Genomic DNA, 57671 nt, shown 5'->3' with positions numbered 1-57671 from the left:
ATCAGGGTCTTCTGCAAAATGGATTTATGTATTACTTTGGGTTTTCTTACCGATGGGGTTTTTCCCTGTTCCTTTCCTAGCTTTTGCTGGAGGTATGGGATTTGGATTATGGTTAGGCTCCATCTTGACTTTTATAGGTGCGGCTTTGAATCTAACTTTCATGTTTTTAATTTCGCGCTATTTATTTAGGCAACCGGCACAAAAATTTTTATTTAAAAGATATCCTAGTTCCAAAGGGATATTGACCACCGATAACCAACATTTAAAGTTAGTTCTTGCATTGGCTCGGATTATGCCTGTAATTCCCTATAATGTTGAAAACTATGCTTTTGGCTTAACGGATATCTCATTCTGGGACTATCTTTGGATTTCTCTCATATGCATTTTGCCGGGGACATTTATTTTTGTAAATGTTGGCGATAAGGCTTTAGAACCTAGTGATGCCTCTTTTTCACTATCAATAATATTAGTGGCTTTACTAGTATTCGGCACAGCCTTTTTAGGGAAATTTATTAAGAAGAAAAATCCAGAAGTAGCCCAAAAGCTTGAAGTAGATGAGGAGGAATAAGGGATAATGAAAGTTTTAATTGATTTTGATAATACTTTTTTCACACCCCATCGCGACATTGATGATGGTTTGGCGCTGATGTATTTATTAGGGAGTCCAGAAGTCGCTATAGTGGGTATCACTTCGACATTTGGGAATTCGACCATTGAGCAAGTAGACCAATCGACCCGTCAATTAATAAGCAAACTTGGCCTTCATTCAATTCCTTATGCAAAAGGTGCAAGTGAAACAGCTGATTATTTAACACCAGCAAGCCAGCTATTGGTAGATTTGGCTAATAAATATAAAGATGAGTTAATCATTATTGCAGTCGGTTCAATGACCAACTTGCAAGGGGCCTATCTAAGAGACAGTAATTTCTTCAAAAAAGTTAAACAACTTGTCTTAATGGGTGGGATTACTCAGCCGTTGATCTTTGACAAGCAAGAAATGCGAGAAATGAACTTTTCCATTGATCCGCAGGCTGCTTTTACCGTTTTAACTAAGGGAAGAAATGTTTCTATTTTAACAGCTAATCACTGTTTAGATCTTTTATTTACTCGATCAGAATATGAAGAAGCTTTTTCTAACCAACAATCGGCCATTGCTCATTTAATTCAAAACTATGCAGAACCTTGGTTTGTCGATAATGAAGATGAGTATGGTATTAAAGGCTTTTATAATTGGGATTCATTAGCAGCGGTCTATTTAGTAAATCCTGAATTATTTGAGGATCAATGGACTTCTTTTAATGTTTCTGTTAATAGTCTCTCAATGGGTTCTTTAATAGCGGAAGATTTTGATTTCAGTCCTTACTCAAGCTCTAGACCTTTAAAAAAAGCTTTAATCAATACACCTGTTGTTAAAAAGGCAGATCAAATACGAAAGAATTTATTTCAGCGCTGGCTAAATGTTAAATTGGAAGATTAAATAGCAAAGGAGGTTTTTGGATGTTCAAATGGCATAATTTACTAATAGCAATTTGCTCAGGGTTTATTTTTGCTCTTCTAGCAAGCGCTTTAATGTCATATTGGGTATGGTTAGAAATGCGAGTGCATACTTGGGTTTTGTGTTGGATAGTTTTTGTTCTATTTATCATGGTAAGTTTTTTGTTCAAGATAAAACCAATAACTTACTTCCTAGGACTTATTAGTGTCGTTACTTTAATGCTTGTTAAATCACCTAATATTTTTTATTATAATGTTCGCGATATGTTTTTTTTAGATATGAAGATAGGTCAAATTAAAATGATTACTTTAATTTTGATGATAGTCATGACTCTTTTAATGATTTACTTTTGGTTGAAAGATCGAAAGCTAAAAAGTCAGCAAGTTTAATTTTGAAAGGATGAATAATATGAACAAAATGATTAAAAAATTAATGACACTTGTCTTTGCCTTCGTTACCGTTTTATCTTTATCTGTCCCAACACTTGCAGAGGAAGATGCTCCTGCAAATTTACCGACAGAGGAAAACCCGATGGTGGTCGATAAGGAAGCAGGCACCATTTCGATATATGCTTACGTAAATGGAAAATACTTAGAAACATCTACCCGTCATGCCGTGGTCTTCGATGATGGTAATTTTGGTGGAAAATCGGTATTCGGAACAACTGCTAATCAAAATAAATTCTATGAAGCTTTAATAGAAATCGGGGCAGAACCAGGCGATAATATGACGGCTGAAAATGCGGAAGAAACGCATGTTGCAGGGGATTTAATGGATATTAAAGTAACTTGGGAAGGCGCTGAAAAAGAATACAACCTAAGTGAAACAATTATTGATTCTAATGGCAATGACTTTGAATTCCGCTTTGGTGGAAATAAAGGGCGTGCCCATGATAAACATACAGGTTGTATCACTTGTTTAGATTCATGCCCAGTCGGACTTATTTCAAATGCTACTTATACCTACGGGGCCGTTGAAAAAAGAGGGGAAGTAGCGTTTTCAGGAAATGGTGAGATTTTACCAGAAGAAGGGACTCCGGTAATCATTACTTATTCAATCCACAAAGAGGATAGTAAAGATAAGAAAGTTGAATCAAACGAAAAAGCTGAAGCAGAATAATAATTCATTGGAGGTCTGTATCTAAAAGATACAGCCCCTTTTGCTTAAAGAATGTTGCTTAATAGACTCATAAAAGCACTTGCGTTTTCCTTTAAATATTGTTAATATTATAAGAGTCTTCTTTAAAGATTTTAATTGGGAGCGGATGGGTTCTGGTGTGCCCTCTGGTCTTCAAAACCAGTATGAGGCGTTAAGAGCGTCTTGGGTGAGTTCGATTCTCACACGTTCCCGCCAGGAAACTAAACTAGCCTAGTTAATCACAGTTTAATTGTGATTAACTAGGCTATTATTTTTGCTTTTAATTGATTTGTATTATTTCGATAATTGCTCTTGTCTAACCCAACATCTTGTGTTAATCTAACTTTAAGACACAATATATAGACAAAATGTAAATAATTCTGGGGAAGCAGGTTAGAATCCTACACAGTCCCTATGCTACTGTATTTGAGCTCGCTCATAAGTCAGATCGCCAGGTTATTTATTACACTTATCACTTCTCAGGGTTTAGTGATCTTTGGAAATATTCTTTAGTAGTGAGTATAGGTACACCTATGCTTTGCTTTCTTTTGATTTTACCATCGGCTTTCCTGGGAAGGGAAAGCCGTTTTTTGTCGAGGAGGAGCATTTTATGGAAAAAATCACATTATATAGTAAAACGGGTTGCGGACAGTGCGTTTTCTTAAAAAGATATTTAGATAGCAAAGGTCTTAACTATTTAGAAAAAAATGTCGAAGACGAAAGTTACTTAGAAGAAGTAAGAGAACTCAATTGTCAGAGTTTGCCAGTTGTTCTCATCGGGCAATCAGCTCCTGTTGTTGGTTTCCAACCGGATGTAATTGAGAGGCTACTCAGTCAATGTTAGCGATTGTCTTTATTAGCTTAACAGGTCAAACCCGTCGTTTTGTTGAAAAACTATCAGCTGATTACCAATTAGAATTGGACGATCTTACATGTGACATGATAGTCAATCAGCCCTATTTATTGATTGTTCCCACTTATCAAGAAGTGGTAAGAGACTTAGTGGATGATTTTTTTGAAAATGAAGTTAATCGACAAAATTGTCGCGGAGTAGTAGGTGGTGGTAATTTGAATTTCGCCCAATTATTTTGTTTTACTGCTAAAGACATTAGTCGTGACTATCAAATTCCTTTAATTCATAAGTTTGAATTCCAAGGAAACGAGTCAGATGTTTCATATATTAAGGAGGTAATGCTGAATGACTGAGAGACAATCATTAAAGAAAAAAAGCTATTTCCAATGGAATAATCAATTGAATATACCGGAAGATGGAGCTATTCCTCTTTATAAAGATCAAAAGGCATTGGAAGCTTATTACCAAGAAGAAATTGAAGCCAATAGTCCAAAGTTTGCGTCTTTAGAGGATCGCTTAAATTATTTATTGGAGAATGATTACTTAGAAGAAGACCTCATCAATAAATATTTAGAAGCTGATGTAAATGATAAAGATCCTTATGCTTTTATCAAGAAACTATATGACTTCTTACAAGCTAAGAATTTTAACTTTAAATCTTTTATGGCTGCTTACAAATTTTTCAATCAATATGCTTTAAAATCAAATGATGGTCGTCAATATCTGGAAGGGTTCATAGATCGAGTGGCTATGAATGCCTTGTATTTAGCAGATGGAGACCGACAATTGGCTATGGCTATTGCTGAAGAATTAATTTCGCAACGCTATCAACCCGCTACACCTACTTTCTTAAATGCAGGTAAAAAGCGTCGAGGTGAAATGGTGTCATGCTTCTTGTTAGATGTTGATGATTCCATGCTGTCGATTGGTCGAGCCATTAACTCAGCTTTGCAACTTTCAAGAAAAGGAGGCGGAGTTGGCGTTAATTTGTCTAATATTCGAGCAGCGGGCGACCCTATTAAAGCGATTGAAAATGCTTCTTCAGGTGTCGTTCCTGTCATGAAATTGTTAGAAGACTCGTTTTCTTATTCCAATCAGTTAGGGCAGAGGAATGGGGCAGGTGTAGTTTACCTAAATGTTTTCCATCCAGATATCTTAGCTTTCTTATCGTGTAAAAAAGAAAATGCCGATGAAAAAATCCGTGTCAAAACTCTCTCTCTAGGAATTGTAGTGCCTGATAAATTTTATGAGTTGGTAAAAAACAATCAACCAATGTATCTTTTTAGCCCTTATGACATCGAAAAAGAGTACGGTCTCCCTTTTTCATACTTTGATATAAGTGAGAATTATCAAGCTTTAGTAGATAATCCAAGAATCCGTAAAAAGAAAATTCAAGCGCGTGAGTTAGAAACAGAAATTTCTAAATTACAGCAAGAATCCGGCTATCCCTACATCATTAATATCGATACAGTTAATCGAGCGAATCCAGTCCATGGAAAAATCATTATGTCCAACCTCTGTTCAGAGATTTTTCAAGTTCAAGAACCTTCACTCTTAAACGATGATTTATCTTATCAAAGATTAGGTAGCGATATTTCCTGTAACTTAGCTTCCACTAACATGGAAAAAATGTTGACCAGTCCTGATTTTGGTAAGTCAGTAGAAGTGGCTGTGCGAGCTTTAACCACCGTTTCTGATAAAACTAAAATTGCCGAAGTGCCAACGGTTCAAAATGGTAATGATCTTTATCATACTATTGGCTTAGGAGCGATGGGCTTTCACACTCTCTTAGCAAAAAATAAAATCACTTATGGGTCTAAAGCATCTATCGAAATTATTGAAGCGTATTTTATGGCTCTCAACTACTATAGCTTGCTTGCATCTAATAAATTAGCAAAAGAAAAAGGGCAGACATTCCACAAGTTTGAGCAATCAAAATATGCAGACGGGTCTTATTTTGCTCCTTATATTGAGGAAGCTTTTAAATTTGAAGAAATGGCAGCGGCTGAACTTTTCAAAGCTGTAAAATTACCCACTCCTAAAGATTGGCAAGATCTAGCAGCTAAGGTTAAAGTAGATGGTCTTTATCATCGTAATCGTTTAGCTGTTGCACCGAATGGGTCAATCTCTTACCTTAATGAAACTTCTGCTTCCTTACACCCGATTACTCATCGAATGGAATTAAGGCAAGAACAGAAAAATGGGGCCATTTATTATCCAGCTCCAGGACTTTCAAATGAAACGCTGCCCTATTATCAAACAGCTTACGAGATGGATCAAAGAAAAATTATAGATGTTTATGCCGCCGCTCAAAAGCATATTGACCAGGGAATGTCTTTGACTTTATTTATGCTATCAGAGATTCCAGCAGGTCTTTATGAGTGGAAAAAAGCAGGGCTTAATCAAATGACTACACGTGATTTGAATATTTTACGTCACTATGCCTTCTCTAAAGGGATTAAGTCACTTTACTATGTCCGAACACATAGTCTGGATGGTGAGATTGTTGGAGCTAATCAATGTGAGTCATGTATGATTTAGGAGGAAATTATGACCAATTATTTACATTATCAAGCTATTGATTGGAATCGTATTGAAGACATAGTAGATAAAATGACTTGGGAAAAATTAACTTCTCAGTTCTGGCTAGATACGCGTATTCCAGTTTCAAACGATTTGAAAGATTGGCGTTCACTGACTGAGGTTGAAAAAGATGTGGTCAATAAAGCTTTTGTGGGATTGACTCTTTTAGATACTTTGCAATCAGAAGAAGGCGCAAATGTCATGCGAAATGATATTCGCTCCCCTCACGAAGAGGCAGTGCTGAATAATATTTTATTTATGGAATCAGTCCATGCCAAATCTTATTCGACTATTTTTATTTCTTTAAACGATTCAGCTACCATTGATGAAATCTTCGAGTGGGGGAATAATCATCCCTCCTTGCAGTACAAGGCTAAAGTAATTGAAGATGTTTATCTTTTACCTTCTGGAAAAGAGAGTAAAGAACAAATAATTAACGGCCTCAAGAAAAAAATAGCCAGTGTTTTTCTAGAATCCTTTCTCTTTTATAGTGGTTTTTATACCCCTTTGTACTATTTAGGAAATAATAAACTAGCCAATGTGGCTGAAATTATCAAGCTAATTATTCGTGATGAGTCGGTTCATGGAACCTATCTAGGCTACAAATTTCAATTAGGTTATCAAGAATTAAGTGATCAAGAACAAGCTCAACTTAAAGAATGGGCCTATAATTTAGTGTTTGATCTCTATATGAATGAAACCCAATATACTCAGGAGGTATATACAGAGATTGGTTGGGTAGAAGAAGTAGATTGCTTTGTTAAATATAATGCCAATAAGGCATTACAAAATCTAGGCTTTGAAGCAGTATTTGATGGAGCGAGTGCGCAAGATATTAATCCAATAGTCTATAACGGTCTGTCGACAGAAACAACTAATCATGATTTTTTCTCTCAAGTAGGTTCCGGTTATTTAATGGGCCGAGTAGAAGCAATGGAGGACGAAGATTACCAGTATTTATAAAGGAGTGACGATAAGACAATGGTTCAAACTGCAACATTAAAACAAGAACAATCGAGTAAAGTTAGAATTAAAATAAATAAAAGAGACGGCAGTATTGAAAAGTTTATTAGGGGGAAACTAAAAGCCTCACTAAAAAAAGCGTTAGATACCAAAGACCATGTTTTAATTGAAGGTATATGTAATGAAATAGAAAGACAAGTTGTTCACTTGATGAACAGTTCTGACATCAAGCAATCGGTTATTGAGCAATTAAACAAGCGAGGATTGGAAACAGCCGCAAATAAATATGTCGCTTTTGCTGAAACTAAATTAGCAGACTATCAATCGCAGATGCGGTTACAGGACCGTATGGATCAACTGATTAAACGCGATCCGACTTTAGTCAATGAAAATGCCAATAAGGATAGTCGTGTTTTTAACACCTTGAGAGACCTTACCTGTGGGGTTACGGCCAAAGCCATTGGCTTGAATATGCTGCCCGAGCAAGTAGCTAATGGACATTTGAAGGGGAACATACATTTTCATGATCTAGATTATTCGCCCTATAGTCCAATGACTAATTGCTGCTTGATTGATATTGAGACTATGCTGAAGCACGGTTTTCATATAGGGAATGCAGAAGTGGAAAGTCCGCGATCTATCAATACAGCTACAGCACAAATTGCTCAAATTATTGCCAATGTTTCTTCTTGTCAATACGGGGGATGCTCGATTGATCGAATTGATGAGGTGCTGGCTCCTTATGCGGATTTAAATTTTAAGAAGAATCTTAGCTTAGCTAAAGAATTGACGGATGATCCTCAACAGGCTGAGAATTTTGCTAAGAATAAAACGCAAAAAGATATATATGATGCCATGCAGAGTTTGGAGTATGAAATCAATACACTTTATTCATCAAATGGTCAAACACCATTTACTACACTTGGATTTGGTTTAGGAACATCTTGGTATGCACGCGAAATTCAAAAAGCTATATTGAAAATTCGTTTGAATGGTTTAGGTAAAGAACACCGTACAGCTATTTTTCCTAAATTAGTTTTCAGCTTACGCAAGGGAACTAATCTTTTAATGAAAGATCCCAATTATGACATTAAACAATTAGCCCTCAAGTGCGCTTGTAATCGGATGTATCCAGATGTTCTAATGTATGATAAGATCAAGGAACTAACTGGAAGCTTTAAAGTGCCAATGGGATGCCGATCATTTCTTCAAGGTTGGCAAGATGAAAAAGGAAAAGAAGTAAATAGTGGACGAATGAATTTAGGGGTAGTCACCTTAAATCTTCCCCGTATCGCTATGGAGTCGGATCATTCCTTCGATAATTTTTGGGAATTGTTGCATGATCGCCTGGAAGTTGTCGGTCGAGCTCTTGTGTATCGAGCAGAGCGAGTCAAACAAGCTAAGACGGAGAATGCTCCAATTCTATACCGTGAAGGAGCTTTTGGTCATTATCTGAAAGCTGATGAGAATGTTGACCAATTATTTAAAAATAAGCGCGCCACCATATCTTTAGGTTATATTGGTCTGTATGAGATTACGGCTTATTTCTTTGGTTCTAATTGGGAGCAGAATGACGCGGCTAAAACTTTTTCATTGAAAGTAATCCAAGAACTTAAAAAGAAGGCCGATCAATTAGCTCAGCAATACGATTATCATTTCTCTGTTTATTCGACTCCGAGTGAGTCCTTGACGGATCGCTTCTGCCGTTTAGATCGAGCTAAATTTGGTGCTATTAAGGATTTGACAGACAAGGATTATTACACTAATTCTTTTCATTATGATGTGCGTAAAAGTCCAAATCCTTTTGAAAAAATTGATTTCGAAAAGGACTATGCTCCATATACTTCAGGAGGTTTTATTCATTATTGTGAATATCCCAATTTACGTCAAAATCCTAAGGCCTTAGAAGCAGTTTGGGATTATGCCTATGACAAAATTGGGTATTTAGGGACCAACACCCCTATCGATCATTGCTATGAATGTGGCTTCCAAGGAGAATTTAATCCTACAGAAAAAGGTTTTGCTTGTCCGCAATGTGACAATCGTAATCCTGAAACTTGTGATGTAGTGAAGAGAACCTGTGGTTACCTCGGTAATCCGAATATAAGACCGATGGTCAAAGGACGTCATAAGGAGATTCAATCCCGTCAAAAACATTTAACCGAAAGAATGTGTGACCAGTGATTGAAAATTTCAAAAATCCTAAACCAAAAGAATGGCTAGCCCAAGATTATTGTTTAGGAAAGATAGCAGACTATAAACCTTTTAATTTTGTGGATGGGGAAGGAGTACGTAATAGTCTTTATGTCAGCGGCTGCCTCTTTAATTGTAAGGGTTGTTTTAATCGTCGGGTCCAAAACTTCAATTATGGTGTGCCTTATACTAAAGAACTTGAAAATCAGATTATTGAAGATTTAGCCCATGATTATGTTCAAGGTTTAACCTTATTGGGTGGCGAACCCTTTCTTTCTACACCAATTCTAATTCCCTTAGTCAAAAAAGTGCGATCTATTTATGGAGACCGTAAAGACATTTGGTCTTGGTCGGGTTATTATTGGGAAGAGCTATTAAAAGATTCCTCTGATAAACTAGAACTCTTGTCATTAGTGGATATGCTTGTCGACGGTCGCTTTGATAATGACAAAAAAGACCTCAGTTTGCAATTTAGAGGAAGTAGTAATCAAAGGATTATTGATGTTCAACAATCTTTACGGCAAGGGCAAGTGTCCTTATGGCACCAAGGTTCTTATCATTAAAAATTGTTATTATAATTTATTAAACAATTAAGAGGCTGGACCAAAAGCCTTAAAAACAGTGGCGAATCATCAAATATGAGATTCGCCACTGTTTTTGTGGTTTAAAGAATAAAAATAGTGACCAGCAAGCATTAAAGGGGTGGGAAGTTCGTAAATAATGAACTGATTGGGTGAGTTTTATAGCCATTAAGAAGAGACCCAGGTTATTTATTGTCTTTTTTCTCCTCCAAGCTGTTCGCATACTAGAATTACACCCTTCTTGCGATCGAATACTCTCTCAACAACAATCTTAGGTTGAGCATAAGCGCAAGGAATACTTATCAGCACCGGCGCATACAGCTTTGTGCCGTCAAGAAATAAAACTTTAACTTGGAAGAGATGATTGTCTTTTAAAGCGAAAGAACAAACTGATTAAAGACGCTTCACGATCCTTAGGAAGACCAAAGTCTAAATTAAGTAGAAGATTGTACTCAGTCAGCTTCTCATTTTCATACATAACAGAAGCTTTTTAAGAGTTAAAGATCGTCAGAACAAGTAATTGATCTCAATGATAAAGGGTGGCTTACCAGTAGGTATTTTTGGAATGGGTGAACCATTAATTTATGCAATAAGATGACCTTTAGGATGACCATTTATTCTAACGTGTATCTGTGGTGAAGGTGCAGTAATTGGCGCACTGGCTAATACTGGTGAGACAGCCATCGGGTCAAGTAGTGGGACTTTAATACCATTAAGTGCAGATGTTCATTCTTTACCAGCCGTTTTAGCCGCAATAAAAAGCATCAAAAACTTTACTACAAGCTAAATCGACGACTGTTTCACCTAATTGAGGTTTAGCTTTCTCATGAGGATTGGCGAAACCTAACCTTATATTTGATTCCTCCGGTGCAAAAGCTATATTTTCAACAGATTATCCAATAGTCCGTCTTAATTTATTATTATCTAGCTGTGTTTTTATTTTTCTATAACAATCTCATGATAAAAGTCAGCGGCTGACTTTTTGATACGATTAGCAAGCATTTTTAGTAGGTGCTTATTTGATATCGGACTAGCTCCTTTTAAATAAAGTCTTTTTTATTATAAATCTAAATAAATAAAAAATCACATCTTTTGTTTATAAGTGAAAAGATGAGGCCAACCCCTTTGCAAAATGTAAAATTTGTGATATTGTGAACCTATACACATAACTAACTATATGGAGGTTTAATTATGAACGCAATTTTAGGTAAATTTGTTGAAGATGGATTATTTAACGAGAAAGTAGCAAACGCAATTGAAGAGGCTTTTGCAGAAAAATCTTCAGTAATTATTGCTGGACACCGCTCAACTGGATCTCGCCCTTTGATGGCTAACATCATGCAATTAGCTAAGAAAACGCATGATTCTGTTCAAGTTCGTAAAGCTGAAGACTTAGAAAAAGAAGGCGACTACTATTTAATCTTTGGAGCGCCAGCTGATCAAGTTGAAGATTTAGTTGCAGCAGCATTGAAAAAAGGTAAAGCAATCGTTACATTAAAAGAACCTGAAACACCAATCTCTATCATGAAGGTTATGAAATCAGTTCTCAAAGAAACTGAAGGCTTTGATCATAAAGCTTTACAAGTTTCACTTCGTAAAGATGGTGTAGGAGCAGACGCAACACCTTTCACTGACCGTGTAGACTTATACTATGTTAATGAAAAAGGTCGTGTTAAATCTGAAAAAGTTGAGTTCTAATCAAAATTTTAACTTAGCAGCACAAGTCAGACTTGTGCTGCTTTTATTATGAAAACTAATAAATCCAAGTTTTTGATTACTGAAAACAATAATTAAAAAGGCTATAATAGGACTATCATAAAAGGAAGTGGGGAGATATAAATGATAGATAAAGAAAAAATGAATGAATTAGAAATATGTGGTGGATGAAACGCTAAAATTGGACCAGGCAGTTTGTCTGAAATTTTAGAAGGATTACCCAAGCAATTTGATGGTAATTTACTAGTAGGTTATGATTCTAGTGATGATGCAGCAGTTTACCAAGTTTCACCGGATGTTGCAGTTATTCAAACAACTGATTTCTTCCCTTCAATGGTCAAAGATCCATATGTTTTTGGTCAAATATCAGCAACCAATGCTTTATCGGATGTTTATTCAATGGGAGGAAAAGTGATTACGGCACTCAACATAGTAGCTTATCCTGATGACAGTCAACCGCTCGAAAATTTAGCTGAAATTCTACGTGGGGGAGCTGAAAAAGTCTTAGAAGCTGGAGGAGTTCTAGCGGGAGGACATACGATTCGTCAATCCACACCGCTATATGGTTTAGCAGTAGCAGGAGTTGTGCATCCTGATAAAATAATTACCAACAATGGTGCAAAAGCTGGCGATGCTATCATTGCGACTAAAAAATTGGGAGTAGGCATTGTAACCACTGCACATAACAAAGGATTAATTGATGAAAAGGCTTTTGATGAAGCAATTGAATTAATGACAACTTTGAATAAGTATGCAGCTGAAGTCATGTTGGATTATCAAGCTACCGCATGTACAGATATAACTGGCTTTGGCATTTTAGGTCATTTGATGGAGATGTGTGATGAGCAGTTGACGGCAGAAATATTTGCCGATAAAATACCAATTATTGAAGGTGCCTACCAAGCAGCTAAAGAACATTTAACCACTGGTGGTGCCAAACGTAACCGCGCTCATTATGCTAAGAATATTGATTTTCAAATTGAGGATTCAACCATGGAGGAAGTGCTATTTGATCCACAGACCTCAGGAGGCTTATTAATAACAGTTCCTGAAGATCAGCTAGAAGCAATTTTAGTGGCTTATAAAGAAAAATCCATTCAAGCCGCTCATATTGGTTATATGGTTGAAAAAAAAGACAAGGCAATTGTGGTAAAATAAGTGAAGTTTAGGAGGAAATAATTTGACTGATTACATTGTAGTTATTGCAAGTGACAAACTAGGAGAAGGTAATAATGATCTAGGTCGTACACTAATTAAATCGTTTATTAGTGTATTAGCTCAAGAAGAAGAACTACCAAAAGAAATTTTATTATACAATGGTGGAGTAACCTTAGCAGCAGAAGGTGCTGACACCGTCGAAGATTTACAAACGCTCCTTGACAAAGGGGTTGCAGTTAAAGCTTGTGGGACTTGTGTTTCGTTCTACGAATTAAAAGACAAGCTTGCGGTCGGTGAAGAAACCAATATGCGCTATATTCTTGAACAATTAAGATCTTATGACCGAGTTGTAAGACCCTAGTTAGTTGATAAGAAAGGAATTACTTAATGAAAAATGTCGTTTTAGGAACGGCAGGCCATATTGATCATGGAAAGACCACGCTCATCAAAGCCTTAACAGGTATCGAAACAGATACTTCTAAGGAAGAGAAGCAGCGTGGCCTTTCTATCAATTTAGGCTTTGCTTATATTGATTTAAATAATGGGGAACGAGTTGGTATAGTAGATGTTCCCGGACACGAAAAGTTCATCAAAAACATGTTAGCAGGTGCGGCCGGTATTGATCTAGTAATGCTAGTGATTGATGTGAACGAAGGCATAATGCCGCAAACTAAAGAACATGTTTCTGTCCTTAACTTGTTAGGTATTAAAGATTTCATCATTGTCTTAACAAAGGTAGCGGATGCAGATGAAGAGCTTAAACTACTAGTTTACGAAGATATTCGTGAACAATTTGAAGGAACGCCATTGGAAGACGCACCTATCGTTGAAACGGACGCTATTTCAGGCATTGGTATTGAAAAAGTAAAGGCCTTACTGGCTGAAAAGGTTGAGAAGATTCAACGGGATAATGAATCCTTACCGGCACGCTTAAATGTTGATCGCGCTTTTTCTGTTAAAGGATTTGGGACTGTCGTAACAGGCACTCTAATTGATGGTTCTATTCGAGTAGGTGACGATTTAACGATTTATCCATCTGGCATACCAACTCGGATCCGTACAATTCAAATTCACGAACAAGATCAAGAAGAGGCGCATGCTGGCAATCGGACCGCTATCAACTTAACCAAGGTCGACCTTGATCAAATTGGTCGTGGCGATGTCCTAAGTGCAGCGCCTTTAGAGTCTTCATATATGTTGGACACCAAGGTGCAATGTCTTAAAGATGCCAGCCAACCGATGGAACTTTGGGATAGAGTACATGTGCATATTGGAACGCGTGAAGTTATTGGTAGACTTGTACCCTTAGGCGTTGAAAAAGTTCAACCGGGACAGACAGCTTTTATGCAAATACGTTTAGAAGAACAAATTGCTGTAAAGAAAGGCGATCGTTTTATTTTAAGAAATTATTCACCTGTAATTACAATCGGAGGGGGCGAGGTTCTCGATCCTACCCCTAAGAAACATAAACGTTACAATCAAGATGTCATTGAGTCATTAGAAGTACTAGAATCAGGCACTATGTCAGATGTGTTATTGGATTTCTTATCCCATCGTTCTGCCGGCTTTACATCCATTAAAGAAATGGCTGACTATCTGAATGAAGAAATGCGTACAATTGAAGAATATGTGAAAGAGATGGTCGAAGCCGGCGACTTAATGAAATTTGGCCAGTTCTATATGGCCCGAGTTTCATTTGATGCCATTCAAAAAGAAATGGAAGAAACATTATCAGAATTTCACCAGGTGAATAATATGATTGCTGGTATGTCCTTAGAAGAATTCCGTTCACGCTTTAATAAAATTGCACCTAAGGAGCTGAATGCAATCATTCAAACCATAGTTGGTCAGGGCCACTTTGTAATTGAGGGCGATTTAATTCGCTTAGTTGACCACTCGATTGCTATTACGCCAGCTCAAGCGAAAGCAAGAAAAGCTATTGAAGCAAAATTAGCTGAAACCCCTTTCGCACCGCCACTTTTTGAAGAAGTGGTTGGTAAAGATAAAAACATGCGAGAAGTTTATAGGTTGATGCGTAAACAAAATGAATTTTACCGTTTGGATAAGCAAACTGAGATTCACGTTTCTTACTATAATGAAGCGCTCAAAAGGTTGAGAGATTTCCTTAAAGAACATGATACAATTGCCTTGGCAGATTTTAGAAACCTTTTAGGAACTAGTCGTAAATACACTCTCTTACTGTTAGAGGATTTCGATAAGCGTGGGATAACCATAAGAAATGAGGATGTACGTGTAATGAACCCTAAATATCTGCAAAAGATTGAGGAGGCTTTCATTTAATGAAACATTTATTATCATCACTACCAAAAGTTGATAGAGTTCTACAAGATGAACGTATTAGAAAATGGACCGAAAAATTAGATCCAGCTTATGTTAAAGAAAGTATTCAAAAACAAATTGACTTTATCAGGCAAGGTGTCTTAAGTGGGGAGATTACTGAGGCTAGTTCATTAGAGTTTGAAAGTGTGATAAAACATATTGAAGAAGCTTTAGCTAAAAGACTGAATCCCTCTCTTAAACCAGTAATTAATGCCACCGGAACAGTTTTACATACCAATTTAGGACGGGCGCCTTTATCTCAAACAGTTATTGATGCTCTTGTTGATTTAGGGCCCAATTACTCCAACTTAGAGTATGATTTAGAAGAGGGCAGACGTGGCTCTAGATACACTCACTTAAAAGATGTATTGAAACAAATAACAGGTGCAGAGGATGCGTTAGTAGTTAATAATAATGCTGCAGCAGTACTTTTAATGCTTTCAGCCCTAACAGAAGCTAAAGAAGTGGTTATATCTCGTGGTGAGTTGGTTGAAATTGGCGGCTCATTTAGGATACCTGATGTGATAACCCGTGGAGGAGCCCTGCTCCATGAAGTAGGATCTACTAACAAAACACACCTTAGTGATTATAAAGCTGCTATCAATGAAGAGACCGGAGCTTTGTTAAGAGTCCATACATCCAATTATCATTTAGTTGGCTTTACTGAAAAAGTGGATGATCAAGAACTAGTAGACTTGGCTCATGAACACAGTCTTCTTGCATTAAACGATTTAGGTTCAGGCCTATTTATGGATATGCAAACATTTGGTCTGCCTTATGAACCAACGGTTCAAGAAGCCATTCAAGCGGGATACGATGTAGTAACTTTCTCTGGCGATAAGTTACTAGGTGGGCCGCAAGCAGGGGTTATAGTTGGTAAAAAAGAATTGTTAGATAAGATGCGTGCCCACCCATTAACTCGTGCTTTACGAACTGACAAGCTAACGCTTGCAGCCTTGGAAGTGACCATGCGACAATATTTAAATCCAGAACTGGCCTTTAGCAAAATACCAGTCTTACAAATGATTAGCCAAGATCGTGAACAATTACTTAAAAAGGCTCAAAAATTCCAACAAGCCATTGGGGAATTAGCCGGTTCTTGGCAAGTAGATTTGATAGAAGGACAATCGCAAGTAGGGGGAGGATCATACCCTGGATCAACACTATCAACCATCTTGGTTCAAGTCGACCACCGAAAGTTGTCGGCAAGTCAAATTGAATCTTACCTAAGGAGTCAAGATAAGCCAGTTATAGCACGTGTTCAGCAAAATCATGTACAATTTGATGTTCGCACACTTTCTTTAGCAGACATGGAGCAAATCATTAGTTATTTAAAACAATTGTAAATAAAAGAATAAGGTTTAAGATTGAAGACCAAGAGGCGACAACATAAATTACGCCAACACCCAGTAAAAATCCGTCCCCGCTGTGGTAACAGTGTTAGGGACGGATTTTTGTCATGTATAATAAAAAGAAAACGGGTGATTTCCATGACGTCAGTCAATGCAGACAGTAAACATTTGAAGGGTTTTTGCCTGCAGTCTTAAAGTTTATGCTTTATCTTTTTCTTTAAATAAGAAGTTTATGCAATGATATTGTTTATCTATTAAACGTTCCCATGAGTATTGCATTATTAAATCATATATATGAGGATCGATGGCTTGTTGCGACTGTAATCGATTTATTTGTAAAATAATAGATTGACTTAAGTTTGCAATAAATTCTGGGATATCTTCTTGATGTGCTTTATCTTGGTCAACAATGCGTGGAAGCGGAACATATTCAATCCATTGAGATTGGTTAATCTCATCAGCTAAGAAATTCTTTAAAGGGGCTAATTCAGAAACTACTGTACGCAAACCACAAGCCATGGCTTCTAAACAAATAGTTGCTAAACCTTCATAATATGATGGCAGAATAAAAATATCAGATTTTTTCATCCAACTGGCTAATTCTAATTGAGGAAGTGCTGAAAGAAAGTGAATATCTTCTATTCCATAAGAAGAGACAATTGTTTTTAATTCTTTAATTTCACTAGGATCGCCGTTACCAATTAGTAACAGTTGGCTTTGAGGAAAAGATTTTTTGACTTTTTCAAAAGCTAGAACTAATTCAAAGACACCCTTAGAACGAGTGATTTTACCAGCATAGATTAAATTTATTGAAGACTGCTTAGACTTTCGTGAACCTTCTAGATTAAAAATGGCAGAATTAAAACCATTGCCGGTAACTATAATTTTTTCAGCATCAATTTGAAACTCCTCGATTAAATTGTCACGATCATCTTGAGTTAAAGAAAAAATCAAAGCCAGCCGGTTCATATTACCCAAATAGCGTGTTTTTAAATGAGGGTGGCGTCTAGCTTGCCGAATATCCGTCCCATGACTGATACCAATCACCGGAATTTCAGGAAAAGTATCTAGCACCAAAGAAGTTAAGTACCAAAGATGATGGGTTAAGATAATATCCGGTTGAAATTCTTCTTTTGCTTGCATTAATCTTTTAATAAAAGCTTGTTGCCATTGTTCAGTCTGCTGATCTGTTAATTGAGAATAAATAGAATTTTGATAAGGCATCACATCTGACATACCGACAATTGAGAAGGGGAGTTCATTGGATTGGAAATGAACAGGGTAACAATTATCTGTTTGCAATAATTCTTTAAAAGGGGGTTGAGTGGCGTAGATAATGCCATTATCTATGCCTTTATCTTTTAAGCCCGTGATTAAATTTTGAAAATAAATGCCAGAACCTGTTTGAGCAGGTAGCTGGGCTAAAACATGTAAGACCTTCATGGAAAAACCTCCTAAATCTGTCATTATTATAGCTTAAAATTGATACACATGCTTATTAAAAAATTATTTATTATAAATTTAAATAAATGCTTAAAGCTTGCTGTTAAAGTGTTTTTGGAGGGTGGATTTAGTGAATAATGAATAAAACGTAATCGTTTATAAATTGGTTTGACAAATATGAAAGCTAGGGTTATACTACAGTCATAGTAGTGATATATTGTTGTTGCGAACATTTTATTTCGAATATCTTAGGAGGTAACATTATGTCAATGGATAATAAAAAATTATTGATCATTGGAGACCGTGACGGTATTCCAGGACAAGCAATCGAAGCTAGTTTAGAAGGTAAACCAGTTGAGATTTTAATGTCATCAACAGAGTGCTTCGTTTGAACGGCTGCAGGAGCCATGGATTTGGAAAACCAACGTCGTATTAAAGAAGCTGCTGAAAAACACGGTGCAGAAAATCTTGTTGTAATCTTAGGTGGGGCTGAAGCAGAATCTGCTGGTCTAGCAGCTGAAACAGTTACCAACGGAGACCCAACTTATGCGGGTGCTTTAACAAACACACCTCTAGGTTTAGCTGTATACCATGCAACTGAACCTGAGTTCAAAGAATACGCTGATCCAGACATTTACGATGAACAAATCGGTATGATGGAAATGGTATTAGATGTTGATTCAATCGCTGAAGAAATGAAATCAATTCGCGATCAATTTTCTAAATATTCAGTATAATTTTTAAAAATTATATCTAAAAGGAGGGCCAGTAAAAGCAGTTTGCTTATGCTGGCTTTTTTATTCAGAGAGTTCTAAAGACTTGCTTTTTTAACAGATATGTGAAATAATATACAATATAAACTAACCATAAAAAAGGAGAATGCAAATGACTCTTCCAGTATTGAAAGGTGCAGCTTATACTCTAGCACATACACCTAATATGTTAATTCATAATGGTACGACTCAAACCACTGAGCGCATCACTACTCCAGATTCTGAATATCTTAAGAATCTAGATAAACATTTACGTAGTTACGAAGAGGTTCTAACAGACCCTAATAACCAAACGTATATTAATAATATGCATTATTCTGAATTGAAAAAAATTGAAGAACCACGTTTCAAAACTAAAGCTGAAGGTGGACGTTACTCAAAACGTGGCGAAATTATGCCAGAGATTGAATTTTACGGACTACTTTCAATCGTAGACGTATTTGACTTAGTATATCTTGAAGAAGGATTTGCTGCTAAGGTAAAAGAAGTTATGGCAGAAAATGAAATCTTTAAAGATGATGTGGACAAGATTAAAAACACCGAATCGGCTGAATGGTTACAAAAACATATCGATGAGTATGAAGCTGAGGGACTATATTATGAAGGTGAATTAGTCGGCGTGGTTTCACGTGCCCACGATATTGACCCTAACTTAAATGCTCATATCATGCTAGAAAACTTAGTTAACAAAGCTTCAGGTGTTTTATCTTTACGCCACTTATTACGAGATACTGAAGATATCAATGCTGAAGACATTGAATATGTGATTGAGGCATCAGAAGAAGCAATCGGCGACATGAACCAGCGTGGTGGGGGTAACATGGCTAAAGCTATTGCAGAGCTTTGCGGTCTAAAAAATGCTTCAGGATCTGACTTACGTGCTTTCTGTGGGGCACCAACACATGCCTTGATCAGTGCAGCTTCATTAGTAAGAGCTGGAACATATAAAGCAGTAGCGGTTGTTGCCGGAGGTTCTACTGCTAAATTAGGTATGAATGGTAAATCTCATTATGAAAAAGATATGCCATTATTAGAGGATTCAGTAGCTGGTGTGGCCTACTTAATTTCTCAAAACGATGGAAAGAGCCCAGTGATCCGTACAGATGTTACTGGACGTCATACTGTTTCATCTGGTTCTTCACCTCAAGCGGTTATGACTGCTTTGGTAGGAGATCCTTTAGATAAAGCAGGCTTAACTATTCCAGATGTTGATATTTTCTCAGTTGAAATGCAAAACCCAGATATTACTAAATCTGCTGGTGCTGGAGATGTGCCAACTGCTAACCTTAAGATGATTGGTGCGGTAGGAGTATTACGTAAAGAATTAGAACGTGCTGATTTAGCTAACTTTGTTGCAGAAAAAGGAATTCCTGGTTGGGCACCAACTCAAGGTCATATTCCTTCAGGAGCTCCTTACCTAGGATTCGCTTATGACGATATGACAAGTGATTCAGGTATTAATCGGGCAATGATCGTTGGTAAGGGTTCATTATTCTTAGGACGTATGACTAACTTATTTGACGGGGTATCAATAATTATTGAACGTAACTCAGGAGAAGTTGAAACAGCTGTTGACGGCGACTTGAAAGAAGTTGTTAAAGCAGAAGTTGCTAAGGCGTTACGCCAATTTGCTGAAAACTTTTCATCAGAAGAAGAATAGAGGTGAGCAATACGCATGTCTAACCAAGTGAATCAAGCAATTAAAGATGTTATAAACGAATTAGCTCATACGTTAGAGAGCGGTCAAGTTGGACCATCTATTAAGATTGGTCTAACCATCAATGGCTCTGAACTAGGGTTTGATGTTATGCGTGAAGCAGCTGCTCTGGCAAAATCAGAAGGTCTATTTGAAGTCGTTCTGATTGGTGAAAAATTAGACTGGACTGAAGAATACGAACATTATGAAGCTAATGATGAATCAGCGGTTGAAGAAACGCTTGAAAAATTATTAAATGATGGAACTATTCATGGGGCAGTAACACTTCACCATACATTCCCGATTGGTGTATCAACTGTAGGCCGTGTAATTTCACCTGCTTTAGGGCGTGAAATGTTCATTGCTACAACTACTGGTACTACAGCTACTGTCCGTACAGAAGCAATGGTCTTAAACGCTATTAATGGTATCGCAGTGGCTAAAGCCAAAGGAATTCAAAACCCAACAGTTGGAATTGTGAACGTTGACGGAGCTAATACTGTTGAACGTGCTTTAAGACAATTACAAGAAAAAGGCTATGATATTACATTTGGCGAGTCTGCTCGTTCAGATGGTGGCGTAGTTTTACGTGGTAATGACTTGTTATTGGGTTCTGCAGACGTAATGGTTTGTGATTCTTTAACAGGTAATATCTTAATGAAACTATTCGGATCATACACTTCAGGTGGTACTTACGAAACAACTGGATTCGGATATGGTCCAGGTGTTGGAGATGGATACGACCATATTATTAATATCGTATCACGTGCTTCAGGAGCACCTGTTATTGCCAATGCATTAAAATATGCTTTCCAAATGGCTAAAGGTAAATTAACGACTGTAGCTAAGCAAGAATATGAATCTGCTAAAAAAGCAGGTCTTAAGGATGTTCGTGAAGGACTTCAACCTAAGGCTACTGTAGCTGAGGAAGAAATTAAAGCACCAGCTAAAGAAGTAGTTACAGCTCAAATTAACGGAATTGATGTATTAGACCTTGAAGATGCTGTTAAAGCATTATGGAAAGAAGGTATTTACGCTGAATCAGGGATGGGATGTTCAGGTCCTATCGTAATGATTAGTGGCGCAAATGCTAAGAAAGCCAATGAAATTGTTAAAGAAAAAGGTTATATGTAAACACTTTACATAAGTAATTAAAACGGGACTGAGCAAAAAGTCCTAAAAACAGTGGCGAATCATTAAACATGAGATTCGCCACTGTTTTTGTCGTTTAATGAATAAGAATAGTGAATACCAAGCCCAAAATGTCGGGAAGTTTGTAAATAATGGGGTGATTGTGTGAGATTCATAGTCATTGTAAGGAGACTCCGGTCATTTTTTATCCCTTTTCTCCCTTGAGCTTTATTCTTCGCACAATAAAATTGCGACCAAATACTATCTCAGCATCAAACTAGGATTGAGCGTAAATGTTAGGAATGCTAATCAGCATCGGCTTCTAGCTTCGTGCCATCAGTAAATAAACTTTATCTTGGAAGAGATGGTGGTCATTTAAGACGAAAGTACCGACTGATTAATGGCGCTTCCTGATCCATAGGAATATCAAAGTTTAAATGAAGTAGAATAATATATTTAGCTACGGTTTAATTTTTATCCATAAAAGCCCCTTTTTATCGGCATCCTAGCTGTTAATTACTATTATGTATAGTATGCAAGAATTATTATTTTAATCAAAACAGCAAAAATCAGCGAGCCTAAGCACTCTGGCTCGCTGATTTTTATGTTGTATTGAGGACTTTTAGCCCAGTCTCCCAGACTGAAGCCAGGGTCTCGATTAAGTTATCCTCAAATGAGGTTTAAGCTTTATTCGAGTAATTCTTTAAGTTTTTCTTCTAAATAGTCCTTAAGCTTTTTACCTTCTATGAGTACCGTTTCGAAATCTGTGAAATCAATACCAAGTTTGAAGAAATTAATTGTCAGTGTATCACCATCAATTTGATCCACGATGTCGTATGCAGGAACAAAATTAATTTTTATTTCTTCATACTTTGTGTCTCCTGAAAAAGTTTCTTTCATTTCATCGACATTTAAAGTTTTAACAGTAGGGAGGGTGAGTTCGACATTTCCAGGATCATCAGCAAAGAATTTGTTGGATTGATAGAATTCTAATTCTTTTTTAGTTGCTTCATTGACTGGTTCATAGTTAATAACGGCCGATAAAACTTTTCTTACTGAGTTTGAATCGAATCCCTCAGTATAGATAACTTCCATTTCTGGACGATTGGCTATATCTAAAAAGTAAGAATCGGTTAATTTTTCACGACGAGCAGCTGTTTGCCAAAAGAAGTCCATTAATTCGATGGTTTCAAAATTAATTTTAATCGTTTTTAACATGTTCATTCTCCTTAATTAACAATTTACACCCATAATTATAACAGATATAAGAACTGAATAAATAGCTGATACTAGAAAATAGATATACTTTGTAAAAAATCTGAAGCTATAAGATTTCTACTTGTTTCAAATTTATATTATTTTTTTCAGCAACCGTTAGTAACACTTCCTTTAAATGAGGTTCAGATCTCCAAGACATTCCACAACCTGCTGAAAGTTCTCGAGGAATCATAACCAGACGACCTTTAATATTAGCGGCTTTAAATTGTGCTTCAGCAGCTATGGCATCAGTTGTAGAATCAAATGTTAAATACAAATATTTATTTTTAGTCATATTAAACCTTCTTTCTAAAACAATAAGATAGCTTAATGTTTCTAACTGATATTAATTATAATGGATAATTATTTATAATTCTAACAATTTAAGTTAAATAATACTAATAAATCCATAAACATGTGATCTTGTTCACAAAATTATAATGATGTTATAATAAGATTATATGAATCGGTAACTTAGGAAATTCAAAATGGAGGAAATATGAAAAAGCTTATATTTTTAGGGCATTCTATTCTCTCATTTTATAAGAAAGAAAGTATGGGAGACTGGAAGATTATTAACGTATCTCAACAAGGTATTATTGCTAAAGAGGGCCTGCAGATGGCTAAAAAAATTGCTAATGAATTAGTTGAAAGTGATGCAGTTCTTATTATGTTTGGAATTAATGAACTTTATTATCAAATGAAAAAAGAGTCTATTATTACCTATTTGACACAATTATTAGTTTTTATTAGTGAATTGAACCCTAAAATAAGAATAGTCCTTTCTGAAATTATTCAAACCGATGAAACCGAAAGGCTAAAACCAGAAAAAATCACTTGGGTAAATCAAGAACTTAGAAAACTATCAAAAAGATTTCAAATAAAATTATTAACATGGGAACGAGTTTATGACTCAAACGGTAAGATTTCGGATAGATATACTATTGATGGTATCCATTTAACGAAAGAAGGCTATGCAATTTTTGAAGATAACTTACTCCAATTGTTAAATTAGAGTCTAAATCACTCACATTTTACAAGTTATCTATTCCAATATATTGTTCACTAATCTAATAAATTTTTTTAAACTTGTTAGAGTTTTAGGTGATTTTTATATTGATTTTATAAACAGAACACATTTGGAAAATATACTTTATTGGGGAATTTTGTTGTAAATTTTTTTTGTTTTTGTTATAATGTTCACAAGAACTAAGGAGAGTGCGGCCAAGTTTTGGCTTTGTTCTTAACATTTAGAAAAGTCCGATGTAATCGTTCTTAGTTAAATGGCAAGCACTGGCGTCTAGAGGTGAAACCATGAAAATCATATCGAATAATCCAAAAGTGAATGAAACTATCGACCAATGTCCAATCATTTTTATTGATGGGGACTATGGTGATGTTCTTTATGAGACTAAAAAGCTCGTTATTAATGAACATTATGTGTTGTTGACTCATCCACTGAGTGGTTCAATCAAACCGAACGAAACTTTCTACAAATCAATAATTATCACTACTACTAAACAATCACAAATCGATCTAGAAAGTCTCGAGATAATTGAACAAGCCATCGCAGTTTATGAAAAATTCATCAAGGACCGAGCAACTCCAAATTGGCTAGATTCAGTCTTGGAGGATTTTGCCACGATCGATTTAGATTTAATGGAGAGTACCCTTCAGCGTATTCATTTTTCACCAGAATTACGCTTTAACTAACTCCTGAATTTAGAAAATAACAATAGAGGTGATTGAATGAAACTTGAATTAGGTAAAATTCAAATTAACGATGTAAAACTTGCAGATTCATCTAAAGTAGAAGGCAATGTTTTATACATCAATGAAGAAGAAATTAAAAATATCGTTTTAGAAGACGATCATATTGCTAATGTTTCAATCGAAATTGCAAAACCTGGTGAGTCAGTACGTATTACACCTATTAAAGATGTTATTGAGCCACGTGGTAAAGTAGATTCAACATCAGAAGTTTTCCCAGGTGTAGTCAGCAAAGTTGATCGCGTTGGGGAAGGCCGTACTCATGTATTAAAAGGTTGTGCGGTCGCTACAGTTGGTAAAATTGTAGGATTTCAAGAAGGTATTGTTGATATGCAAGGGCCTGGTGCTGAATTAACACCATTCTCCCAATTAATCAACATCTGTTTAGTGGTTGAGCCAGCTGAAGGTGTAAAAACATACGCTTATGAGCAAGCAGTTCGTGAAGCTGGATTGAAAGTTGCTAAGCATTTAGGAACATTAGCTGCAGCAACAGAAGCAGACGAAGTGGTAACTTATGAAACAAAACCACTATTGGAACAAATTTCAGAATATCCTGATCTTCCAAAAGTTGGTTATGTATACATGTTACAAACTCAAGGGTTATTACATGATACTTATGTTTATGGAACTGATGCTAAGCATATTGTTCCTTCAATTTTATATCCTACAGAAGTAATGGATGGAGCAGTTATTTCTGGTAACTGTGTGTCTGCATGTGATAAGAATACTACTTACCACCACTTAAACAATCCGATCATTGAGGATCTTTATGAGCGTCATGGTAAAGATATCAACTTTATGGGAGTTATCATCACAAACGAAGCTGTATATTTAAATGATAAGAAACGTTCATCTGATTGGACATCTAAATTATGTTCATTCCTAGGTTTAGATGGTGTAATTGTTTCTCAAGAAGGATTCGGTAACCCTGATACTGACTTGATCATGAATACTAAGAAGATTGAAGCTGAAGGCGTTAAAACAGTAATTGTTACTGATGAGTACGCTGGACGCGATGGAGCTTCTCAAGGATTAGCAGACGCTGATAAATCTGCAAACGCAGTTGTAACAGGTGGAAATGCCAATGAAGTAGTTGTTTTACCTCCAATGGATAAAGTTATCGGAACATTAGATTATGTTGATACAATTGCCGGCGGATTTGACGGAAGCTTACGTGAAAATGGCGAAATTGAAGTTGAAATTCAAGCAATTACTGGTGCTACAAACGAATTAGGCTTCAACAAACGCACAGCTCGTGGCGTATAATTATTAAATAAGGAGGTAAAACCATGACAAAAAAACGTGTAGTTCATTACATTAATCAATTCTACGCTGGTATCGGTGGAGAAGAAAAAGCTGATACAAAACCATTCAAACAAGATGGTGTTGTAGGACCAGGTGTTGGAATCAATGGTGCAATTGCTGAAAATGGAGAAATCGTTGGAACTGTGGTATGTGGTGACTCATACTTTAATGAAAATACAGATGCTATTAATGAAGTAATTGAAATGATTAAGTCATTCGAACCAGATTTAGTAATCACTGGACCTGCATTTAACGCTGGACGATACGGTGTAGCTGCTGGAGCTGTTGCAACTGCAGTTATGCAAGAATTGAATGTACCAGCTGTTGCCGGTATGTATGAAGAGAACCCTGGTGTTGACATGTATAAGAAAGTGCCTTACATTGTTAAGACTGGTAACTCTGCTGCAACAATGCGTAAAGCAATTCCTGCAATTGCAAATGTTGTTAACAAAATCTTGACAGACCAAGAATTAGACCCAATTACTGACGAATACTTTGAGCGTCACCGTAAAAACTTCTTTACAGAAGATCGCGGTTCTAAACGTGCAGTGGATATGTTAGTTAAGAAATTAGCTGGTGAAGAATTCACTACTGAATTCCCAATGCCTGATTTTGATAATGTAGAACCAGGAAAAGCAATTAAAGACTTAACCAAAGCTAAAATTGCGATTGTTACTTCAGGTGGTATTGTTCCATTTGGTAACCCTGACCATATTGAATCCTCTTCAGCTTCTAAATATGGTCGTTATGACATCTCTGGTGTTGAAGACCTTAAAGAAGGCGAATATGAAACAGCTCACGGTGGTTATGACCCAGTTTATGCTAACCAAGATTCAGATCGTGTTATTCCAGTGGATGTTTTACGTGAAAAAGAACGTAATGGAGAAATTGGCGAATTACATAACTATTTCTATACTACTGTAGGTAATGGTACTTCAGTTGCATCATCAAAAGCATTTGCTTCTGAAATTGCTAAGGACTTAGTAGACCATAATGTAGATGCAGTTATTCTAACCTCCACTTGAGGTACTTGTACTCGTTGCGGAGCAACAATGGTAAAAGAAATCGAAAAAACAGGTTTACCTGTAGTACATATGGCAACTGTAACACCTATCTCATTAACAGTAGGTGCTAACCGTATCGTTCCTGCAATTGCTATTCCTCACCCACTAGGTAATCCTTCATTATCAATGGAAGAAGAATACAAATTACGCACTCACTTAGTAGACAAAGCTTTGAAAGCTTTAACTACCGAAGTTACAGAACAAACTGTTTTTGAAGACTAATTAATCTTCATTATAAAGGGGCTAGGATAAAAGGTTTTCTCAGTCGCCTCAAAACTTACAGCGAGCCTAGATTGGAAAGTTACTTTCCAAACTAGGCTCGCTGCTTTGCGTATTTACGTAGATTATAGAACTGAAAAAGTCCGATTAACGATTGTATCGTTGACCGGACTTTTTTTAAGGCTTTTGTCCCAACCCTTTTTTGAAACAATAGGAGTTATGAGGATTTTAATAGATGCTTGTCCTGTGAAGGCTGAAGCCATTCAAATAGCTCAGCTTATAAGATTAAGGTCTTTGTTATAACGACAATAGATTATTTTCAAATAGAATATATGATTCTGATTTGTTAGAGACCATCTATATTGAAGCAGCTGCAGATACGATTAATTATTTTTTCCCAATGCTAAAAAGCTAATATTATAATTACTCAAGATTATGGCATAACTTCTTTATTATTTTCAAAATATCGCGTGAATTATCATTCTGACAGATTATATATTGAATATAATAGAGACCATCTTTTCTTCAAAAGACATTTAGGACAAAATGCGGAAAGCTGGTAAAAGAATCAAGGGGCCTAGCAAGTATAATCCAATGGATTGTAAAGAATTTATTTATAATCTTGCCAATTTAATTACGAATAGTGAGCATTAAATTCTAAAGAAGAGTAAGAGACTGCTATAATGAGACAAAGGAGTGATTTTATGCCAAAAGTATATAAAGAAGATTTTGCTTATCCAGTAGAAGCAAATCGTTATCGTCTTGTGTTTAGTTTTCCATGTCCTTATGCTCAAAGGGCTGATATTGCTAGAAGATTACTAGGTTTGGATAAAGTAGTTAGTCTAGCTATCGCTAGTCCAATAAAAACTAGTAAAGTATGGGATTTTTCTAATGAAACTGGAGGCAAAGATGCGATTTTAGAAGTTGAATATGTTTCGGAACTTTATAAAAATACTGATCCAGAATATGAGGGTCCTTTTTCTGTACCTGCATTAATTGATATTAAAACTAAGACAGTGGTTAACTCTGAGTCACTAGATATTTTAAGAGACTTTACAACCCGTTTTAAACCTTTTCATGCTGACAATGCTCCAGATCTTTATCCAGAAAATTTGAGATCAGAGATTGATAGTTGGATCCAAAAAATAATTGATGAAGTATTGGGAGGAGCAAATCGTGCGGGATATACTCGCTCTCAAGAAGAATTTGATCAAAATGCAGAGGCTTACTTTAAAGTATTAGCCGAGTTAGATCAACATTTCGCTGAGAATCAGTTTTTATTAGGTGATCAATTGACTGAAGCCGATTTAATATTATATACCCCTTTAATCCGTCATGATTTACTTTATATGCCAATCTATGGCTTATTCCATCATTCATTGCGCGATTACCCTAATTTATGGCGCTATATGAAACAACTTTATCAAATGCCAGCCTTCAAAGCCACTACTAGCTTTAGAGACTATCAAATTGGACAATATTCTGGAAGAACAGGACGTATTTTTTTCCGCAGAGAAGTAGTTCCAATGCTACCAGATCTTTCACATTGGGAGAAATAAAATATAAAAAAATTAACTATTCCTCTTGCTTTTATTCCGAATTCGAGATAAAATACATATGTTCAGTAAAATAACTACTAGAACAAATACATATAAAAAGGATGATTAAATATGACTAAACTAGGTGTAATTGTAGGATCAACTCGGAAAAATTCTTTTTCTAAACAATGGGCAGATAATATTGTGACTTTATACCCTGAGGGAACAGAAGTAGAGTTTTTAGATATTGCAAACTTACCTCTTTATAACCAAGATTTGGATGAAAATTCACCACAAGCCTACACTGATTTCCGTGAAGCAGTGAAACGCCAAGATCTGATTTTATTCGTAACTCCAGAGCATAACCGTACAATCTCAGCAGCATTAAAAAATGCATTAGACGTTGCTTCTCGTCCATGGGGACAATCTGTATGGAATGGCAAACCAGCTTTAATTGCGTCCCATTCAATTTCTGCTATGGGTGGCTCAATAGCCAATAAAGATTTGGTTAAGATTCTTTCATTTTTAAATATGCCAACAGTGGGACAACCTGAGGTTATGTTACCAAGTTCAGCTAATTTATTGAACGATGGTAAAGCTCCTCAAGATACCTTAGACTTCTTACAAACTGCTGTAGATGCACACTTAAATTTATTAAAATAAGTTCGTTTTTCGAATTATAAAGCATGAAGGATAGTAGTGATTGACTAATATGACTAATTACAGTATACTTAATTGAGTAGAGAGTAATAAAATATTTAAAAGCTTAATTCATTATCATAATTAATCCTTTTCTTTATCTTATGTAACATCTGCAAAAAAATCGCGCTCAGCGCAAGGAGGATTTCATTTATGAATAATGGAACAGTAAAATGGTTTAACTCAGAAAAAGGTTTTGGCTTTATTGAACAAGAAAATGGTGAAGATGTATTCGTGCATTTCTCAGCGATTAATAACGAAGGCTTCAAGACTTTAGAAGAGGGCCAAAAAGTAACTTTTGATGTTGAATCAGGAGAACGTGGCTTACAAGCTAGTAATGTGTCAGTTGTAGCATAATCTTAAATATAAACATTCAAACGACAAACTTTTGGTTTGTCGTTTCTTTTTTTTGCTAGATTTTAGAAGAGATCGTTAAAAAAATTAGCCCAACACCTCCTTTTAGTGTTCACACTAAAATGTAAATTTACATTTATGATTGTAAACGCTTCGAAATTGAGGTATATTATATATGATAAATAAAAAGGAGTGAAAAATATGTATCCATATTTACAAAGACTGGGACGTTCATTAATGTTACCAGTTGCGGTACTACCTGTTGCTGCCTTAATGCTAGGGATCGGCTATGCAATTGACTCTCAAGGTGGGAACCAGTTCAGTGCTTTATTGATGACTGCTGGAGATACCATTCTCAGTAATTTAGGCATTCTATTTGCTTTGGGTGTTGCTTTAGGTATGTCTAACGATCGAGATGGGTCAAGTGCCTTATCAGGTTTAGTCGCATTTTTAATGGTTACTACATTACTGAAACCGGATAAATTAACAGATATTGTCAATATTCCTTTAGAAGAATTATCCTATTCTTTTGAAAAAATAGATAATGCTTTTATCGGAATTATATCCGGTCTTACCGCTTCATCACTTTATAATAAATTCTCAAAAACTAGATTACCTGATGCATTTGCTTTCTTCTCTGGGCGTCGAATGGTTCCCATTTTGACTTCAATTGCTATGATTTTTGTTTCAGGATTATTATATTTTATCTGGCCACCTGTTTATGAAGGGCTAGTAGGCTTTGGAGAATGGATTTCAGGGATGGGCTGGTTCGGAGCAGCCTTATATGGTTTCTTCAACCGTCTACTAATTCCTACCGGTTTACACCATGCTTTAAATGCTGTTTTCTGGTTCGACTTAATAGGTATTAATGATATCGGTAATTTCTGGGCATCTGTAGGTGAAAAGGGTGTTACAGGAATGTATCAAGCTGGCTTCTTCCCGGTTATGATGTTTGGTTTACCAGCTGCTGGTTTAGCGATCTATCGTAAGGCTGATCCTCGCTACCGTAAAGAAGTAGGGTCCTTATACTTAGCAGGCGCAGTCACAGCTTTTGTTACAGGTGTTACTGAACCCATTGAATTTTCGTTTATGTTTATAGCCCCAGTTCTTTATTTTGCTCATGCTATTTTATCAATGCTATCTTTAGGATTTGCTGCCTTTATGCAATAGACAGCTGGTTTTGGCTTTTCTGCCGGAGCAATCGACTTTATTTTATCTTCACAAATTCCAATAGCGAACAAGCCCTTTATGTTAATATTACAAGGCTTAGTTTTCGCCGGTCTATATTATTTGGTCTTCTCTTTCTTAATTGAAAAATTGGATATTGCTTCACCAGGAAGAAAAGGTCCTTTGTCTTTAGACTTTGATGCTGGAAGTGGGCGAAAAGGTTCATTACCTGAAAAGGATTCTAAAGAATTAAAGGATTCAAAAGCCGAAAAAGAATACCAACAAGCTCGCCGCATTCTTGAAGCTTTAGGTGGTAAAGACAATATTGAAAACTTTACCAATTGCGCGACACGACTTCGCTTGAATGTTAAAGACACCTCAGTAATTGACCAAGAAAAAATAAAATCTTCTGGCGCTGCGGGTGTTAAGATCATGGGAGAAAATGCAGCCCACGTAATTATTGGAACGAATGTTCAATTTGTGGCAGATGCTTTACATGATGTTATGGACGAAGAATAATAAGTTAGATATAAATCGAGTAGGAGGCTAGCCATTAGTTGACTAGCCTCCTACTTGATTGGTGGTAACTTCCTTCAGGGGATAAGTTGAGTTATAATAATATCTAGTAAAATGTTATGAAAGATTGAGGGAGATATGGATTTAGCACTCATCATTTTTAAGCAATTAATTATACTGATTTCCATAGCGGTGATTGGGTTTAGTTTAGTTAAAAAAGAACTTCTGACGCAAACGACCATTAGTCAATTGAATACGGTAATTGTTAAATATTTGACCCCTTTGATAATTATCGAAGCTTTTTTTAAGCCGATTCAGCAAGACCTTATGACTCAGTTTTTCTTAGCAATGATTATTTATATTATTTTTCTGTTAATGAGGATCTACGTAGGGCATTGGTATTTTGGGAAAAATGAGGATGGGGTATCCAAGTTTGCAACAGTCTTTGGTAATGTTGGTTTTATTGGTATTCCTCTGACCTTAGCAGTTTTCGAACCTTCCTATGTCATGATTACCACAGGCTTATTTCTAGTTACAAATTTCTTTTCTTGGACACTTGGTTTAAAAATGATTAGAGCCAAAGAAAAAGAACCAAAAATAACATTCTCTGCTCGTCCAATTCTGTTTGCTTTTCTGATAGGAGTAGTCATTCAAGTTTTTAAGATCTCTGTTCCATCGGTTGTATCCGAAGGGATTCATCAATTAAATCAGGTTTATTCCCCGATTGCTATGATTATTCTAGGTGCTTATTTTGAAGACATTGCTACTTTATCTGACTATCTTGATTGGAAATTGTGGAAAATAGCTAGCATAAAGCTTATTATTTGGCCTTTAATTAATTTGATTATGCTATTGTTCATCCCTGGTTTAACCTTTGAAAGTTTTTTTATTTTAGTAATGATACTAGCTGGACCTTCTGCTATGATGACAGCTCTTTTAAGTCAAATTGTAGGTGGTGATTATTTAAGTGGAGCAAAAATTGTTTTACTGACAACAATGTGTTCACTTGTTACCATTCCTTTAATACTCAATTTAGCTACATGGCTTTTTGAAAACTATTATCTATTTTCTTAGGAGGAATCACGTGGATAAAAAATTATTAGCAACCAATTTAGCAAGTGTACTCGAAGACATTTCGACCTATCCGACTCATATGGTGGCGATTACTAAATTTGTGGATGCTGAAACGACGAGAGAGTTATATAATTTAGGCGTTCGAGATATGGGCGAAAATCGCTCGGATAAATTCTTAGCAAAACTAGAAGCTTTGAATGATATTGCATCAGAAATTACTTGGCACTTTGTTGGTCACCTCCAATCTCGTCAAGTGAAATTGATTATTAATCAGATCGATTATTTACATTCACTGGATCGATTATCATTAGCCAAAGAAATTCAAAAAAGAGCAGATCGGACAGTAAAATGCTTTCTACAAGTCAATGTTTCAGGTGAAGAGACGAAAGGCGGATTTGATCCGGATCGTGTCATAGAGGCGGTAGAAGCCATTAAAGACTATAACAAAATTGAAATAGTTGGTTTAATGACGATGGCGCCGATTGATGCCAGCGAAACGGAACTTCATCATTATTTTGCCGAATTAAAAGAATTACAAGTATTAATACTTGGCAAGAATTATCCATGGGCTCCTTGTGGAGAGCTAAGTATGGGGATGTCACGGGACTATCGCATCGCCTTAGAAGAAGGAGCGACTTACATTCGAGTGGGCAGTGCCTTGTATGATCAAAAATAAATATTTTTAAAGAGGAGTTTAAACGATCGTTTAAACTCCTCTTTATTATGATTATTATATTTCGGTTAGAAGGTAGTTAGTTTGTCAAAAGGAAAGAGGATTATTTTAATTTTTGAAAGTAGATTTTTTTCAGGTATTAAACCGATTTTTCTTGAATCTACCGAACTTTTACGATTATCGCCTAAGCAATATAAGTAACCTTCTGGGATCGAATCAACTTTAAGATCCTGTGTTACTTGGTCTGTTAAATAGGGCTCATCAATTTTTTCACCATTGATATAAAGTATATTATCAATATATTCAATGGTATCTCCCGGAAGGCCAATAACTCTCTTAATATATTTTTTCTTTTTTTCCGGAACGTTAAATACTACTATATCAAAACGGTCAATCTTAGTAATTTGACTTCCTATAACGATATCGTTTTGTTCAAAGGTATTCATCATAGAAGCTCCTTCAACTTTATAAACACTGAAGATAAAAAGTCTTAGCATCATTAGGACGATAAAGAGTGAAATAAACCACTTATTATCTCTTACTAAAGACTGGATTGTATCCATTTCAATTCTCATGATATGTCTCCTTACATTCCATAAATCACGAAAACATTTTTTAATAATTATGCAAATAGAACTAAGTTATGAATAAAAATTTTATAAGAAAAAGATTTAAATAAAGGCAATAGCTTTTCTCCTATTCTTTCTTCATAGCATATTTTGAAACTAATTGTAAAAAATATCCATTCTCTAAAGTTATTTCTGATTTAGTAGGTGTTACATTGAGTAGAATGATATTATCGAGTGTCTTTACCTAATTGAATTATCAAAAGATCAGCGCTAAGAAAGATTTATTTAAATAGTCTTATTCAATTAATTAGATAGGAGAGCTACCGTTTAATAATAGATAAAACACCCTCTCTTTTCATTTATTCATCACCATAAGAGACCGGCAAATGCCAAATGGCATCATTATAGTCTCCAATGGTCCGATCACTTGAGAAGAAGCCAGAATTTGCAATATTAACAACTGATTTTTGATACCAAGTGTCAATATCCTCATAGTCTCTTAGCATCTGTTCCTTAGTTGCAATATAGTCTTCTAAATCAATCAAAGTCATAAAATAATCCTTATGAATTAACTCCTGATGCAGACGGTTTAAACGCTCTTCGTTACCAAAATACAACATACCATGGGAAACAATGAAGTCTACTAGAGGTTTGATCGTTTCTCTTTGATAATATTCATTGGATGAATAACCATTACTTTTATAGAGTTGAATAATTTCCTGACTTTCTTTTCCAAAAATATAGATATTATCTTGGCCAACTTTTTCAAAAATTTCAACATTAGCACCATCTAATGTACCAATCGTTAGGGCACCGTTTGCCATAAATTTCATATTTCCTGTACCCGAAGCTTCTTTTGAAGCCAAGGAAATTTGTTCAGAAATGTCGGCTGCCGGAATAAGATAGGAAGCATTGGTAACATTATAATTTTCAACCATTATTACTTGTAAGTGTGGAGCCACCACCTTATCTAAACTAATCAATTGTGACAAAGTTAAGATAAGATGAATAATATCTTGTGCAATTGTATAGGCGGGTGCAGCTTTTCCTCCAAAAATAACGGTAATAGGTGTTTCAGGAATATTCCCCTTTTTAATATCTAAATATTTATGAATTACCCATAAAGCATTCATCTGTTGTCGTTTATATTCGTGGAATCGTTTGATTTGAATATCAATAATTGAGTGTTCATTAATTGTAATCTTCATTCGGTCTTGCAATCTTTTCTTCAACCGCATCTTGTTATTGTGTTTGATGGCTCTTAGTTTACTTAATGTGCGCTCATCGTCTTTAAAATCTATAAATTGTGAAAGATCAGCATTTCTATGCCAAAGCGTTCCGATTTTAAGGTCTAGATATTCTGAAAGTTCCTTGTTAGCGTCCATTACCCAACGGCGGAAGGTGATGCCATTGGTCATATTGTGGAACTTGTCAGGATAGATCTCATAAAAAGGTTTTAAAGCCGTTGTTTTTAAGATTTCAGTATGTAATTCTGCGACACCGTTGACAGAAAAACCAAAGTGAATGGCTAAATGAGCCATGTGGACATAATTTGAATTATCAATAATCCAAACTTCAGCCTGATCGGGATAGTGTTTTCTAATCACTTGGTCGAGCCGTTGAATAATATTGGCGATTTCTGGCATGATTAATTGAATATCATTGAAAGGCCAAGTTTCTAAGGCTTCGGCTAAAATAGTATGATTTGTAAAAGCAGTAATCTTAGTCACAATTTGATAGGCTTCTTCAAAGTCAATGCCTTCCTTCATTAAAAGGCGCACTAATTCAGGAATTATAAAGCTTGGATGGGTATCATTGATTTGAATAACGGCATAATCAGCTAAATCATGTAAATTGCTACCTTTTTCTTTAGCTTCATGTAGAACAAGTTGCGCTCCATTTGAAACCATAAAATATTGTTGATAAATCCGTAGCAATCTTCCTTCATGGTCTGAATCATCAGGATAGAGGAAGAGTGTAAGGTTTTCTTTAATATTTGTCTTATCAAAATCAATTGAGTCTTCAGAAACAATAGACTCATTGACAGTGTCTAAATCAAATAGACGCAAGCGATTACGATGAGTTTGTTTATAACCTAAAACATCTAAGTCATACAGAGTTGATTTTAGAGTGAAAGAAGCATAGGGGACTTCGAAAGTCAGGTGAGATTTTTTAATCCAGTCTTGACCAGTTAACCATGCATCTGGCACGGTGTGTTGTTGATTATCAAAAAACTCTTGTTTGAATAAACCAAAATGATAATTCAAGCCAATTCCATCACCATTAATCCCCATCTTGGTAATAGAATCGACGAAACAAGCAGCGAGTCTACCGAGGCCGCCGTTTCCTAAGGAAGGTTCTCTTTCAGCATGTTCTATGTCCATTAAGTTCTTTCCGTTAGCGATTAATTCGTTATTAATTTGATTGTAAATACCTAAATTAATTAAATTGTTACTCAATACTTTTCCAATTAAGAATTCTGCAGAAAAGTAATAGAGTTTTCGCTTTTGGTCTTGATCTCGGTAGGGTAATCGGCGAGATTCATCTTTTACCACTTCCATTAATACGGTATATAGTTCTTTATTATCACAATCATAAACTTTTTTTTGAAAGAGGTCTTGAGTATAACGCTCTAGTAAAGTCATAAGTTTCTCCTTTATAGCGATTTATTGAAAAGAATCGTTTTATAACAAAATTCAAATATCCTTTTGTCTTCTTCATTATAAGTGAAAGGGCAATGACCTGCAATTTAATCTACTACTGAATGGGACGAAAAAGGTTCCCATCCATCGATTAAAGCTGATGAATAGGGTGGAGTGTGAATATTTATAATTAATTAATTTTTTTATACTTCTCTTCTAAGCGTGCCATCCACCAACCTAAAGCACTTCCTAATAAGAGCATGAGGCCGCAAATTGCATAGCCACTAAGTTGAAAACTTGTGTATTCGGTTGGAATGATCATAAAGGTAGATGCCAGAACAACACCGAAAATAAAGTGGAAGAACTTTGCATAGTAGCGGTCAAAAATTCTCTCAATTAGTTTAGACAAGAGCAGTATTGTTAATAGACCACCAACTCCAATTGGAATAATTACAGTCAGGTCTAAACTTTTGAACCCATCAGACATTAGCTTGTACATGCCCATGTAAAGAATAAAATTTGAAGGGCTCAATCCCGGAATCAGAACTCCTAATGCAATCAAAGCTCCTGCGATCATCCAAGTAAAGAAGTTTGCTGAAACCTGTCCGCCAAACCATGATTGTCCAAATATAAGCAAACATAAGGCCGCAATAAAAGAAAGAACCATTACAATCAAATCTGACTGATTGCGTCCTTCTTGACTAGCTTCTTTCCACAGTGAAGGAATCATACCCACTATGCATCCTACAAAAAACCACATGACATAAGTTTCATAATTTTCGAGAACATGGCTAACCCCGAAGGATAGGATGACTATGCCAAACAGGGCACCTAAACCGACAGGTATGAAGAAAATGATGTTTTCAACGAAGTCTTTAGTGATATTAGCTAGAAAACGGATAATTCGTTCATATAAACCAAAAATTGCCGCTAAAGCACCACCAGAGACTCCGGGTAAAATAAAGCCTGATCCAATGAACATGCCTTTGACAAAGCGCCAAATCCAATCAATTGTTTTTTTCATAAATTGCCCTCCATAGTTCAATACTTTTTCAGTTTAGCCCTTCTTGGTAAAATTTTCAATGAAAGTTAGCATGATGCTTGAGTAGGTCTTTTGAGGAATCTATTGTATAATAATATTAGTATGATATAGGAGGAAAAGTTATGAACATAGTTTATTTTTCTGATAAATGTCCGAATACGGAGGCTTTTATTAGCCGCTTAGATCAAATGGAAGTGAGCTACAAAGCAGTCAATATAACTGATTCAATGAAGAATTTAAAAGAGTTTCTTAAATTAAGAGATAGTCGTAATGAATTCGATGAAGTTAAAAAAAATGGCAATGTGGGTATTCCTGTTTTATATTCTGAGGATCGATTAATCTATGATTTGGATACAATTAATGAAAAAAAGTAAACAAGTCTTCAAGAGAATAGTTATAAGTATTACCTTCATTATTTTCAGCCTCTTTTTAAGACTGCCGACTAGCCACGCCCAAACGGAGTCTGATTTTTATGACATGTCTATTGAGATAGTAAATGACTTAACAACTGAAGTTAGTGATCAAGAAGATCAACAGTTACGAACCTTAAAAGATTCCTTAACAGAGTTTGATGTGGAGTATAAAGTAGAACAATTGGCTAAGAAATATGATCTAGAACCTAAAAGAACGACCCTCGATTTAGAAGAAAATTACCGTATGGAGTCCTTCCTTTTAAGAGAAGATGCCCCATATGGTATGGAATTAATTGCTATCTATCAAGTCGATCAGTTAGTCTATCTAGCCAGTCAATATTATGGGGCCCTCGAATTTATTGAAGAACAAAATCAATCCATTGAAATAGCTCGTGCTGTTGCCAAAGATTTTCAAATAATGGCCAGTCTGCAAGGGAATATTATGGAAGATGACGGCCTGTTAGTAGAAGTATCGTCTAAAGACAAGCAAGATGACTATCGTTTAGCTTATTTTAGAGAGCAAGCGGTTTTATCAGACTATCTGATCAATGAATTTTTAAAAAGCCAAAAGATTGAGGGCATCAATTCTCAACTAACCCTTGAATTAGCAGAAAAGAAAGAAATTCCTGATCCAACAGATGAAAAGTCAGAGGATTTAGAAGACGATAAGCGTCCTCTAGAAGAGAAATTAAAGGGCATGATACCCGCTTCCTTAGCTGAGTCTGAAATAGTTGCATTTGATGACTATCAAGATAATATTATAAGTCTTGAAGATCAAATTAAGCTTTATCAATCCAGAATCCAGACAGAGATTACGGCTGATAATTTTTCTCGAGAATCTATTATCGAACAATTAGGACAAGCAAGTAAGAGCAAAAAGCAAGATAACTTAGAGTCGGACGAATATTACTTTCTTTCTAAAAATAATTTAGTCTATCTTAACTTTATTTATAGTGAAGAACAATTGTTGCAAGCTAATTTCCATTATTTCGATGAAAATTGTTTTAAAGAAGGTAAAGATTTCCAGTCTCTGCTAACAGATTATGAAAACAATGGTTCTATCACAGTAGCAGAAATTGAAGAAGACCTCGGTTCAGCTGATAGTGCGGCATATTATATGATGACTGGCTTTTCTTATTATTCATGGGTGAGCTTTTCGGATAATATCCGCCAATTAATTGCAAGTATACAACAAGATCAAATTATTAATCTTCAAATTGATGAATAAAATCACTAATTATCACACACAGGAAGAAGGATCAAAGTGGATCAAACAACAATTAATTCTTTGATGGAACAAGCTCGTGAAGCAGTAAAAAGAGCCTATTGCCCATACTCAAATTTTCCCGTTGGAGCAGCATTGTTAACTAAGGACGGTAAAGTTTATACAGGTGTTAATATTGAAAATGTGTCCTTTGGTGCTACTAATTGTGCAGAGCGCTCAGCAATCTTTACGGCTGTATCCGAAGGATACCGTCCAGGTTTTATTGAGGCAATTGCAGTAGCAGGGGATACGGAAGACTTTTTAATGCCTTGCTCAATTTGCCGTCAAGTATTGGTAGAAATGGCAGAGCCTGACACTCCTGTCTATTTAACACGTAAGGACCAATCCATCTATCAAACAACAGTCAGTGAACTTGTACCAATGGCTTTCCAAAGCCTAGATATGTAAAAAATACAGGAGGAATTATAATGACACAAAAATTGTTACATACTTGCTATCGAATTAAAGATAGAAAAGCGAGCTTGACTTTCTATACGGAAGTTTTTGATTTTAAAGTGATGCGTGATCGTCGCTTTCCAGAACATCAGTTCGATTTGCTTTATTTACAAGTTCCTGGATCAGATTTTGAATTAGAGTTAACCTATAACTATGACTCGGAAGGCTATACTATCGGAGATGGATTCTCTCACATGGCTATTGGAGTGGATAATCTTCAAGCGCAACATCAAAAATGTAAGGAAGCTGGTTACGAAACAACAGAGCTCAAAGGACTTCCAGGTCAAAAAGCTTCTTACTTCTTTGTATCTGACCCTGATGGCTATCGACTGGAAGTGATGGATAATAAAAACTTAGCAGTATAAGCTTGTCTATGCCCGTTGCTTATGGTAAGATTTATACATGCGATGAGTCGAATACAATCTGGTAGATTGGAAGCAAGCTGTCTAGAGCTAAGAGCTCAAGCCAGGAAGGCGACAGAGCAAGTTGGAGCTGTGAACTGCAACTTGCAGTATCTTAGGATATTTTGCGATTCGTGAGTACTAGTTACTCACCGACACTCTTATGGAGTGTCCCTTATAAAAGAGCCTTTAACTTTCTGAAATTCAGTCAGTTAGAGGCTTTTTTGTATGAATTTAAAAAACAAGAGTTTTAGAGCTTAAATTTTTAATATTTATAACTAATTAATTTCAATATTAATGAACATATCATTTTGACTTTAAAATGGGCTTTGTCATGGGATTATTCTTTTAAATTAGAGGGCGTTCCGTTACAATATTGGTAATTGAACAAGTTACCCAATTCACTTAATAGTCCGTCTCAAACTTATCAATTATAAGAATGGAAGGTTGCCAATGACATTTTCCTTGGATCGAAGTAGCTTAAACAAAGAAATAGAAAAGTTTTCAACACAATTGCATGACCAAGCCTATCATTTTTTAGGTGCCAAGCAGGTTCAGTCAAATTCAAAAGGTTATCAGTTTAGTGTATGGGCACCCAATGCTTGGCAGGTATATTTACAAGGCGATTTTTCTAATTGGAAAAATCTATGGATGGAAAAACTTGATGGCGGTGTATGGAGTCTATATGTTGAAAACGCTCAAGCAGGACATTGTTATAAATATGGAATGGATCATGGAAATAATCACATTGAATATAAAATTGATCCTTACGCTATGCGATTTGAAACCCCCCCTCAAGATGCATCGATTATCGAAGATCTCACACCATTCCCATGGAATGATCAAAAGTGGCTAAAAGCACGCAAGGCTAAAGATAAATTTGACAGTCCTTTACAAATTTATGAAGTTCATCAGAGTTCATGGCGACAGCATCCCGATGGAAGATCTTATTCTTTTAAAGAGTTAGCTCACAGTTTAGTTCCTTATGTTAAAGAAATGGGTTATAACTACATTGAGTTTATGCCTCTAACTGCCTTTCCTTATGCTCCTTCTTGGGGCTATCAGGTAACCGGCTATTACGCAGTCGCTGGTCAATATGGAAGTAATGAAGATTTTAAATATTTCGTTAATTATGCTCATCAAGAAGGCATTGGTGTCATTCTTGATTGGGTACCTGGTCATTTCAATCAAAATGCGAATGCTTTGGCATATTTTGATGGTCAGGCTTGTTATGAGTATGCAGATCCTCAACGAGCTAAAAATATTAGCTGGGGTAGTTTAAATTTTGACCTTGGAAAATTACAGGTACAATCTTTTCTAATCTCAAATTTAAATTATTGGCTGTCTGAATTTCATTTGGATGGTATTCGAGCAGATGCTATTTCAAATATTCTTTATCTCGATTTTGATCAAGGTCCCTGGACGCCTAATAAATATGGAGGAAATGACAACCTTGAAGGCTATCATTTCTTACGCATAATGAATCAATGGGTTCAAGATTACTATCCTGAGGTTTATATGATTGCTGAAGAAGCCACTTCATCTAGCGGAATAACTTTGGATATTGCTCATGGAGGATTGGGTTTTGATTATAAATGGAATATGGGTTGGATGAATGATGTCTTACGGTTTTTCCAACTTCCTTACAATCAAAGGCCAGCTCAATTACGTCTCATTACTTTTGTTTTTATGTATCAATTTAAAGAACGTTACTTACTTCCTTTCTCTCATGATGAGGTTGTTCATGGGAAAAAATCCTTGCTAGCTAAAATGCCAGGTAGTCGCTATGATCAATTTGCTGATTTGAGACTTTTACATGCCTATATGTTAGCTCAACCTGGTAAAAAACTTCATTTTATGGGTAATGAATTGGGACAATTTATAGAGTGGCGTTATTATGAAGAATTAGATTGGCAAGGACTAAAGCAAGAATATAATAGTGAATATCAAGCGTTTATGCGAACTATCAATAAGATTGGCTTAAATAGGCCAGAATTTTATCAATTGGATCATCATCCAGAAGGAATAACAGTTTTGGATGCGGATGATTTAGAGAGAGGATTGCTAAGTTTTATTCGTTGGTCTAAAAACAAACAATCATACTCTGTGATAATGATTAATTTTTCAAAAAATCATTATTATGATGTGGAATTAGGTGTCCCTGAAAGTGGAGATTTTCTTGTCTATCTTAATAGTCAAGCAGATCAATTTGCAGGTTATCAACAAAATTGGCAAAAGTTTTACCAAGCAAAAAATAAAAGCTGTTGTAAGCAAGATTATTGTTGTTTGATTGAAGTTCCAGCTTTATCCGTTCAATTTATTGAACATATAAATTTGCATCAAGATAGAAAGGAGAAGGATGCTAAGCAGTTAGTATCCAAACGCTAAAATGAAAGATGAAATGATTGCGATGATACTAGCCGGAGGTCAAGGAAGTAGGTTGGGCGTTTTGACCAAGCAGATTGCTAAGCCCGCAGTGCCATTTGGAGGAAGGTATCGTATTATTGACTTTGCTTTAAGTAACTGTGCAAATTCTAACATTCATAAAGTGGGGGTCATTACTCAGTACCAACCTCTAGAATTAAATGGTCATATCGCTAATGGGGAGGCTTGGGGCTTTAATGCTAGCGGTGGTGGCACAACTATTTTACAACCTTATTCATCCACTGATGGAGAAAAGTGGTTTAAAGGGACATCAAATGCTATTTATCAGAACATAACCTATATCGATTCTGTTAATCCAGAATATGTTTTAATTTTATCTGGAGATCATATTTATAAAATGGATTATTCAAAGATGTTAGATTTTCATAAAGAAAAAGGCGCTTCTTTAACAGTTGCTGTGAAACCTGTGCCTATCAAAGAAGCAACACGCTTTGGAATTATGAACACAGATAAAAATGATCGTATCGTTGAATTCGAGGAAAAACCTGATCAGCCACAATCAAATTTGGCTTCAATGGGGATCTACATTTTCAATTGGCAGAAATTACGTAACTATTTAATTGAAGATCAAGATCAAGATAATCAATTAGAAGATTTTGGTAAACACGTTATTCCACTTTATTTAGCCAATGATGAAGCATCTTATGCTTATGCCTTTGACGGTTACTGGAAAGATGTGGGAACTATTTCATCCTTATGGGAAGCAAATATGGAGATTTTGAATCAAGATCACCCACTCTATCACTCCAATCCTGATTGGCGTGTCTACTCGAATAATCCGGTTCTACCTCCGCAAGTAGTGACGGACCATGCGGCGATCTATGATTCCTTTGTTACTGATGGATGTTATGTATCAGGAGAAATTCACCGGTCTATTCTTTCCGAAAACGTAAAGGTGGGGCTGGATTCTCAGATTACCGATTCAGTGATCATGGCTAATGCTAGGATTGGAGCATCTTGTCGAATTGAGTATGCAATTGTTGGCGAGAATGCTCGAATAGCAGATGGAGCAATGGTGATTGGAACAGAAAGAGACATTGCAGTTGTCGGTTTTGGCGATCAGATAGAAAGGAAGAATTAAATGGTTCAGCATAAGACTTGTGCAATTTTAAATTTAACAGAAGACAATCAACCTCTATATCCTTTAACTTATAATCGTCCTATCGCAGCTTTGCCATTTGCGAGTCGTTATCGCATTATTGATTTTATTTTATCTTCTCTTTCTTACGCTCAAGTTCAATCGGTGGCTATGTTTATTGGTGAGTCCGGACGCTCTCTGTATGATCATATCCGCTCAGGAGCCTCATGGAATCTTGATTCACGGATTAGAGGAGGTATTTTCACCTTCTCTCAACAAGACTGGAAGGCGCGTTATCATCGAGAGAACGACCATGAAGACTACTATTATAATCATCGAATCTTCTTAGAAAGATCGAAAGCTAAGTATGTCTTTGTATCTGGATCGAAGATTATCGCTAATTTAAATATTAATGACTTACGTCAATCGCACATTAGAAGTAAGAAAGATGTAACTTTAGTTTATAAAAATGTGATTGCATCGACTATAGGGATGGACCATCCCAACGAACGCATCGTTGCGTTTGATGAAGAAAAAAATATCGTCGATCTATTACCTAACTCAGAAAAACCCGCTCTTGCATCCGTTAGTTCCAGCTTAGATATGTATTTTCTATCTGTAGACATTCTTTTAGCTTTAATTGACCGAGCTGATAGAGAAGAGCAGTATCTTGAAATAGATGATCTTATTCAGTTTTATTTATTGGATTATAGCATTCATCCTTATGAATATACTGGTTATACCGCAAATATTAATACGGTAGAAGCCTACTATCAAGCCAATATGGACATGTTAAACCATTTATCCTTTGCAGCTTTATTCCATACGGATCAGGCTGTTCGTACCAAATCCAAAAATGGAATTCCAACCTATTACCATGAGCGTTCCTATGTGCGAAATGCAATTTTAGCAACTGGAACGACCGTTTACGGTGAAGTAATCGACTCTTTAATTAATCGGCGAGTTCAAATTGGGGAGAATGCTAGTGTGAGAAATTCAATTATTCAACAAGGGGTTGAAATTGGAGAGGGAGCCACAGTAGAGTACGCCATTTTAGATAAAAATGTCGTGGTTAAGCCCGGCACAGTGATTCGTGGACGCCCTGATAAATTAATTGTAAAAGCTAAAAATGAAATTGTGGATGCAAGGGTAGATTAGGAGGATTTAAATGAAAATACTTTATGCCTCAGCTGAAGCGGCTCCTTTCTTTAAAACAGGAGGTCTAGGAGATGTCGCTTCTGCATTGCCAAAAGAGTTAGCGAAGGAACCCGAGCTTGATGTTCGTGTGGTGCTTCCTTTCTATAGTCAAATGGCTAATGAATATGCGCAACAGCTAGAAGAAATTGCACATTTTCGTTTCCAACTGGGGCAACGAAATGTCTACTGTGGAATTAAGCAATTGAAGGACCATGGAGTAACCTATTACTTCATTGATAATTTGGCTTATTTTGATCGCGCTTCTTTATATGGAGAATGGGATGATGGCGAACGCTTTGCCTATTTTTCAACTGCTATCATTGAAATGCTGGAAGTAATTAATTGGATACCAGAAATTATTCATTGCAATGATTGGCAAACGGCTATGATACCCGCTCTTTTAATCGATCGTTATCACTGGAAGGAATCCTTAAAAAACATTCGAAAAGTACTCACTATTCACAATTTACGTTTTCAAGGGATTTATGATGCATCCATGCTTTCGAATGTCTTTGGCACTGGCTTTAATACCTTTACCGACGATGGTTTGAAGTACCACAACAATATGAATTACCTTAAGGGTGGTATTAACTTTGCCGATCGAGTAACAACGGTCAGTCCGACCTACGCTCAAGAAATATTAACTCCAGAATTTGGTGAAGGTTTAGATGCAGTATTAAGGCGAAATGAATGGAAACTTAAAGGAATTATTAATGGAATCGATTTAGAAATCAATAATCCCAAGACAGACAGCTATTTGCCTTATCATTATGATCAATCAGATCTTTCAAACAAAGCTAAAGTAAAAAGCTACCTTCAAAGGCAACTTACTCTTAAACAAGATAATCAGATCCCTTTAATTGGAATCGTCAGCCGGCTGACAGACCAAAAAGGTTTGCAATTAGTTGAGCAAATTATGGATGATTTACTGCAACAAAATGTTCAAATGGTTATTTTAGGTACTGGAGACCAACACTTTGAAGATTCATTTCGCTATTTCGAGCAGAAATACCCTGATCAACTGAGAGCTTGCATTCAATTTGATCTTGGACTGGCTCAGCAAATATATGCTGCCAGCGATATTTTCTTGATGCCATCTGCTTTTGAACCTTGTGGTCTCTCGCAAATGATTGCCATGCGCTATGGCACACTGCCTCTGGTGCATGAGACAGGAGGCTTAAAAGATACTGTCGAAGCTTATAATAAATATACTGGCCAGGGAACCGGTTTTTCATTTAAAGGTTTTAACCGCGACAATTTACTTTTTACCATTAATATGGCCTTAGATATTTATATTAATCAAAAGGAAGTTTGGCAGAAGTTAGTGAAGCAAGCCATGGGTAAAGATTTCTCTTGGACTGCACCTGCTAAAGCATATAAAGCTGTTTATGATGAACTTTTAAATACATCTGTCAATTTATAGAATTTAATTAATTTTCAATTATTAGCCTTCTAAAAATGTTTCATTGAGACATCAGTTAGATGGCTATTTGAATACTTAGGCAAAAGTCATACAATCTTTCATAAATTTTCTTAATCATTTAGTATAATTTAATAAAAAGATTGACCTCGGCCTTTAGTTGGAAGGCGGTCGATATAATTCTGTCTAGGATAGAATTAACAAAGTAGGTGAATGATTAAATGGAGAAATTTAAAATGCAATCGAGTAAACATAAAATATTTCAAGGGATCAAAAATATTTGGCGCTATTACCGAGGATGGAAGTGGTTAGTGTTTATTGCTTTATCACTTACCTTATTCTTAACCTCTTATTTGGTTTTTATTGCGAAAACGACTGATGTTAAACAACTGCAAGATTCCCTGCAAACAAAAACAGAAATCTATGACAAGCAAGATCAATATGTAGGTACACTCTTATCGCAAAAAGGAAGCTATGTGACCTTAGATGAGATATCTCCCTTAATGCAAGAAACAGTTGTTAAAACTGAAGACAAGCGCTTTTATGATCACAATGGATTCGATACAATTGGAATTGGTCGAGCTTTTTTGCGTTTAGTTATTAATCGCAATACTTCTGGTGGGGGAGGCTCCACTTTAACACAGCAATTAGCTAAAAATGCTTTTCTCAGCTTGGATCAAACTTTTCAACGTAAATTAAAAGAATTGTTTCTAGCACTTGAAATTGAGAAAACTTATTCAAAAGATCAAATTCTTGAAATGTATTTAAACAATGCCTACTTTGGTAATGGAGTCTGGGGCATTCAAGATGCGGCTCAAAAATACTTTGGCATTAATGCTTACCAATTAGATCAGAATCAATCAATGGTTCTAACCGGTATCTTAAAAGGTCCTTCCTTATATAATCCAATTGATGATTATCAAGCAGCTATTGACCGACGAAATGTCATTGCTGATCTTTTGGCTGATGAAGGGGTTATCTCATTTTCTAACGCAGAGGATTACAAAGCAATGTCTATACCTCTTTTAGACAATTATGTTCCAGCCAGTTCTGGACATGAATATCCATTTTACTTTGATGCGGTGATCAATGAAGCTATTCGTAAGGTAAACATCCCTGAAGAAGACCTTATGTCCAAGGGCTATCGAATTTATACTAATTTAGATATCAATGCTCAACAAGGTCTTAATAACGCTTATCAAGAGAATGCTTATTTATTTAATGATGGGGCATATGATGCGCCGATTGTTCAAAGCGCAAGTGCGATAGTTGATACTCGTACTGGGGGAATTATGGCAATTTATGGAGGAAGAGGAGAATATGTCTATCGCGGCTTTAACCGTGCTAGCGATATGTATCGTGCTCCTGGATCGACCATTAAGCCCTTAGCAGTTTATTTACCAGCTCTTGAGAATGGATTTAATATGCATTCGATGGTTCCTGATGTTGTTAAGGCTTATGGTAAGGATCAATTTGCTCCAGAAAACTTTAATCGTCAAACGGATCCTAGAGGAGAAGTCCCCTTATACTATGCTTTATCACAAAGTAAAAATACATCCGCTGTTTATTTACTAGATAAATTAGGAATTCAAACCGCAGTCGATAAACTGCATCAATTTGGTATTGAAGTTCCCCAACAAGACCAGCAGTTGACCTTGGCCTTAGGGGCTTTTTCGACAGGAGTAAGCCCTGTGCAATTAGCCTCAGCTTATGCGACTTTTGCTAATAAGGGAATAAGAAATGAATCTTACTTTATTCGACGAATTGAAGATATTTCTGGGAAAGTTGTATATGATAACGAAAAACCTAAACGTCACTTAATCATGACCAAAACGATTGCCGCAGATATGACCAGCATGATGTTAGATACATATGGTGGCAATGGTACTGGATATGGCGCAGGCCCTAATACAGGTTTGATTGCTGGTAAAACAGGAACAACTGAAGTATCAGACGGTTCAACCCAAACGCGAGACCGTTGGATGGTTGGTTATACCCCAGATTTTGCGATAGCGACATGGATTGGTCTGGATGACGTAGAAAGTGCTAATTTGGATGAAATTATGCCAACTGGCATGGGGAGATTATTTAATAGTCAAACTTCTTACATGATGGCATACTCGCCACAAACACCATTTGATGTCAGCTACGCTTCGCAAATGGAAGCAGATACCAATGGTAAAATGGGTGGTGATTGGTTGGAAAATGTTGATTTCAACTTTGACGGAGAACTTTTTTCAACACTTAAAGAGAACGGAAGTAATCTATGGGAAAAGGTTAAATCTTTTAGTAGTGAAAAAACACAAGAGGTTATCAATTGGATCGAAAACTTAGACCTACCCATTTAAAAAACGCCCAATAAAAATGGGTGCTTTCACCTCAGTTTGATTGAAAAAAAGACTAAAAATTGATACTATTATCATATAGAAATGAGGTTATTATGAACATTAATATTTATGATACAGCTAACACTTTAGAACGCGAATTACGACAGTTGCCAGCTTATTTGAATGTAAAATCGGCACTCGAAGAAATAAAGAAAGATCCTGAAAGCAATCAGTTGTTTGAAGAGTTTCGTCAGGTCTCACAGTCACTTCAGACAATGACTGAACAGCCGAGTGAAGAGAAAATCACAGAAGTTCAAAACTTGTATGCAAAAGTAATGGAAAACCCTTCAATTAAGAAGTTAATGGAAAACGAACAACAACTCGGATTTCTAATGGAAGAAATCAATCAAATTATTACCAAGCCACTACAAGACTTATATCAAGCGCCAACTGAATAAATTTGAATTTGGCAACTGGAAGCCATCGAACAATTATCTTTCGAGGTTCTTTCAGTTGCTTTTATCAACCAATTATTTTGGAGAGAGGAGACCGAGATGCGTTTCATGCATTTTGCTGACCTACATTTAGATAGCCCCTTTGCTGGAATGCAAAAACAATACCCTAGCTTACAAGAAGTTCTAATCCAAGCTCCATATAAGGCATTCCATCGAGGCGTTTCATACGCTATTAAAGAAGATGTAGACGCTGTTGTTATTGTAGGAGATATTTATGATACTCAAAAACAAACAATTTATGCTCAACATGCTTTTTTAAAAGAATTAGAACGACTGAAAGCAGCAGAAATCCCAGTGGTTATTTGTCATGGGAATCATGACTTTCTTAATAACCAACGCTTACTGATGCAATATCCTGAAAATGTTTACGTCTTTAAAGATGAGTCGATTGACCATATCGATATAAAGACAAATGATAATCAAACTTGTCGCTTCTATGGTTTTTCTTATAATAAACGTTGGATTCATGAATCCAAGGCCCAAGAATTCCCTGCAAAAAACAATGAAACGGACTTTACCGTAGGTTTATATCACGGGGAATTGTTAAGTACGACGCAAAAGGGAAATTATGCTCCTTTTACATTGGAGCAACTAATCTCAAAAAATTATGATTACTGGGCTCTTGGACATATCCATCAGGCAAATACTTTATCCACATTCCCGCTTATTCAATATGCTGGTAGTCCTCAAGGTAGAAATCGCCTGGAGATTGGCGACAAGGGAGCCTATTTAGTCACCTTAGAAGTCGATCAAAAGGTAAAATCTGAATTTATTCATTTAGCTGAAATTGAATGGAGAGATGAAATCATAGAGTGTCAGGAAAACTGGCAAGTTAATGATTTGTTATGGGCGATAGAATCCTTAGTCAATAACTTTAAAGATGAGGTTGATAAGGGCCTACCTTCGAAGATTATTTCTTTAACTTTAAAAAATGCACAACGTTTGCCAATCGATATACAAGAACAAATTGAAAAAGGTGAGGTTGAATCGATACTCACTGAACCCCAGTCGATCGAAAAATTCGCGATTATTGTTAGGGTAAAGCTTGAGCGTCAAATGGTATTAGATGCCTTCGAATATGATAAAACATTAAAAACTAGCTTCCAAGCGGCTTGTCAAGATATGCAAGAAGGTAAAGCATATCATGAAAGTCTAGCAGAATTATTTGACCACCCAATTATTAAGCAAAGGATGTCAGATTTATCATTGGATGAAGAATTGAAGAAGGAATCTATTCGATCAGCACAAGAGTTAATGATTCAAGCAATCGGATTTGAATTTAAGGAGGCGATTGATAGTGAAGATTAGCACCCTTGATATCTATGGATACGGTAAATGGGTTAATCAACGCTTTGATTTAGATGATCAATTACAGTTGATTTTTGGTCAGAACGAAGCTGGGAAATCAACACTCCAATCTTTTATTCGAAGTATTCTTTTCGGATTTCCTTCTAAACATCGACGGGTCAATCAAATTAATCGCTATGAACCCAAACTTAGTGAAGTATATGGGGGCAGAATTCTTTTAAAAGAAACTAGCCATGGAGATATTTGGGTGGAAAGAACTAATAGAGGTCTAACTTTAACAGATACAAAAGGGCATGAGCTTGAACAACTAGTGTTAGATCAAATCTTAAGTGGATTAGATGAAAACCTCTTTGATTCCTTTTATGCCTTTTCACTGCAAAATTTGCAGGAACTGTCAAATGTTGATGCAGAAAAATTGGGTGATTATTTCCTATCAATCGGAACGGTTGGATCAGATAAATTTCTTTCTGTGGCTAAATATTTCGAAAAAGATCTGGGGCAACTTTATAAATTAAAGGGGAAAAATCCTAAACTTAATCAAGCGTTATTGGAATTTGAAGAACTTAGTCAATCCATTGAGAAAATGAAGCAAAATATGGCGAAGTATGATGACCTGTTCGACCAACAGCAAGCTGAAATAGATCAAATTGAAGGTCTTAATCAGTCTATTCATGATTTAGAAGAAAAGCAAAGACAATTGGATCAGTTGATGACAAGGTTTGATATTTATCAAAAAGACCTCGTCGCTCAAAGAGAGTTAGAGCAATTAGTTTTTACTAAAATGGATAAGGATATGCCAGAAAAATTAGAAGAGGCTGTTCGGACCAAAAATGATAGTCAAAAGACTATACAACAAATGCAAGAGCGTATTCACAATTTAAACAATGAAATGAGTACCCTAACCCGTCTAAATTGGGGAAAAAACCACGAAGACCAAAGGAGACAATGGTCAAGTGATACCGCCCATATTAAAAAGGTGGATTTACGTTTAGAACACGTTTTAGAAAGAATTCAAGAACAAACCAATACTATGGCTCGACTGGCTCGTGAAGGACAGTTTTATCCTGAAAAAGTAAAGAAGTCCTCAGAGTTTGACCGTGAAATCGAGCAAGGTTACGAAATTCAAGCGGCCATAGATGATTTTGAAGGACAAAAAGATTCTATTCAAGCAGAGAGAAAAGTTTTCCTAGATCAGCGAAAAGAATTGCAAACCTACTCTGTCACAGTTAGACAGCAGCACGCAAAACTAGAAAGTATGCGTATGAATGAAAGAGCTCAATTACAACAAGCTACAAATATTAGGCATTATCTTATAGGGGCTCTTTCAATCATTTTAGGACTAGCAATGGGTATTTATCATTTACTTAATCAGACAGGGGCGAATTTCCGTTGGATTGCTTTGATTTTAATCGGATTAGGTATACTTTCAACCGCTTATGTCTTCTTTGAGCATCTAAAATATAAAAAGAAATTTCATTCCTCGCCAGCAATTGAGAAAATGGCTGAATTACAAAGAAAAGAGCGCCATTATCAAGATAGAAGTCAAGAACTAGGTCAAGACATCAATCAACGAGAAGCCAATCTTCGATCGGTTGAAGAAAACTTAGTCAGAAAAAGACAAGAGCAGCAACGATGGTTAGTTGCCTTAGGCTTTTATCCAACTGCAGATGCAGAAATTGTTCTTAAATCGAATCCGGTTAAAGAGTACTTTCAAGCTGAAACAATTCGTCAACAATATGAAGAAGAGCGAAATGACCTCAATGTCGAGATTGCCAAATGGCGCAAACAAATCGCTCCACTACTTGAGCGTTTTCCTTTGGGAGATCAAAGTATCAAGGTTCTTATACACCACGTTGAAGAAACTGAAGTTTCAATCGCCCGTCAAGTGGAACGTGGTAAAGCGATGGAGGAACGTATAAGAAATGCTCAAGATATTATTGCTCAAGAGAAAAAACATCTACAAGAGCAGCAAGAAATCATTGAATCAATTTATCAATCAACAAACTCCTTTGACCAAGTTGACTTTAGACAAAAAGTTCAAGCCAATAATCAAATTCAGCAACTCAAAGAAAAACGTCACTTGTATAGTGAGCAGATTAGGGGTTATGAAAATGAGATGTCAGCTATCGAAAGTAAACAGTCATTAATCAATCAATATAATAAGGTTCAAAATGAATTAACGCTTAATAAAAGTCGTGTACAACCTCATCAATATCAGCGTGCAAATATTGAAGTGGCTTTAAATCAGCTTGAGCAAGATGGAAGTTATCAAGTCTTACAACAAAAACTGGAAGATAAGAAAGCAGAAATCATTAAATATGTTCAAGAGTGGAGTAAGAAAAAAATTGCTGTCGATTTAATCTATCAAACATTAAGACAAGGAATGGATAATCCGATTCCTGAAATGAATAAAATGGCTAATGAAATTTTTTCTAAATTAACCTATGGGCGTTATGATCAAATTAAATTGAATAAAACCGGAATCAAAGTTAAACAGTTTTCAGATGTGCTGTTTTCACCCCATGAACTTTCGCAAGGAACCTTGGAGCAATTATATGTCGCTCTACGTTTAGCTTTTATAGTGAATGCCTCTTCAATGGTATCAATGCCTATCATAATCGACGATGCTTTTGTGAACTTCGACGAAATACGTAAAGCAAGCATGTATAAAGTTTTAGAGACCATCAGTCAAAATCATCAAGTTTTATTCTTTACTTTTGATCAAATGGCTGCGGATACATTAGCGATTGATTCGATGATTAACTTAGACGAGCTAATAGAAACGAATTCAACCCAGGAGGAGAGCTAAATGAGTTTATTATATGAGATTAATGAAGGAGACGAATTTGGAATTTATGTTCTTATTAAAGCAGCAGATGTGAGAACCGCTAGAAATGGCAAACCATTTATTGCCTTCCGTTTTCAAGACCGTTCTGGATCCATGGATGGTATGTATTGGTCTGCTACTGAAGAAGAAATTAACAAATTCCAAGTCGGTAAGGTTGTTTTTCTGAGAGCTAATCGGGATACTTATCAAGGAAGTCCTCAAGTAAAAATTAAAGCACTTCGTTTAGCTGAAGAAGGAGAACCCAACGATCCAACACTTTATGTTGAACGAATTTCTATGAAAATTGATGATATAAAAGAACAGATTAATGACGCTTTATTTCTCATTCAAGAACCGAATATTAATCGAATTGTGCGAAAAATTTTGAGTGAACATGAAGAAGCTTTTTACAGCTATCCAGCTGCTAAAAGAAATCATCATGCAATGGCAGGCGGTTTAAGTTATCATACTGTTTCTATGTTGAAAATTGCTAGAGCACTTTTGGCTATCTATCCGCAAATAAATTCTAGCCTACTTATTGGTGGACTGATACTTCACGATATCGGCAAAACAATTGAACTATCTGGAGCTATCTCAACCGAATATACTTTTAAAGGTAAAATGTTAGGTCATATCGTCATTATGTCAGAAATGATTGAACAAGTATGTCAACAAATTGGTATTGATCCTAATAAAGAAGCCGTTGTTTTATTAAAGCACGTTGTACTAGCACATCATGGTAAATTGGAATATGGTAGTCCTGTTCAACCGCGTATTCTTGAAGCAGAAATTCTTCACCATATTGATAATTTAGATGCTACTGTTAATATGATTTTGTCTGTTTTAGATAAGACACAAGAAGGTCAAGAAAGTGCTCAAATTTTCCCATTGGATCGTCGTAGTTTTTATAAACCAAATTTCAGAAAGTAGGCAAATAAATGACAGATAATAGCAATCCAAAGAAATGTAATTGCAAAAATCATGGGTCTAATCATGAGAGTCAATGCCAAGTTAATCATTCTAAATCGAACTCTGAGCACTTATGTGGATGCCATCATCATGCAGAACATAACTACCATCATGGATGTGGTTGTCACCATGAACAAGCAGAAAACCCTCAAACTGATCTTGGTTTTTCTCTATTCTTTGAAGGAGAAATTAATGCAACTCCAGAAGCAGTATGGAACCATTTGACTGATAATGAATACTTATCTAAGTGGAGGTCAGATATGAGGATGATTGACTGCAAACCAGGTGGGTCATTTAAAGTAACAAGAAATGGACAAGCGCATCATTTGATGTTAACAGATGTTGAAGAAGGACATTTATTGGCCTATTTATGGAAAAATGACGATATGGTTCTAACAATTGATCCTGGAGAAAAAGATACTACGCTCTTTACTTTTGAATATTGGTTTGCTGATAGAGAAGAAGCCAATGCTGAGGATGTAGCTCCATGGATTATAAATCTTTATGAACTTGAACACTTTATTGTTCATAATGAATTAATGGATACTAAAGACTTGCCGAAAGCATTGATGGCAGAAGTTAATAACTTAATTAAAGAGCAAAAATCACGTGAAACGCTTTAATATTTTAATACAGTAAAACAAAAAAGGTTGAGGATTTTCCTCAACCTTTTTATATTTAAAATAGTTTCTATTCGGCTGGCGCTTCTTCAGCAGGAGACTCTTCAGCAGGAGCCTCTTCAGCAGCAGGTACTTCCTCAGCAGAAGCATCCTCTGGTTGGTCAGCTAAATTGATTAAATCATCCACTGCATTTTTTAATTCAGGATCTTCAATCTTTAAGTCAGAGTTTTTAATAAGCTCTCCGACAATTCCATAGGTAAAGTTAGAGTCAGCATACTTACTTTGTTTATATGCTTCAACTACTTCTTCTTTACTCTCTTCTAATGGTTTCTTTTCACCATTGTTGATTGTTTTAATAACGTGGTAGCCAAATTCAGATTGAACAGGTTCGCTCGTCATTTCTCCATTAGCTAAAGACTTAACTGCTTCTTCAAATTCTGGAACCATTTGTCCTGGCGAGAAAGGGGCTAATAATCCACCATTTTCTGCAGAACCATCTTTAGATAATTCTTGAGCAACGGTATCGAATTCTTCGCCATTATTGATGCGTTCAATAGCATTTAAAGCTTCTTCTTCCGTATCAACTAGAATATGCTGTGCTTCCATCATTGGTTGGTAATCATTATCATAGAAATTTTGAATGGCTTCATCTGACATATCGATGCGACCTTCAACAATTTCTTGTAAAAGATTACGGATATATAATTGGTATTCATATTGTTCAGCGCTACCTAATTGTTGGTAAGATAAGAATTGTTGGAATACCTCTTCTCCACCTAATTCTTGAATTTGTGACTGAACTTCTTCAGCAGCTCTTGTTTTAGCTCCTTCAGCGTCTTCTACATTTTCAATTAAAACAGCTTCAATAATTTTTGAGCGTAGAGCAGTAGAGCCAAATTGTTCTTTCATATCTTGATAAAAATCTTCAGCAGTGATAGTTGTCTCTCCAATAGTGGCAATTACACCCTCTTGAGCTGAAACGCTTGTTAAATTCGGCAATGCAACAAGTGCGACACTTGCTGCTGTTAAAATCCAAGTACGGATTGATTTTTTCATATTAATTTTCACTCCTATAGTTCTACTATAATTTGCTATAACATAAGCATAAATATATCTTAACACTTAATGATTAGAAAAGATAATATAAGCTAGAAATTCTAAAAAACATCATAATTTTTATAAATTAAAACCTGAATTTAATTCTTATATGAGTTTAAATTAGCTGAAGACATTCCCTCAATATCTTCATTTAATTGCTTAACATTTTCTTTAATTCTTCTTATTCTAGGTTCTGTTTCATCCATGACTTTTTGTTTAGTTTGATTGGTTAAATGAGAAATAAAGTCCATAGTTTGCTTAGCTTCTGCAGTCAATGACTGAATAGCTGAATGAAAACGGGCATAGTCTTGATCAACTTGTTGGAAATCAACTTTAAAATCTTTATAAGTCTTTTTTAGTTGATGTCTTGTTTTCTCACCAGATTGTTTAGCATTCATTAACCCCGCTAGTACTCCAAGAGCTAAGCCAGTTAGAAAACCTTGTGGGAAATTTTTCATACTAATCGCCACTTTCTATTGTTTGTTTAATTGATGCTGCCAATTGCTGAAATTCATCCTGAGTGTAACCATCTGAATGGTCTTCAAAATGTAATTTAAATCCTTCTTCTTTATGATAACGTGGAATCAGGTGAATGTGTGAATGGAAAACAGATTGATAGGCGACTTCTCCATTGTTATTGAGAATATTCATGCCCTTAACACCTGGTATGCTTTTTTTAATGGCGTCGGCAATTTTCGGAATTCGACTAAAAACGGTACTTGCTAACTCTGGATCATACTCAAAAATATCTTTAACATGTTTCTTTGGTATGACTAAAGTATGTCCTTTGGTAACTTGAGTGATATCTAAAAAGGCAAAGACCTCATCATCTTCATAGACCTTAGCGCTAGGAACCTCTCCGTTGATAATCTTACAAAAAATACAATTTGTCATTTTTCTCTCTCCTTTAACTTACGTCTTGTCTCTATAGCATATCATAAGGATTTTAGAAAACGCTATTAATAACATCTTAAAATGAGTCTTCATAAAAAATTCATAAGATTAGCGTGTTACAGGCTTAATTTCATTAAATATTCCATTTTAACTCAAGCCTCCTTTAAACTAGCTATGATATAATAGTTATGTTGAAGAAGGATATATTATAGATATAATAACAATTACATGGGAGGTAGAATGAATTTGAATAAAAGTAAATTTCAAAAAATGTACCTGCTCTTAACTCTTTTAGGCATTTTCCTGGTTTTTAATTTAAATCCTTTAGCAATAGTTCACGGCCAAGAGGAAACGACAGAAGAGCAAGTAGGGATAGAGCAAACTGACGAGCCGTCTAGTCAAGAAATTTTTGAAACAAGTAATGAAGCTGTTTTTGACCCTCTACCTGATGTCGGTCTATTTAAGCAACTCATTCCTTATGTGCATTATTTAAATTATCAATACGTGGGAGATGGAAGTGAATACTTTACTAAAGATATCATCATGGAATTCATGCCTGATGCAAATGGAGTTTTTCAAGTCGCAGAGTTTACAGATACAAAAGCCGTAGCCTACGTTTATCAAATTAAGCCCGATGGTCTATATGAACTCGCTTACTTTGATAATTATACGGTAGTGGAAGACCTGAGGTATTCCGCTGATGCTTCAGATGACAATGTTTCACTCATTCTACCTGTAGATATAAGTGAAGGAACAATTTTTAAATCAGGCTATCAAGAAGAAATTAAGAAAAAAGTAATTGGTAGGGTGGATTCGCTAACAATTGGTCAAGAAATTTATACTGATGTTTTGCTTGTTGAAGAGATGGCAAAGAATAACGGAGATACAATCCGTATCTATTATGCCAATGACGCAGGTTTGATTTTAATTGAGCGTCTTCATCCAGATGGCACAACCACACCAATAATTTACCTTAGGTCTAGACAAGGTTCAATCATGGACCAATAGTGGATAATTTTTACAATCTTATTTTTAGAATAGGACTAGCATCATTAATTGTTAGTCCTTTTTTATTGGCTTATGTTAGACGATAATACATATGTGACATAAAACAAATAAAAATAGGGAGCTTCTG

General features: G+C 35.8%; 53 protein-coding genes, 1 tRNA gene and 1 riboswitch (1 of these 55 running past the window's edge). Of the genes, 45 read left to right on the top strand and 9 right to left on the bottom strand.

From position 1 onward, the window contains the following. From ACQV2R_RS00270 to selA, 16 genes are all read left to right on the top strand, one after another. A protein-coding gene (locus ACQV2R_RS00270; RefSeq protein WP_428874880.1) for a TVP38/TMEM64 family protein crosses the window boundary here: on the top strand, positions 1-568 show its 3' portion. The gene continues 119 nt to the left of window position 1, outside the view; the window shows 568 of its 687 coding nt (coding positions 120-687); its start codon lies off the left edge, out of view; the stop codon is at positions 566-568. A gap of 6 nt (positions 569-574) precedes the next feature. Next, entirely contained in the window at positions 575-1477 is a 903-nt protein-coding gene (locus ACQV2R_RS00265; RefSeq protein WP_428872797.1) for a nucleoside hydrolase, read from the top strand. 20 nt (positions 1478-1497) lie between these two features. Continuing rightward, entirely contained in the window at positions 1498-1884 is a 387-nt protein-coding gene (locus tag ACQV2R_RS00260; RefSeq protein ID WP_428872798.1) for a hypothetical protein, read from the top strand. A gap of 19 nt (positions 1885-1903) precedes the next feature. Further along, on the top strand, positions 1904-2614 hold the full coding sequence (locus tag ACQV2R_RS00255; protein ID WP_428872799.1) for a YdjY domain-containing protein: 711 nt from the start codon (positions 1904-1906) through the stop codon (positions 2612-2614). A 137-nt stretch (positions 2615-2751) separates the two neighbouring features. Beyond that, positions 2752-2848: transfer RNA gene (locus tag ACQV2R_RS00250), tRNA-Sec, on the top strand. Between the two features lie 150 nt (positions 2849-2998). Further along, a riboswitch (adenosylcobalamin-variant (AdoCbl-variant) riboswitch) is annotated at positions 2999-3094 on the top strand. Positions 3095-3242: 148 nt separating this feature from the next. Further along, on the top strand, positions 3243-3476 hold the full coding sequence (locus tag ACQV2R_RS00245) for a glutaredoxin family protein (protein ID WP_428872800.1): 234 nt from the start codon (positions 3243-3245) through the stop codon (positions 3474-3476). Continuing rightward, a complete protein-coding gene (nrdI, locus tag ACQV2R_RS00240; protein WP_428872801.1) occupies positions 3470-3838 on the top strand; it encodes a class Ib ribonucleoside-diphosphate reductase assembly flavoprotein NrdI in 369 nt (122 codons plus the stop codon). Before ACQV2R_RS00245 ends, nrdI begins: the two co-directional genes overlap by 7 nt. Then, positions 3831-6026: a class 1b ribonucleoside-diphosphate reductase subunit alpha gene (gene nrdE / locus ACQV2R_RS00235; protein ID WP_428872802.1), complete on the top strand. Its 2196-nt coding sequence runs from the start codon at positions 3831-3833 to the stop codon at positions 6024-6026. Before nrdI ends, nrdE begins: the two co-directional genes overlap by 8 nt. A 9-nt stretch (positions 6027-6035) precedes the next feature. Continuing rightward, positions 6036-7031 (top strand): class 1b ribonucleoside-diphosphate reductase subunit beta, encoded by a 996-nt coding sequence (gene nrdF, locus ACQV2R_RS00230; protein ID WP_428872803.1) that lies wholly within the window; start codon positions 6036-6038, stop codon positions 7029-7031. Positions 7032-7049: 18 nt separating this feature from the next. Further along, on the top strand, positions 7050-9215 hold the full coding sequence (gene nrdD / locus ACQV2R_RS00225) for an anaerobic ribonucleoside-triphosphate reductase (protein ID WP_428874627.1): 2166 nt from the start codon (positions 7050-7052) through the stop codon (positions 9213-9215). Next, the gene (gene nrdG / locus ACQV2R_RS00220; protein WP_428891682.1) at positions 9215-9787 is read left to right on the top strand and encodes an anaerobic ribonucleoside-triphosphate reductase activating protein; all 573 of its coding nucleotides are present in this window, start codon (positions 9215-9217) and stop codon (positions 9785-9787) included. The genes nrdD and nrdG overlap by 1 nt, the downstream gene beginning before the upstream one ends. A 1209-nt stretch (positions 9788-10996) precedes the next feature. Next, positions 10997-11503, top strand: coding sequence for a hypothetical protein (locus ACQV2R_RS00215; RefSeq protein WP_428872807.1), 507 nt, complete (start codon positions 10997-10999; stop codon positions 11501-11503). Between the two features lie 198 nt (positions 11504-11701). After that, on the top strand, positions 11702-12679 hold the full coding sequence (selD, locus tag ACQV2R_RS00210) for a selenide, water dikinase SelD (protein ID WP_428873009.1): 978 nt from the start codon (positions 11702-11704) through the stop codon (positions 12677-12679). Between the two features lie 22 nt (positions 12680-12701). Then, positions 12702-13040 carry a sulfurtransferase-like selenium metabolism protein YedF gene (yedF, locus tag ACQV2R_RS00205; protein ID WP_428872808.1) on the top strand — a complete coding sequence of 113 codons (339 nt, stop codon included), beginning with the start codon at positions 12702-12704 and terminating at the stop codon, positions 13038-13040. A 26-nt stretch (positions 13041-13066) separates the two neighbouring features. Beyond that, a complete protein-coding gene (gene selB, locus ACQV2R_RS00200) occupies positions 13067-14980 on the top strand; it encodes a selenocysteine-specific translation elongation factor (RefSeq protein WP_428891651.1) in 1914 nt (637 codons plus the stop codon). Beyond that, the gene (gene selA / locus ACQV2R_RS00195) at positions 14980-16365 is read left to right on the top strand and encodes an L-seryl-tRNA(Sec) selenium transferase (protein WP_428872810.1); all 1386 of its coding nucleotides are present in this window, start codon (positions 14980-14982) and stop codon (positions 16363-16365) included. The genes selB and selA overlap by 1 nt, the downstream gene beginning before the upstream one ends. 204 nt (positions 16366-16569) lie before the next feature. Here the strand turns inward: selA and ACQV2R_RS00190 are convergent, their stop codons facing one another. After that, positions 16570-17814 carry a glycosyltransferase family 4 protein gene (locus ACQV2R_RS00190; RefSeq protein WP_428872811.1) on the bottom strand — a complete coding sequence of 415 codons (1245 nt, stop codon included), beginning with the start codon at positions 17812-17814 and terminating at the stop codon, positions 16570-16572. Between the two features lie 263 nt (positions 17815-18077). Here ACQV2R_RS00190 and grdA point away from each other — a divergent pair, with 263 nt between their 5' ends. From grdA to grdD, 3 genes are all read left to right on the top strand, one after another. Then, positions 18078-18551: a glycine/sarcosine/betaine reductase complex selenoprotein A gene (grdA, locus tag ACQV2R_RS00185; RefSeq protein ID WP_258435592.1), complete on the top strand. Its 474-nt coding sequence runs from the start codon at positions 18078-18080 to the stop codon at positions 18549-18551. A 148-nt stretch (positions 18552-18699) separates the two neighbouring features. Then, positions 18700-20247, top strand: coding sequence for a glycine/sarcosine/betaine reductase complex component C subunit beta (grdC, locus tag ACQV2R_RS00180; protein WP_428875758.1), 1548 nt, complete (start codon positions 18700-18702; stop codon positions 20245-20247). A gap of 15 nt (positions 20248-20262) precedes the next feature. Beyond that, positions 20263-21417: a glycine/sarcosine/betaine reductase complex component C subunit alpha gene (gene grdD, locus ACQV2R_RS00175; RefSeq protein ID WP_428874629.1), complete on the top strand. Its 1155-nt coding sequence runs from the start codon at positions 20263-20265 to the stop codon at positions 21415-21417. Positions 21418-22101: 684 nt separating this feature from the next. On the opposite strand, the gene ACQV2R_RS00170 is transcribed toward grdD, so the two are convergent. Together ACQV2R_RS00170 and ACQV2R_RS00165 are read right to left on the bottom strand one after the other, a co-directional pair. Further along, positions 22102-22632 (bottom strand): hypothetical protein, encoded by a 531-nt coding sequence (locus ACQV2R_RS00170; protein ID WP_428881684.1) that lies wholly within the window; start codon positions 22630-22632, stop codon positions 22102-22104. Between the two features lie 106 nt (positions 22633-22738). Then, positions 22739-22966 (bottom strand): DUF3343 domain-containing protein, encoded by a 228-nt coding sequence (locus ACQV2R_RS00165; protein ID WP_428872815.1) that lies wholly within the window; start codon positions 22964-22966, stop codon positions 22739-22741. Positions 22967-23170: 204 nt separating this feature from the next. Between ACQV2R_RS00165 and ACQV2R_RS00160 the strand changes: the two genes are divergently transcribed. The 11 genes from ACQV2R_RS00160 to ACQV2R_RS00110 all read left to right on the top strand — a co-directional run bounded on the left by ACQV2R_RS00160 (position 23171) and on the right by ACQV2R_RS00110 (position 33053). Then, complete coding sequence (locus tag ACQV2R_RS00160; RefSeq protein ID WP_428891650.1) at positions 23171-23686, top strand: SGNH/GDSL hydrolase family protein; 516 nt, start codon at positions 23171-23173, stop codon at positions 23684-23686. Between the two features lie 299 nt (positions 23687-23985). Beyond that, on the top strand, positions 23986-24384 hold the full coding sequence (locus tag ACQV2R_RS00155; protein ID WP_428872818.1) for a GrdX family protein: 399 nt from the start codon (positions 23986-23988) through the stop codon (positions 24382-24384). Positions 24385-24420: 36 nt separating this feature from the next. Further along, complete coding sequence (locus ACQV2R_RS00150) at positions 24421-25707, top strand: glycine/sarcosine/betaine reductase component B subunit (protein WP_428872819.1); 1287 nt, start codon at positions 24421-24423, stop codon at positions 25705-25707. A 23-nt stretch (positions 25708-25730) separates the two neighbouring features. Then, on the top strand, positions 25731-27032 hold the full coding sequence (gene grdB / locus ACQV2R_RS00145; RefSeq protein ID WP_428874630.1) for a glycine reductase complex selenoprotein B: 1302 nt from the start codon (positions 25731-25733) through the stop codon (positions 27030-27032). A gap of 701 nt (positions 27033-27733) precedes the next feature. Beyond that, entirely contained in the window at positions 27734-28588 is an 855-nt protein-coding gene (locus ACQV2R_RS00140) for a glutathione S-transferase C-terminal domain-containing protein (protein ID WP_428874631.1), read from the top strand. 111 nt (positions 28589-28699) lie between these two features. Continuing rightward, positions 28700-29230 (top strand): NADPH-dependent FMN reductase, encoded by a 531-nt coding sequence (locus ACQV2R_RS00135; protein WP_428872823.1) that lies wholly within the window; start codon positions 28700-28702, stop codon positions 29228-29230. 189 nt (positions 29231-29419) lie between these two features. Next, complete coding sequence (locus ACQV2R_RS00130; protein WP_258435605.1) at positions 29420-29623, top strand: cold-shock protein; 204 nt, start codon at positions 29420-29422, stop codon at positions 29621-29623. Positions 29624-29821: 198 nt separating this feature from the next. Continuing rightward, on the top strand, positions 29822-30790 hold the full coding sequence (locus ACQV2R_RS00125) for a PTS transporter subunit EIIC (RefSeq protein WP_428891649.1): 969 nt from the start codon (positions 29822-29824) through the stop codon (positions 30788-30790). 78 nt (positions 30791-30868) lie between these two features. Further along, complete coding sequence (locus ACQV2R_RS00120) at positions 30869-31306, top strand: glucose PTS transporter subunit EIIB (RefSeq protein ID WP_428891648.1); 438 nt, start codon at positions 30869-30871, stop codon at positions 31304-31306. Positions 31307-31441: 135 nt separating this feature from the next. Further along, positions 31442-32377 (top strand): AEC family transporter, encoded by a 936-nt coding sequence (locus ACQV2R_RS00115; RefSeq protein WP_428872826.1) that lies wholly within the window; start codon positions 31442-31444, stop codon positions 32375-32377. A gap of 10 nt (positions 32378-32387) precedes the next feature. Continuing rightward, entirely contained in the window at positions 32388-33053 is a 666-nt protein-coding gene (locus ACQV2R_RS00110; RefSeq protein WP_428875756.1) for a YggS family pyridoxal phosphate-dependent enzyme, read from the top strand. Between the two features lie 65 nt (positions 33054-33118). On the opposite strand, the gene lepB is transcribed toward ACQV2R_RS00110, so the two are convergent. The 3 genes from lepB to ACQV2R_RS00095 form a co-directional block, all read right to left on the bottom strand. Continuing rightward, complete coding sequence (lepB, locus tag ACQV2R_RS00105) at positions 33119-33625, bottom strand: signal peptidase I (RefSeq protein WP_428891647.1); 507 nt, start codon at positions 33623-33625, stop codon at positions 33119-33121. A gap of 353 nt (positions 33626-33978) precedes the next feature. Further along, positions 33979-36264, bottom strand: coding sequence for a glycogen/starch/alpha-glucan phosphorylase (locus ACQV2R_RS00100; RefSeq protein ID WP_428872830.1), 2286 nt, complete (start codon positions 36262-36264; stop codon positions 33979-33981). Positions 36265-36451: 187 nt separating this feature from the next. After that, positions 36452-37285 (bottom strand): DUF368 domain-containing protein, encoded by an 834-nt coding sequence (locus ACQV2R_RS00095; protein ID WP_428872831.1) that lies wholly within the window; start codon positions 37283-37285, stop codon positions 36452-36454. Between the two features lie 140 nt (positions 37286-37425). Here ACQV2R_RS00095 and ACQV2R_RS00090 point away from each other — a divergent pair, with 140 nt between their 5' ends. The 14 genes from ACQV2R_RS00090 to ACQV2R_RS00025 all read left to right on the top strand — a co-directional run bounded on the left by ACQV2R_RS00090 (position 37426) and on the right by ACQV2R_RS00025 (position 54546). After that, positions 37426-37677 (top strand): hypothetical protein, encoded by a 252-nt coding sequence (locus ACQV2R_RS00090; protein WP_428881688.1) that lies wholly within the window; start codon positions 37426-37428, stop codon positions 37675-37677. Beyond that, positions 37664-38944: a hypothetical protein gene (locus tag ACQV2R_RS00085; protein WP_428874634.1), complete on the top strand. Its 1281-nt coding sequence runs from the start codon at positions 37664-37666 to the stop codon at positions 38942-38944. Before ACQV2R_RS00090 ends, ACQV2R_RS00085 begins: the two co-directional genes overlap by 14 nt. A 36-nt stretch (positions 38945-38980) precedes the next feature. Next, complete coding sequence (cdd, locus tag ACQV2R_RS00080) at positions 38981-39388, top strand: cytidine deaminase (RefSeq protein WP_428872834.1); 408 nt, start codon at positions 38981-38983, stop codon at positions 39386-39388. A 20-nt stretch (positions 39389-39408) separates the two neighbouring features. Beyond that, positions 39409-39801, top strand: coding sequence for a lactoylglutathione lyase (gene gloA, locus ACQV2R_RS00075; protein ID WP_428874635.1), 393 nt, complete (start codon positions 39409-39411; stop codon positions 39799-39801). A gap of 489 nt (positions 39802-40290) precedes the next feature. Further along, on the top strand, positions 40291-42225 hold the full coding sequence (glgB, locus tag ACQV2R_RS00070) for a 1,4-alpha-glucan branching protein GlgB (RefSeq protein ID WP_428885096.1): 1935 nt from the start codon (positions 40291-40293) through the stop codon (positions 42223-42225). A gap of 1 nt (position 42226) precedes the next feature. Next, complete coding sequence (locus tag ACQV2R_RS00065) at positions 42227-43363, top strand: glucose-1-phosphate adenylyltransferase (protein ID WP_428872923.1); 1137 nt, start codon at positions 42227-42229, stop codon at positions 43361-43363. Next, positions 43364-44518 carry a glucose-1-phosphate adenylyltransferase subunit GlgD gene (gene glgD / locus ACQV2R_RS00060; RefSeq protein ID WP_428872924.1) on the top strand — a complete coding sequence of 385 codons (1155 nt, stop codon included), beginning with the start codon at positions 43364-43366 and terminating at the stop codon, positions 44516-44518. 10 nt (positions 44519-44528) lie between these two features. Then, positions 44529-45980: a glycogen synthase GlgA gene (glgA, locus tag ACQV2R_RS00055; RefSeq protein WP_428885095.1), complete on the top strand. Its 1452-nt coding sequence runs from the start codon at positions 44529-44531 to the stop codon at positions 45978-45980. 218 nt (positions 45981-46198) lie between these two features. Beyond that, positions 46199-48325 carry a transglycosylase domain-containing protein gene (locus tag ACQV2R_RS00050; RefSeq protein ID WP_428885094.1) on the top strand — a complete coding sequence of 709 codons (2127 nt, stop codon included), beginning with the start codon at positions 46199-46201 and terminating at the stop codon, positions 48323-48325. A 92-nt stretch (positions 48326-48417) separates the two neighbouring features. Continuing rightward, positions 48418-48762 (top strand): YlbF family regulator, encoded by a 345-nt coding sequence (locus tag ACQV2R_RS00045; protein WP_428872927.1) that lies wholly within the window; start codon positions 48418-48420, stop codon positions 48760-48762. A 96-nt stretch (positions 48763-48858) separates the two neighbouring features. Then, a complete protein-coding gene (locus ACQV2R_RS00040; RefSeq protein ID WP_428885093.1) occupies positions 48859-50127 on the top strand; it encodes a metallophosphoesterase family protein in 1269 nt (422 codons plus the stop codon). Further along, positions 50117-52936, top strand: a complete 2820-nt coding sequence (locus tag ACQV2R_RS00035; RefSeq protein ID WP_428872930.1) for an AAA family ATPase — start codon at positions 50117-50119, stop codon at positions 52934-52936. The genes ACQV2R_RS00040 and ACQV2R_RS00035 overlap by 11 nt, the downstream gene beginning before the upstream one ends. Beyond that, positions 52937-53884: a 3'-5' exoribonuclease YhaM family protein gene (locus tag ACQV2R_RS00030; protein WP_428872931.1), complete on the top strand. Its 948-nt coding sequence runs from the start codon at positions 52937-52939 to the stop codon at positions 53882-53884. It begins immediately after the preceding gene. An 8-nt stretch (positions 53885-53892) separates the two neighbouring features. Beyond that, entirely contained in the window at positions 53893-54546 is a 654-nt protein-coding gene (locus tag ACQV2R_RS00025) for an SRPBCC domain-containing protein (protein ID WP_428891646.1), read from the top strand. A 67-nt stretch (positions 54547-54613) separates the two neighbouring features. On the opposite strand, the gene ACQV2R_RS00020 is transcribed toward ACQV2R_RS00025, so the two are convergent. From ACQV2R_RS00020 to ACQV2R_RS00010, 3 genes are all read right to left on the bottom strand, one after another. After that, the gene (locus ACQV2R_RS00020) at positions 54614-55600 is read right to left on the bottom strand and encodes a peptidylprolyl isomerase (RefSeq protein WP_428881698.1); all 987 of its coding nucleotides are present in this window, start codon (positions 55598-55600) and stop codon (positions 54614-54616) included. Positions 55601-55740: 140 nt separating this feature from the next. Beyond that, a complete protein-coding gene (locus ACQV2R_RS00015; protein WP_428872935.1) occupies positions 55741-56100 on the bottom strand; it encodes a YtxH domain-containing protein in 360 nt (119 codons plus the stop codon). A 1-nt stretch (position 56101) separates the two neighbouring features. Then, positions 56102-56536, bottom strand: coding sequence for an HIT family protein (locus ACQV2R_RS00010; protein WP_428874644.1), 435 nt, complete (start codon positions 56534-56536; stop codon positions 56102-56104). A gap of 240 nt (positions 56537-56776) precedes the next feature. Here ACQV2R_RS00010 and ACQV2R_RS00005 point away from each other — a divergent pair, with 240 nt between their 5' ends. After that, the gene (locus ACQV2R_RS00005) at positions 56777-57544 is read left to right on the top strand and encodes a hypothetical protein (protein WP_428881699.1); all 768 of its coding nucleotides are present in this window, start codon (positions 56777-56779) and stop codon (positions 57542-57544) included. Positions 57545-57671: the final 127 nt, after the last annotated feature.

Origin of the sequence: Facklamia sp. P12937, from assembly GCF_050409505.1 — a bacterium.
Taxonomy (GTDB): Bacteria; Bacillota; Bacilli; order Lactobacillales; family Aerococcaceae; genus Facklamia.
The sequence above is the reverse complement of the archived record's forward strand: the minus strand, read 5'-3'. Positions and strand labels throughout refer to the sequence as shown.

What these genes read in the sequence shown, in the direction of transcription:
- selA (WP_428872810.1), top strand. Translation starts at nt 14,980, where the DNA reads ATGAAACATTTATTATCATCACTACCAAAAGTTGATAGAGTTCTACAA.
- glgB (WP_428885096.1), top strand. Translation starts at nt 40,291, where the DNA reads ATGACATTTTCCTTGGATCGAAGTAGCTTAAACAAAGAAATAGAAAAG.
- ACQV2R_RS00005 (WP_428881699.1), top strand. Translation starts at nt 56,777, where the DNA reads ATGAATTTGAATAAAAGTAAATTTCAAAAAATGTACCTGCTCTTAACT.
- glgA (WP_428885095.1), top strand. Translation starts at nt 44,529, where the DNA reads ATGAAAATACTTTATGCCTCAGCTGAAGCGGCTCCTTTCTTTAAAACA.
- ACQV2R_RS00085 (WP_428874634.1), top strand. Translation starts at nt 37,664, where the DNA reads ATGAAAAAAAGTAAACAAGTCTTCAAGAGAATAGTTATAAGTATTACC.
- nrdE (WP_428872802.1), top strand. Translation starts at nt 3,831, where the DNA reads ATGACTGAGAGACAATCATTAAAGAAAAAAAGCTATTTCCAATGGAAT.
- lepB (WP_428891647.1), bottom strand. Translation starts at nt 33,625, where the DNA reads ATGAGAATTGAAATGGATACAATCCAGTCTTTAGTAAGAGATAATAAG.
- ACQV2R_RS00155 (WP_428872818.1), top strand. Translation starts at nt 23,986, where the DNA reads ATGAAAATCATATCGAATAATCCAAAAGTGAATGAAACTATCGACCAA.
- ACQV2R_RS00140 (WP_428874631.1), top strand. Translation starts at nt 27,734, where the DNA reads ATGCCAAAAGTATATAAAGAAGATTTTGCTTATCCAGTAGAAGCAAAT.
- ACQV2R_RS00025 (WP_428891646.1), top strand. Translation starts at nt 53,893, where the DNA reads ATGACAGATAATAGCAATCCAAAGAAATGTAATTGCAAAAATCATGGG.
- ACQV2R_RS00150 (WP_428872819.1), top strand. Translation starts at nt 24,421, where the DNA reads ATGAAACTTGAATTAGGTAAAATTCAAATTAACGATGTAAAACTTGCA.
- ACQV2R_RS00255 (WP_428872799.1), top strand. Translation starts at nt 1,904, where the DNA reads ATGAACAAAATGATTAAAAAATTAATGACACTTGTCTTTGCCTTCGTT.
- ACQV2R_RS00125 (WP_428891649.1), top strand. Translation starts at nt 29,822, where the DNA reads ATGTATCCATATTTACAAAGACTGGGACGTTCATTAATGTTACCAGTT.
- ACQV2R_RS00095 (WP_428872831.1), bottom strand. Translation starts at nt 37,285, where the DNA reads ATGAAAAAAACAATTGATTGGATTTGGCGCTTTGTCAAAGGCATGTTC.
- ACQV2R_RS00020 (WP_428881698.1), bottom strand. Translation starts at nt 55,600, where the DNA reads ATGAAAAAATCAATCCGTACTTGGATTTTAACAGCAGCAAGTGTCGCA.
- ACQV2R_RS00260 (WP_428872798.1), top strand. Translation starts at nt 1,498, where the DNA reads ATGTTCAAATGGCATAATTTACTAATAGCAATTTGCTCAGGGTTTATT.
- ACQV2R_RS00165 (WP_428872815.1), bottom strand. Translation starts at nt 22,966, where the DNA reads ATGACTAAAAATAAATATTTGTATTTAACATTTGATTCTACAACTGAT.
- nrdF (WP_428872803.1), top strand. Translation starts at nt 6,036, where the DNA reads ATGACCAATTATTTACATTATCAAGCTATTGATTGGAATCGTATTGAA.
- ACQV2R_RS00215 (WP_428872807.1), top strand. Translation starts at nt 10,997, where the DNA reads ATGAACGCAATTTTAGGTAAATTTGTTGAAGATGGATTATTTAACGAG.
- ACQV2R_RS00045 (WP_428872927.1), top strand. Translation starts at nt 48,418, where the DNA reads ATGAACATTAATATTTATGATACAGCTAACACTTTAGAACGCGAATTA.
- glgD (WP_428872924.1), top strand. Translation starts at nt 43,364, where the DNA reads ATGGTTCAGCATAAGACTTGTGCAATTTTAAATTTAACAGAAGACAAT.
- ACQV2R_RS00040 (WP_428885093.1), top strand. Translation starts at nt 48,859, where the DNA reads ATGCGTTTCATGCATTTTGCTGACCTACATTTAGATAGCCCCTTTGCT.
- ACQV2R_RS00090 (WP_428881688.1), top strand. Translation starts at nt 37,426, where the DNA reads ATGAACATAGTTTATTTTTCTGATAAATGTCCGAATACGGAGGCTTTT.
- ACQV2R_RS00190 (WP_428872811.1), bottom strand. Translation starts at nt 17,814, where the DNA reads ATGAAGGTCTTACATGTTTTAGCCCAGCTACCTGCTCAAACAGGTTCT.
- ACQV2R_RS00120 (WP_428891648.1), top strand. Translation starts at nt 30,869, where the DNA reads ATGTTAATATTACAAGGCTTAGTTTTCGCCGGTCTATATTATTTGGTC.
- ACQV2R_RS00265 (WP_428872797.1), top strand. Translation starts at nt 575, where the DNA reads ATGAAAGTTTTAATTGATTTTGATAATACTTTTTTCACACCCCATCGC.
- selB (WP_428891651.1), top strand. Translation starts at nt 13,067, where the DNA reads ATGAAAAATGTCGTTTTAGGAACGGCAGGCCATATTGATCATGGAAAG.
- ACQV2R_RS00245 (WP_428872800.1), top strand. Translation starts at nt 3,243, where the DNA reads ATGGAAAAAATCACATTATATAGTAAAACGGGTTGCGGACAGTGCGTT.
- nrdD (WP_428874627.1), top strand. Translation starts at nt 7,050, where the DNA reads ATGGTTCAAACTGCAACATTAAAACAAGAACAATCGAGTAAAGTTAGA.
- nrdI (WP_428872801.1), top strand. Translation starts at nt 3,470, where the DNA reads ATGTTAGCGATTGTCTTTATTAGCTTAACAGGTCAAACCCGTCGTTTT.
- ACQV2R_RS00160 (WP_428891650.1), top strand. Translation starts at nt 23,171, where the DNA reads ATGAAAAAGCTTATATTTTTAGGGCATTCTATTCTCTCATTTTATAAG.
- grdC (WP_428875758.1), top strand. Translation starts at nt 18,700, where the DNA reads ATGACTCTTCCAGTATTGAAAGGTGCAGCTTATACTCTAGCACATACA.
- ACQV2R_RS00015 (WP_428872935.1), bottom strand. Translation starts at nt 56,100, where the DNA reads ATGAAAAATTTCCCACAAGGTTTTCTAACTGGCTTAGCTCTTGGAGTA.
- grdD (WP_428874629.1), top strand. Translation starts at nt 20,263, where the DNA reads ATGTCTAACCAAGTGAATCAAGCAATTAAAGATGTTATAAACGAATTA.
- ACQV2R_RS00135 (WP_428872823.1), top strand. Translation starts at nt 28,700, where the DNA reads ATGACTAAACTAGGTGTAATTGTAGGATCAACTCGGAAAAATTCTTTT.
- ACQV2R_RS00130 (WP_258435605.1), top strand. Translation starts at nt 29,420, where the DNA reads ATGAATAATGGAACAGTAAAATGGTTTAACTCAGAAAAAGGTTTTGGC.
- ACQV2R_RS00115 (WP_428872826.1), top strand. Translation starts at nt 31,442, where the DNA reads ATGGATTTAGCACTCATCATTTTTAAGCAATTAATTATACTGATTTCC.
- ACQV2R_RS00050 (WP_428885094.1), top strand. Translation starts at nt 46,199, where the DNA reads ATGGAGAAATTTAAAATGCAATCGAGTAAACATAAAATATTTCAAGGG.
- gloA (WP_428874635.1), top strand. Translation starts at nt 39,409, where the DNA reads ATGACACAAAAATTGTTACATACTTGCTATCGAATTAAAGATAGAAAA.
- ACQV2R_RS00030 (WP_428872931.1), top strand. Translation starts at nt 52,937, where the DNA reads ATGAGTTTATTATATGAGATTAATGAAGGAGACGAATTTGGAATTTAT.
- ACQV2R_RS00065 (WP_428872923.1), top strand. Translation starts at nt 42,227, where the DNA reads ATGAAAGATGAAATGATTGCGATGATACTAGCCGGAGGTCAAGGAAGT.
- ACQV2R_RS00100 (WP_428872830.1), bottom strand. Translation starts at nt 36,264, where the DNA reads ATGACTTTACTAGAGCGTTATACTCAAGACCTCTTTCAAAAAAAAGTT.
- ACQV2R_RS00010 (WP_428874644.1), bottom strand. Translation starts at nt 56,536, where the DNA reads ATGACAAATTGTATTTTTTGTAAGATTATCAACGGAGAGGTTCCTAGC.
- ACQV2R_RS00170 (WP_428881684.1), bottom strand. Translation starts at nt 22,632, where the DNA reads ATGTTAAAAACGATTAAAATTAATTTTGAAACCATCGAATTAATGGAC.